At 72.8% G+C, this 57,671-nt stretch carries 36 protein-coding genes and 4 pseudogenes (1 of these 40 running past the window's edge); 28 read left to right on the forward strand and 12 right to left on the reverse strand.

The window, feature by feature from the left end:
- Nucleotides 1-114, forward strand: a pseudogene (locus AC5P1B_RS27625) (carbohydrate ABC transporter permease); the annotation flags it as partial.
- 261 nt (nucleotides 115-375) lie between these two features.
- On the opposite strand, the gene AC5P1B_RS27630 reads toward AC5P1B_RS27625, so the two are convergent.
- From AC5P1B_RS27630 to AC5P1B_RS27640, 3 genes are all read right to left on the reverse strand, one after another.
- Nucleotides 376-801: a cold-shock protein gene (locus AC5P1B_RS27630; protein ID WP_493890525.1), complete on the reverse strand. Its 426-nt coding sequence runs from the start codon at nucleotides 799-801 to the stop codon at nucleotides 376-378.
- 237 nt (nucleotides 802-1,038) lie between these two features.
- Nucleotides 1,039-1,842, reverse strand: a complete 804-nt coding sequence (locus AC5P1B_RS27635; protein WP_493890526.1) for a hypothetical protein — start codon at nucleotides 1,840-1,842, stop codon at nucleotides 1,039-1,041.
- 26 nt (nucleotides 1,843-1,868) lie between these two features.
- Entirely contained in the window at nucleotides 1,869-2,450 is a 582-nt protein-coding gene (locus AC5P1B_RS27640; RefSeq protein WP_493890527.1) for an RNA polymerase sigma factor, read from the reverse strand.
- A gap of 325 nt (nucleotides 2,451-2,775) precedes the next feature.
- On the opposite strand from AC5P1B_RS27640, the gene AC5P1B_RS27645 reads away from it, so the two are divergent.
- The 8 genes from AC5P1B_RS27645 (at nucleotide 2,776) to AC5P1B_RS27680 (ending at nucleotide 26,581) form a co-directional block, all read left to right on the forward strand.
- Entirely contained in the window at nucleotides 2,776-3,639 is an 864-nt protein-coding gene (locus AC5P1B_RS27645) for an SCO6745 family protein (protein WP_493890529.1), read from the forward strand.
- A gap of 572 nt (nucleotides 3,640-4,211) precedes the next feature.
- Nucleotides 4,212-12,536: an amino acid adenylation domain-containing protein gene (locus AC5P1B_RS27650; protein ID WP_493890531.1), complete on the forward strand. Its 8,325-nt coding sequence runs from the start codon at nucleotides 4,212-4,214 to the stop codon at nucleotides 12,534-12,536.
- A complete protein-coding gene (locus AC5P1B_RS27655; RefSeq protein ID WP_493890533.1) occupies nucleotides 12,533-15,454 on the forward strand; it encodes a thioester reductase domain-containing protein in 2,922 nt (973 codons plus the stop codon). Before AC5P1B_RS27650 ends, AC5P1B_RS27655 begins: the two co-directional genes overlap by 4 nt.
- A gap of 183 nt (nucleotides 15,455-15,637) precedes the next feature.
- Nucleotides 15,638-17,206: an ACP S-malonyltransferase gene (locus AC5P1B_RS27660; protein ID WP_493890535.1), complete on the forward strand. Its 1,569-nt coding sequence runs from the start codon at nucleotides 15,638-15,640 to the stop codon at nucleotides 17,204-17,206.
- 24 nt (nucleotides 17,207-17,230) lie between these two features.
- Nucleotides 17,231-22,957, forward strand: coding sequence for an SDR family oxidoreductase (locus tag AC5P1B_RS27665; protein WP_493890537.1), 5,727 nt, complete (start codon nucleotides 17,231-17,233; stop codon nucleotides 22,955-22,957).
- A gap of 329 nt (nucleotides 22,958-23,286) precedes the next feature.
- Nucleotides 23,287-24,963, forward strand: coding sequence for an MFS transporter (locus tag AC5P1B_RS27670; RefSeq protein ID WP_493890538.1), 1,677 nt, complete (start codon nucleotides 23,287-23,289; stop codon nucleotides 24,961-24,963).
- Nucleotides 24,964-25,051: 88 nt separating this feature from the next.
- Nucleotides 25,052-25,939, forward strand: coding sequence for a thioesterase II family protein (locus tag AC5P1B_RS27675; protein WP_493890540.1), 888 nt, complete (start codon nucleotides 25,052-25,054; stop codon nucleotides 25,937-25,939).
- 3 nt (nucleotides 25,940-25,942) lie between these two features.
- Nucleotides 25,943-26,581: an NADPH-dependent FMN reductase gene (locus tag AC5P1B_RS27680; protein WP_493890542.1), complete on the forward strand. Its 639-nt coding sequence runs from the start codon at nucleotides 25,943-25,945 to the stop codon at nucleotides 26,579-26,581.
- Nucleotides 26,582-26,890: 309 nt separating this feature from the next.
- Here AC5P1B_RS27680 and AC5P1B_RS27685 read toward each other — a convergent pair whose 3' ends face one another.
- A complete protein-coding gene (locus AC5P1B_RS27685; RefSeq protein ID WP_493890544.1) occupies nucleotides 26,891-27,274 on the reverse strand; it encodes an STAS domain-containing protein in 384 nt (127 codons plus the stop codon).
- 317 nt (nucleotides 27,275-27,591) lie between these two features.
- Here AC5P1B_RS27685 and AC5P1B_RS27690 point away from each other — a divergent pair, with 317 nt between their 5' ends.
- A complete protein-coding gene (locus AC5P1B_RS27690) occupies nucleotides 27,592-29,052 on the forward strand; it encodes an SDR family NAD(P)-dependent oxidoreductase (protein WP_493890546.1) in 1,461 nt (486 codons plus the stop codon).
- 185 nt (nucleotides 29,053-29,237) lie between these two features.
- On the opposite strand, the gene AC5P1B_RS27695 is transcribed toward AC5P1B_RS27690, so the two are convergent.
- The gene (locus AC5P1B_RS27695; RefSeq protein WP_493890643.1) at nucleotides 29,238-29,927 is read right to left on the reverse strand and encodes a L,D-transpeptidase family protein; all 690 of its coding nucleotides are present in this window, start codon (nucleotides 29,925-29,927) and stop codon (nucleotides 29,238-29,240) included.
- A gap of 140 nt (nucleotides 29,928-30,067) precedes the next feature.
- Nucleotides 30,068-30,373, reverse strand: a pseudogene (locus tag AC5P1B_RS27700) (cytochrome P450); the annotation flags it as partial.
- A 211-nt stretch (nucleotides 30,374-30,584) separates the two neighbouring features.
- Between AC5P1B_RS27700 and AC5P1B_RS27705 the strand changes: the two are divergent.
- From AC5P1B_RS27705 to AC5P1B_RS27760, 12 genes and pseudogenes are all read left to right on the forward strand, one after another.
- Nucleotides 30,585-31,262, forward strand: a complete 678-nt coding sequence (locus AC5P1B_RS27705) for a thiaminase II/PqqC family protein (protein ID WP_493890547.1) — start codon at nucleotides 30,585-30,587, stop codon at nucleotides 31,260-31,262.
- Nucleotides 31,263-31,379: 117 nt separating this feature from the next.
- Nucleotides 31,380-31,886: a pyridoxamine 5'-phosphate oxidase family protein gene (locus tag AC5P1B_RS27710; RefSeq protein WP_493890548.1), complete on the forward strand. Its 507-nt coding sequence runs from the start codon at nucleotides 31,380-31,382 to the stop codon at nucleotides 31,884-31,886.
- 761 nt (nucleotides 31,887-32,647) lie between these two features.
- Nucleotides 32,648-34,441, forward strand: coding sequence for an AfsR/SARP family transcriptional regulator (locus tag AC5P1B_RS27715; RefSeq protein WP_493890549.1), 1,794 nt, complete (start codon nucleotides 32,648-32,650; stop codon nucleotides 34,439-34,441).
- A gap of 254 nt (nucleotides 34,442-34,695) precedes the next feature.
- On the forward strand, nucleotides 34,696-36,966 hold the full coding sequence (locus AC5P1B_RS27720; RefSeq protein WP_493890551.1) for a TOMM precursor leader peptide-binding protein: 2,271 nt from the start codon (nucleotides 34,696-34,698) through the stop codon (nucleotides 36,964-36,966).
- Nucleotides 36,956-39,097: a TOMM precursor leader peptide-binding protein gene (locus AC5P1B_RS27725; RefSeq protein ID WP_493890553.1), complete on the forward strand. Its 2,142-nt coding sequence runs from the start codon at nucleotides 36,956-36,958 to the stop codon at nucleotides 39,095-39,097. Before AC5P1B_RS27720 ends, AC5P1B_RS27725 begins: the two co-directional genes overlap by 11 nt.
- A 26-nt stretch (nucleotides 39,098-39,123) precedes the next feature.
- A complete protein-coding gene (locus AC5P1B_RS27730) occupies nucleotides 39,124-40,797 on the forward strand; it encodes a nitroreductase family protein (RefSeq protein WP_493890554.1) in 1,674 nt (557 codons plus the stop codon).
- Between the two features lie 127 nt (nucleotides 40,798-40,924).
- Entirely contained in the window at nucleotides 40,925-43,771 is a 2,847-nt protein-coding gene (locus AC5P1B_RS27735) for a lantibiotic dehydratase (protein WP_493890645.1), read from the forward strand.
- A complete protein-coding gene (locus tag AC5P1B_RS27740; protein ID WP_493890556.1) occupies nucleotides 43,768-44,883 on the forward strand; it encodes a lantibiotic dehydratase C-terminal domain-containing protein in 1,116 nt (371 codons plus the stop codon). The genes AC5P1B_RS27735 and AC5P1B_RS27740 overlap by 4 nt, the downstream gene beginning before the upstream one ends.
- Nucleotides 44,880-45,989: pseudogene (locus AC5P1B_RS27745) on the forward strand (peptidase M50); the annotation flags it as partial. The gene AC5P1B_RS27740 and the pseudogene AC5P1B_RS27745, both read left to right, overlap by 4 nt.
- Before the next feature lie 378 nt (nucleotides 45,990-46,367).
- On the forward strand, nucleotides 46,368-47,279 hold the full coding sequence (locus tag AC5P1B_RS27750) for an ABC transporter ATP-binding protein (protein ID WP_493890646.1): 912 nt from the start codon (nucleotides 46,368-46,370) through the stop codon (nucleotides 47,277-47,279).
- Nucleotides 47,276-48,031, forward strand: a complete 756-nt coding sequence (locus AC5P1B_RS27755; RefSeq protein WP_493890557.1) for an ABC transporter permease — start codon at nucleotides 47,276-47,278, stop codon at nucleotides 48,029-48,031. Before AC5P1B_RS27750 ends, AC5P1B_RS27755 begins: the two co-directional genes overlap by 4 nt.
- Nucleotides 48,028-50,013: a TOMM precursor leader peptide-binding protein gene (locus AC5P1B_RS27760; RefSeq protein ID WP_493890558.1), complete on the forward strand. Its 1,986-nt coding sequence runs from the start codon at nucleotides 48,028-48,030 to the stop codon at nucleotides 50,011-50,013. The genes AC5P1B_RS27755 and AC5P1B_RS27760 overlap by 4 nt, the downstream gene beginning before the upstream one ends.
- Before the next feature lie 146 nt (nucleotides 50,014-50,159).
- On the opposite strand, the gene AC5P1B_RS27765 is transcribed toward AC5P1B_RS27760, so the two are convergent.
- On the reverse strand, nucleotides 50,160-50,336 hold the full coding sequence (locus tag AC5P1B_RS27765) for a thiazolylpeptide-type bacteriocin (RefSeq protein ID WP_493890559.1): 177 nt from the start codon (nucleotides 50,334-50,336) through the stop codon (nucleotides 50,160-50,162).
- Between the two features lie 173 nt (nucleotides 50,337-50,509).
- On the opposite strand from AC5P1B_RS27765, the gene AC5P1B_RS27770 reads away from it, so the two are divergent.
- From AC5P1B_RS27770 to AC5P1B_RS27785, 4 genes and pseudogenes are all read left to right on the forward strand, one after another.
- Nucleotides 50,510-51,862 (forward strand): amidohydrolase, encoded by a 1,353-nt coding sequence (locus AC5P1B_RS27770; protein ID WP_493890560.1) that lies wholly within the window; start codon nucleotides 50,510-50,512, stop codon nucleotides 51,860-51,862.
- A gap of 134 nt (nucleotides 51,863-51,996) precedes the next feature.
- The gene (locus AC5P1B_RS27775) at nucleotides 51,997-53,022 is read left to right on the forward strand and encodes a helix-turn-helix domain-containing protein (RefSeq protein WP_493890561.1); all 1,026 of its coding nucleotides are present in this window, start codon (nucleotides 51,997-51,999) and stop codon (nucleotides 53,020-53,022) included.
- A 150-nt stretch (nucleotides 53,023-53,172) separates the two neighbouring features.
- Nucleotides 53,173-53,763 (forward strand): annotated as a pseudogene (locus tag AC5P1B_RS27780) (dioxygenase family protein); the annotation flags it as partial.
- A 190-nt stretch (nucleotides 53,764-53,953) separates the two neighbouring features.
- Nucleotides 53,954-54,331 (forward strand): VOC family protein, encoded by a 378-nt coding sequence (locus tag AC5P1B_RS27785; RefSeq protein ID WP_493890562.1) that lies wholly within the window; start codon nucleotides 53,954-53,956, stop codon nucleotides 54,329-54,331.
- Between the two features lie 74 nt (nucleotides 54,332-54,405).
- Here the strand turns inward: AC5P1B_RS27785 and AC5P1B_RS27790 are convergent, their stop codons facing one another.
- From AC5P1B_RS27790 to AC5P1B_RS27800, 3 genes are read right to left on the reverse strand one after another with little or no spacing between them, the layout of a single operon-like run.
- Nucleotides 54,406-54,642, reverse strand: coding sequence for a DUF7848 domain-containing protein (locus tag AC5P1B_RS27790; RefSeq protein WP_493890563.1), 237 nt, complete (start codon nucleotides 54,640-54,642; stop codon nucleotides 54,406-54,408).
- An 11-nt stretch (nucleotides 54,643-54,653) separates the two neighbouring features.
- A complete protein-coding gene (locus tag AC5P1B_RS27795; protein ID WP_493890564.1) occupies nucleotides 54,654-54,896 on the reverse strand; it encodes a DUF7848 domain-containing protein in 243 nt (80 codons plus the stop codon).
- Nucleotides 54,893-55,033 carry a hypothetical protein gene (locus AC5P1B_RS27800; protein ID WP_493890565.1) on the reverse strand — a complete coding sequence of 47 codons (141 nt, stop codon included), beginning with the start codon at nucleotides 55,031-55,033 and terminating at the stop codon, nucleotides 54,893-54,895. The genes AC5P1B_RS27795 and AC5P1B_RS27800 overlap by 4 nt, the downstream gene beginning before the upstream one ends.
- A gap of 278 nt (nucleotides 55,034-55,311) precedes the next feature.
- Between AC5P1B_RS27800 and AC5P1B_RS27805 the strand changes: the two genes are divergently transcribed.
- Complete coding sequence (locus tag AC5P1B_RS27805; RefSeq protein WP_493890567.1) at nucleotides 55,312-56,184, forward strand: helix-turn-helix domain-containing protein; 873 nt, start codon at nucleotides 55,312-55,314, stop codon at nucleotides 56,182-56,184.
- A complete protein-coding gene (locus AC5P1B_RS27810) occupies nucleotides 56,181-56,402 on the forward strand; it encodes a DUF397 domain-containing protein (RefSeq protein ID WP_493890568.1) in 222 nt (73 codons plus the stop codon). The genes AC5P1B_RS27805 and AC5P1B_RS27810 overlap by 4 nt, the downstream gene beginning before the upstream one ends.
- A 10-nt stretch (nucleotides 56,403-56,412) precedes the next feature.
- On the opposite strand, the gene AC5P1B_RS27815 is transcribed toward AC5P1B_RS27810, so the two are convergent.
- Complete coding sequence (locus tag AC5P1B_RS27815) at nucleotides 56,413-57,087, reverse strand: response regulator (RefSeq protein ID WP_493890569.1); 675 nt, start codon at nucleotides 57,085-57,087, stop codon at nucleotides 56,413-56,415.
- 1 nt (nucleotide 57,088) lies between these two features.
- Nucleotides 57,089-57,671: the 3' portion of a sensor histidine kinase gene (locus AC5P1B_RS27820; protein WP_493890570.1), read on the reverse strand. The gene runs 599 nt beyond the window's last position; 583 of the gene's 1,182 nt are visible here — the last part of the coding sequence; its start codon lies off the right edge, out of view — the gene reads right to left on this strand; its stop codon occupies nucleotides 57,089-57,091.

The raw sequence follows: 57,671 nt of genomic DNA on the forward strand, positions 1-57,671 counted from the left end.
AACTGGGCGGTGCTGTTCTCCGGCCTGCTGATCGCCATGCTGCCCGTCCTCGCGGTCTACATCATCTTCCAGCGCCACGTCCAGGCCGGACTCACCGCAGGCGCACTCAAGTAACCGGGCGGCCAGCCGGAGCGCGACGACGAGCCGCCGCCAGGCCGCCACCGGCTGGGCGGCGGCGGGCCCTCGCTGTCGCGCCCGCTGCGCCGTCAGGCCCGTTTCGGCGCGGCTGCCCCTACGAAGCCGCAGGGGCAGCCGTCACTCAGGAGGGCACTCCTCTTCACCGGACGCTTCCTCGCCGGGACATCTGGTCAATCCGGTGCCGTGGGAGCCGTCTGTCACGCACGTCCCGGGCAGGGCCCAGGAACGGTGTCCAGGTCAGTACTCGACCCAGTTGTGCTCCTGCGCCAGCTCGATGATTCGCTTCCGCGCCAGCACCAGCTGGTTGCCGGTGAGCGACGGAACGGCGTGCAGCAGCGCCTCGGTCAGCTCCAGCTGGAACTCGGCGGCGGACAGCACATCACACGTGCCGTCTTCGGCCTCGGACCGCATGACCGGCGGGCGCGTGATCTCGCCGGCCACGGACGAGACGGGCGTGGACCGCTCTATCAGGCGCACATCGGACGCCTTCAGCCCGCGCTGGCCGTCCTCCACATCGAAAGCGACCCGCAGGCCCGGACGGAACAGGGACTTGTCGTTCCTGAGATCATTCGCGTGCATGAACACGTCCTCATCGCCGTCGTCCGGCGTGATGAAGCCATAGCCGCGAATCTCGTCAAACCGCAAAATTTTACCCGTTGCCACCGCGAATACCCCACAACTCAGATATCTCTTACCACAACCAGTGGCGTCTATCGCTGACGCCACAAACAGCGTACAAGGCTCCCGCCCTGTGGGAAGGGGATCTGCCCTTCTCCGGCACCGCCCCGTCGCCGAAGCGGCACGGCGCCGTCCGGCGGCGGGACGGATCGGCTTCCACCCGGCCGTCCGCGCCACCGCGATGGCGTCAGGCGACGGTGCGCCGCTGCCTCGCCGCCGTGCTCAGTGGGCTGCATGCTCGCTGACGGCGACGACACGGCCCCGGTTGTCCAGGGATTCCACGACGTAGGGCCGCCAGCCGCCCTCGCGCCGCGGGCCCGCGGGGTAGAAGTCCATGAAGGCATGGTTCCTGTTCAGTGGGAGCGTCTTTCGCTGCCCGGTGTCCTTCCACGTCACACGGACACTGACCGCGGGGGCCGCCGCCCGGCCGAGCAGCACCGATCTGCCGTCCGGTACCGCACCCGGCTCCGTTATGGCCCACAGTCGCCGGGGATCTTGCTCGTCATGCCCATCCCACCGGCTACAGGAAGTACTGCCGTCCTCCTTTCCGCCATCCTCTGTGATGACCCGGAGATAGGAGCACAACCCTCCGGCCTCGTTCGGAGCTTCCCAGTACTCCAGTTGGTCTCCCTGCTGGGTGCGGGCCTCGACCAGCTTCTTCGCCCGCGACAGGTCGGCCCGGTCGATCGGGTCGTCGTCGCCCATGCGCTGGAAGCCCCAGATCACTCCCTTCGGAAGCACCCCGGCCGCCTCCGCCGTCACCCCCGCACCGGCCAGCACCAGTCCGGCGGCCGCGACGACCGTCCACCGTCTGCTCGGGGACGGGGGAAGCCGGACCTCGACGGGACCGCTGTCCCGTTCGCTGGTGAGAATCCGGGTCAGTATCGCCTGCTCGACCGCGCTCCGTGCCGGGTCGTCGTCCGGCCGCGCCGCCACCGGGTCCGCCGGGCCGAGCAACTCCCGCACCTTGGCCTCGATGGTGGTGTCTTCTGTCGCCGCGCCGCGCCGCTCGCTGTGACCCCTCACGCCATGACCCCTCACGCCGTGGTCCCTCATGCCTGCCTCCCCTTCAATCGCGTCTCGACGTCCCACTCCTCGGCCCGTGATCTGGCCTCCCCGGCGTCCTCCGCCCGCGCGAGCACTCGCTCAAGCCGCCGCCGCGCACGGTGCAGCCGCACCGAGAACGCGCGCGGGGAGCAGCCGACAACCCGGGCCGCCGCTGTGATGTCCAGTTCGTCCCAGCCGATCAGCCGCAGCGCCTCCTGGTCCCGCGCCGACAGCGTGGCCAGCGCCTCCCGCAACTGGAGCGAGTCGACCACCGCCCCCGCGTGGTCGGCGGCGGGCACCGGTCGGCCGCGCCGCAGCCGGGCCGCCAGCCTGCCGCCGCGGTTCTCCCCGCGCGCCTCGTTGGCCAGCACGTTCCTCGCTACGACATACAGCCAGGGCAGGGCTTCGGCGTCGTCCTCGGGGACCGCGTCCAGCCGCCGCCAGGCGATCAGGAACGTCTCCGAGGCCACGTCCTGCGCGGTCTGCCGACCAGTCCTGCGTTCCGCGAAGCGCAGCACTTTCCCGTAATGCGTCGCGAACAGGGTGCTGAATCTCGCTGTGTCGGTGCTCTCTCCGCCACCCGGCACACCCGCCCCCTCTCCCTGTCTCTCCCGTACCGCTGACCGCTTGCCCCCTCCTATGTCCGGCAGCGGGCACCCGGTTACACCCGCTCTCGCGCGCTTTCGCGCGGACGGCCACCGGCCGAGCCGGCCGTGGGAAGCCGGGGCCAGACCGCTCGCCCGTTCCGGGAGTCCGCCGCCGGCAGCGGGCGGTCAGCCTCGTGCCATCCGGCGGGCCCTCGGAGCGTGTTGTCCGCTACGTGCCGGAACAGGCGTACCCATGTGGCAGGGATGAGACAGCTTTCGTCCGGTGTTCGTCCGGTGCGTGTCGGCTCCCCGTAGCGTGCCTGGCATGACGACGCCCACCCCGCGCGAGGCGCGGCGCTGCTACAACGCGCTGCACCCGGTCCACGCGGCGTACTACTTCGCCCCCGAACACGACGAGGTGTACGCGGGGCTGGGTCTGGAGCGCGGGCCGATGGCGTATCTCGCGGGGCGGGCCGCGCCGTTGGGGCCGGTGGCGCCCGGTGCTGTCGTGGCGATGTTCTACAACTTCCATCCGGAGCTTGTCGCGCGGCTGCTGCCCCGTGCCTGGTCCGTCGCGTCGCCGGAGACGGTGCTCACGGCGCGGCTGCGCATCGTGGACGCCTGCCTGAGGCGGCTACTCGGGCCGGAGACGCTCGCCTCGAAGGAGCTGGCCGAGGCCGCCGGGCTGGCGGCGCGTGCCGCCGAGGGCTGCGGGCGCCCGGCCAGGCCGCTGTACTCCGCGAACGCCGACCTGCCTCCACCGCGAGCCCCGCACCTGGCGCTGTGGCACGCGGGGACGCTGCTGCGCGAACACCGTGGCGACGGGCATCTGATGACGCTCGCGGACGCGGGACTCGACGGGCTGGAGGCGCTGGTGACGCACACCGCCACCGGCACCGGGTGGAAGCCGCGGTTCCTCCAGGCGTCCCGGGGCTGGTCGGCGGCCGAGTGGTCGGCGGCCCACGACCGGCTGCGCGACCGCGGCCTGCTGCGCGCCGACGGCGAACTCACCACGCTGGGTATGGAAACGCGGCGGTCCATCGAGGCGGCCACCGACCGGCTGGACCTCGCCCCGTACCGGCATCTCGGCGCCGCGGGAACGCGGCGGCTCACCGAGCTGGCCGGGGCGCTCACCAAGACCGTACTCGCGGGCGATGGGCTGCCCCTCAAGGACATGGGCAAGGGCTGATGTGACATGAGCCGGTAAAGGCCCGTTGGGCAAGGGGAATTGGAACGTAAAGAGCTTGACTTGGCCGCCCTTCGTGATGAGATGCTATGTGCTACGGAATGTCTTCCATTCCGTAGCGGGGCACCCGCCCAGGCGGGCGGCCGGTCTCGCTCCCGCAACGGAGAAGTCACCGCGGGAAACGCCACGGAAAGACCTCCGGGTGTGCGGAACACAAAGATGTCGAACGGTACTCCACTGAGTGGGTCCGGCGTGAGGAGATGACAGACACCGATATGTAGCTGACAGGTCTTTGTTGCCAACGGGGGCAGCTGCTCGGACCTCACCGCGGACCTTTCCGCCACTCTCTCTGGGCCCGAAGGCCCAGCCAACTCGGCCGTCAGGCCAGCACGTTGGCCGCTGGGCGGCCGGCGAACCCCTTTCGCCGTGCCGACCGCGCCGCCGTGCCGGGCGGACGTGAGCCATGACCGCCGGACGCACCGGAAACACATCCGGCGCGACGGTGGGCATGGCGCGAGGCCGACGAGGGCGGACAGGGCGCATGACCTCCCTGAAATACACCTGAGGAGTCACTCGTGAATACTTTCGCGGGGCATCTTTTTCCCTTGTCGGTCGCCCAGCGGGAAAACTGGATCGCGCACCAGCTGGATACCAGCGGCGTACTTCACAATTGCGGCGGATATGTCGAGCTCAACGGGGATCTGGACGAGGAGAAGCTCGCCGAGGCGGTCCGGCTGGCCGCCGCTGAATGCGAGTCGCCACGGCTGACTTTCACCACGGTGGACGGGGAGCCCCGGCAGCGTCCGGCCCCGGCAGCGGACGCGCTGCGCGTCGTCAGCCTCACCGCGGAGGCCGACCCCCGGCAGGCGGCCGAGCACTGGATGCGCGCCGACCTCGCCCGGCCCACCGACCTGACCGAGGGGCCGCTGGTCAGCCACACCCTGCTGCGGTTGTCCGCCGACCAGGCCCTGTTCTTCCTGCGCTACCACCACATCGTGCTCGACGGTTACGGCCAGGTGCTGTACTGGCGGCGGCTGGGGGCGCTGTACACCGCGCTCGTGAGCGGCACACCCCCGCGGCCGTGCACCTGGGGGTCCCTTGGCGAACTGCTGGCCGAGGAGGACGAGTACCGCGCGTCGGCCCAGTTCGAGAGCGACCGCGCCTACTGGCTGAGCGCCGCCGGAGGCCAGGGAGCCCCGCTCACCCTCAGCGAGGTGACCGGGACACCTGCGGACCCCGCTCCCCGCTTCGGCCCGCCCGCCCGCGTCGACGGCGTCCAGCGGGCGGCGGCCGCGCACCAGACGCACTGGTCGGTGATCGTCCTCGCCGCCACGGCCGGTTATCTGCACCGGGTGACCGGCGAAGAGGACATCGTGCTCGGGCTGCCGGTGCGCGCCCGGGCCACCCGCACCGCGCTCACCACCCCCGGCATGCTCGCCAACGTGCTCCCGCTGCGGCTCACCGTCCGCTCCAGCACGCGCTTCGGGGAGCTCGTCCAGCAGGTCTCCGGCCGGGTCAGCGACCTGCTGAGCCACCAGCGCTACCGGGGCGAGGAACTCCACCGCGAACTGCGCAAGGCCGAAGGCGGCGGCGGGCCCTCCGGAGTCGTCGTCAACGTCGTCTCGTTCGACGGGGCGATCCGGTTCGGCGACCGGGACGGCGCCGTCCACCAGCTGTCCTCAGGCCCCGTCCGCGACCTGTCCATCGAGTACTTCGGCGGGGCCGACGGCGCGGACGTACGGGTGACCCTCGACGCCAACCCGCAGGCGCACGAAGCGGGAACGCTCGACGGGCACCGCCGACGGCTCAGTGCCTTCCTGGCCGAGGTCACCACGACCGGCGGCGACCAGCCCATCGGCGAGGCCGACCTCCTCAGCCCCGCCGAGCGCGCCCTGCTGCTCGCCGAGGACCGCGCCCACGCACGGGACTACGACCTCAGCCGCTGCCTGCACGACCTCATCGCCGACCAGGCGCTGCGCACCCCGGACGCCATCGCCGCCGAGTTCGCCGGCAGTGCCCTCACCTACCGGGAACTCACCGGCCAGGCCGCCGCCCTCGCCGCCCACCTGCGCGGCCTCGGCGTCGGCCCCGGGCACCTCGTCGGGGTCCACGACGAACGCTCACCGCGCCTGGTCGTGGAGCTCCTCGCCGTCCTCATGAGCGGCGCCGCCTACCTCCCGCTCGACCCCGAACTCCCCGCGGCCCGCCTGGCGTTCCAGATCGAGGACGCCGCGCCCACCGCCGTGCTCACGTACTCCGGCCTCGCCGGCCGGCTCGCGGGGACGGGAGCCCGCGCCATCCCCGTAGACGAACTGCTGCCCACCCTGCCCGCCGCCGCGCCACCGGCCGGCGGTGCCACGCCAGGCGACACCGCCTACGTCATCTACACCTCCGGCTCCACCGGACGGCCCAAGGGCGTCGCCGTCCCGCACCGCGGCGTCGTCAACCGGCTGCTGTGGATGCAGGACACCTACCGGCTCGGCCCCGACGACCGGGTGCTGCAAAAGACGCCGTTCACGTTCGACGTGTCGGTCTGGGAGTTCTTCTGGCCGCTGCTCGCGGGAGCCGCGCTGCGGCTCGCCGAGCCCGGCGCGCACCGCGACCCCAGGGCGCTCGCCCAGGCCATCAACGACCACGCCATCACCACCGCCCACTTCGTGCCGTCGATGCTCGACCTGTTCCTGACCGAACCGGCCGCCGAGCGGCTGCCCAGCCTGCGCCGCGTCGTCTGTAGCGGCGAGGTGCTGCGCCCCGAGACGGTCGGCCGCTTCTTCAGCCGCTATGGGAACGGCCCTGAGCTGCACAACCTCTACGGGCCCACCGAGGCGTCCATCGACGTCACGCACTGGCGGTGCCGCCCCGAGGACGCCCACGGCCCCGTCCCCATCGGGCGCGCCGTAGCCAACACCAGCCTCTACGTGCTCGGCCCCGGCGGCCGCCCCATGCCCTTCGGGCTTCCCGGCGAGCTGCACATCGGCGGCGTTCAGGTCGCCTCCGGCTATCTGAACCGGCCCGAGCTGACCGCCGCCTCCTTCATCGACAACCCCTTCGGCCCCGGGAAGCTCTACCGCACCGGTGACCGGGCCACACTGCGTGAGGACGGCGTCGTCCTCTACGGCGGACGCCTCGACCACCAGGTGAAGGTGCACGGCTTCCGCGTCGAACCGGGCGAGATCGAATCCGCGCTGCTGGACCACCCGGCCATCGCCCAGGCGGTCGTCACCGCCCCGGAAGGCGCCGACGGCCAGCGGCAGTTGATCGCCCACGTCGTCACCGCCCTGTCCGGTGACCAGCCCGCCACCGGGGCCCCGGTGGCAAGCCCCGAGCAGATCCTGAGCGGGTTGCGGGAGCGGCTGCCCGCCCAGCTCGTCCCCGCCCACCTCGTCGTCCTCGACGCGCTGCCCCTGCTGCCCAACGGCAAGCTGGACCGCGAGGCCCTGCCCGCCCCGTTGCCCACGGCGCACGCCACCGTGCCCGCCGCGCCGCCGGGCACCCCGGAAGAGCACCTGCTGCGCCAGGCGTGGCGCACGGTCCTCGGCGTCGCCGAAGCGGGCATCGACGACTCGTTCTTCGCCCTCGGCGGCGACTCGATGCACGCCATCCGCGTCCGCGCCGAAGCAGAACGTCACGGACACACCTTCGTCGTCTCCGAGCTGCTGCGAGGACCCACCATCCGGGAACTCGCCCGCGCCCTGCGGCCGCTGGACGGCGAGCGGGACACCACCGCCCGCACCGAACCCTTCGGGCTGCTGGCGGCGGCGGACAAGGCGCTCCTCCCGGACGGCCTGGACGACGCGTACCCGCTCAGCGCCATGCAGGCGGGCATGCTCTACCACGCCGACTACGCCGAGAACTCCTCCGTCTACCGCGTGGTGACCAGCGTGCGCGTCGCCACCGGGCTCGACCTCGACGCGCTGCGCGCCGCCGTGAACGACACCGCGCTGCGCCACCCCTCGCTGCGCTGCTCCTTCGACCTGGCCCGCTTCTCCGAGCCGCTGCAACTCGTGCACCGGGCGGTGAACGTCCCCGTCGAGCTCGCCGACGACCTCAGCGGCCTGGACGAACAGGCCCGCGAGCAGGCCATCCAGGCATGGGTCGAGGCCGCCAAGTACACCCGGTTCGACCCCGCGGTGCCGCCGCTGCTGCGGTTCGCCGCGCACCCCTGCGGCCCTGACCGCTTCCAGCTCTCCGTCGTAGAACACCACGTCGTCCTCGACGGCTGGAGCGACATGCGCATGCTGGAGGAGGTCGTCGAGCACTACCGCGCCCGGATCGCGGGACGCCCGCTCGCCCTGCCCGAAGCGGCCTCGACCTACCGGGACTTCGTCGCCGCCGAGCGCGCCGCGCTGGCCGACGAGGAGTCCCGGCGGTACTGGACCGGCCTGCTGCACGGCGCCGAGCCCACGCTGCTCGCGGCCGTGGCCGAGCGCACCGGGGAGACCGCTGCCGCCGCCAACCGCCGGTACGACGTGCCCGTGCCGGCCGGGACAGCCGCGCTCCTGCGGGCCCTCGCCCAGCGCGAGGGCCTGCCGCTGAAGTCCCTGCTGACCGCGGCGCACCTGGCCGTGCTGCGACTGACCTGCGGGCACGACGAGGTGCTGACCGGCGTGGTCGCCAACGCCCGGCTTGAGGAGCGTGGCGCCGACGACACCATCGGCGTCTTCCTCAACACGCTGCCGCTGCGCGCCGACCTGTCGTCGGCGACGCTGCTCGACGCGGCCCACCAGGCGTTCGCCCATGAGCGCGCCTCCGCACCGCACCGCCGCTTCCCGTTCGCCCGGATGCGGGACGAAGCGGGCGAGGAGCCGCGCCTCGACACGTACGTCAACTTCATGGACTTCCACCGCGACCGGCACCGCGGCGCGGACCCGCTGATGACGGTGACCGTGGGCGTCGCCGAGACCAACTACCCGCTCGCGGCGAACTTCCTCATCGACCCCGAGAGCGGCGCGCTGCAACTGTGGCTCGACTGCGATCTCGGCACGCTCCCCGAGGAGTTCTGCGCCCGGCTGACCGGCTATTACGCACGGGCGCTGGAGGCCCTCGCCCACCAGCCCACCGCCGCCGCCAACGCCGTGGACCTGCTGAGCGCGCCCGAACACGCCCAGCTCGCGCGGTGGAACGACACGGCGACGCCGTACGACAAGGCCGCCACCGTGCACGGGCTCATCGCCCGGCAGGCCGCGAGCCGGGGCGATGCCGTCGCCGTCGTCCACCGCCACGAGGAGACCGGCTACGGCGCGCTCGACGCCCGAGCCAACCGGCTGGGCCGCCAGCTGCGCGCGCTCGGCGTCGGCAGGGGCGACCTGGTGGGCGTCAGCCTGCGGCGCGGCACCGACCTGGTGGTGGCCCTGCTCGCGGTGCTCAAGGCGGGCGCCGCCTACGTCCCCATGGACCCGGGCTTTCCGCGCGGACGGCTGGAGGACATCGCCGCCGACGCCGCCATCGGCTGCCTCATCACCGGCCCCGGCACCCCGGACGGGCTGACCGCCCCGCGGATGATCGACCTGCGGGTGGACGCGGCCGCCATCGCCGCCCGGTCTGCCGAGCCGTTCGACGCCGGGGCGAACGGTGACGACACCGCGTACGTGATCTACACCTCGGGTTCGACCGGCAAGCCCAAGGGCACCGCGATCCGGCACCGCAACGTGGTCAACTTCTTCGCGGGCATGGACCAGCGCGTCGGCTGCGGACCCGAGGACGTGGTCCTCGCCGTCACCAGCGTCTCCTTCGACATCTCCGTACTCGAACTGCTGTGGCCGCTCACGCACGGCGCGAAGGTCGTCGTCGCCGGGGAACGCGTCATCAACAACCTCGTCAGGCAGCCCGGAGCCACCGAGCAGGCCGTCTCCTTCAGCCTGTTCTTCTTCGCCGCCGCCGGGGGAGTCACCCACCGCGAGGGCTACCAGCTCGTCCTGGACGCGGCCCGCTTCGCCGACCAGCACGGCTTCGAGGCCATCTGGACCCCGGAGCGGCACTTCAACAAGTTCGGCGGGCTCTACCCCAACCCCTCGGTCATGTCGGCGGCGCTGGCCACCATCACCGAACGCGTCGCCCTGCGTTCGGGCAGCGTCGTCGCGCCGCTGCACGACGCGGTCCGCATCGCCGAGGAATGGTCCCTGGTGGACAACCTGTCCGGGGGCCGCGTCGGGCTCGCCTTCGCCGCCGGTTGGAACTCCAACGACTTCGTCCTGCGCCCGGAGAACTTCGAGGGCCGCAAGCAGCTGATGTCGGAGCAACTGGAGGAGTTCCGCAAGCTGTGGCGCGGCGAGCCGGTGCGGCGCGTCGGCGGCAGCGGCGAGGACGTCGACGTACGGATCTTCCCCACGCCCGTGCAGGAGGAGCCGCCGATCTGGCTCACCTCCGTCGGCACCGTGCAGACCTTCGAGAAGGCCGGGACGACCGGCGCCAACCTGCTCACCCACCTGCTCGGCCAGAACCCCGACGACCTCGCCGTCAAGCTCGCCGCGTACCGCAAGGCCAGGGAAGCCGCCGGGCACCAGGGCCCGGGCCAGGTCACGGTGATGGTGCACACCTTCATGTCCGACGACACGGAGGAGGCCAGGCGACGGGCCCGCGGCCCGTTCCGGGACTACCTGCTCAGCTCCACCGAACTGTGGCGCACCGTCTTCGCCACCACCGGCCACGACCTGCCCGAGATGGGCGCCAGGGAGCAGATGGAGGCCGTCGTCGACCTCGCGATCGACCGGTACTTCGAGAGCTCGGGCCTGTTCGGCTCGCCCGACACCTGCGCCGACCTCGTACGGGCACTCGCGGCGGCGGGCGTGGACGAGATCGCCTGCCTGGTCGACTTCGGCGTCGAGCCCGCCGCCGTGCTGGACAGCCTCGGCTGGGTCAACCGGCTGCGGGACGCGCACGAGGTGGAGGTCGCCGACAACGGGCACTCCCTCACCGAGCTGTGCCACCGCCACCACGTCACCCTCCTCCAGGGCACACCGTCGCTGATGGCCGCCGTGGCCGCCGAGCCGGAGGCACTGGAGTCGCTGCGCGGGCTGCGCGCACTCCTCGTCGGCGGGGAGGCGTTCCCGCCTGGCCTCGCGCGACGGATGCTCGACGCGCTCCCGGGGGTGGCCGTCTTCAACATGTACGGGCCGACCGAGACCACCATCTGGTCCACCGTGCACCGGGTCGACCCGGAGCGGGACGGTGAGGCCACCGGCATCCCCATCGGCACGCCGATCGCCAACACCGAGGTACGCGTGGTCGACGGCCACGGCCGCCCGGTGCCTGCGGGGGTCGGCGGGGAACTGTGGATCGGTGGCGACGGCGTCGCCACCGGCTACCTCCACCGCCCCGACCTCACCGCCGACCGCTTCGTGTCCGGCGGGCCCGACGGTGGCGGGCGCTTCTACCGCACCGGCGACGGGGTCCGACGGCGCGCCGACGGCGCGCTGGAGTTCCTGGGCCGCGTGGACCGGCAGGTGAAGATCCTCGGGCACCGGGTCGAGCCGGACGAGGTGGAGAGCGTGCTCTCCCGCCACCCCCAGCTCGACGCCGTCGCCGTGACGGCCGTGGAGGGCGCCAGCGGCACCGAGCTGGTGGCGTACGTGTCACCCGCGCGGGCGCTGTCCGACCCCGATGTCCAGCAGGCGCACGTACGCCGCTGGAGCGAGGTGTGGGAAGACGCGTACACCGCGCCCGCCGGGACGGACGAGGAGACAGCGGTGAGTTCGCCGTTCGCCGGCTGGCTCAGCAGCTATACGGGCGAGCCGATCCCCGAGCCGGAGATGCGCGAATGGCTCGGCTACACCGTGGAGCGGGTGCGCGCCCTGAACCCGACGGCCGTAGCCGACATCGGCGTCGGCGTCGGCCTGGTGCTGCGCTCGCTGGCCGAGCAGGTCGAGGAGTACCACGGCGTGGACATCTCGGCCGCCGCGCTGAAGGCGGCGGCGGGCTGCCTCGGCGCGGAACGGCCGCTGCCCCCGCAGGTGCGGCTCACCCAGTCGGGCCCCGAGTATCTGACAGGACTCGCCCCCGGCAGTCTTGACACCGTCGTCCTCAACTCCGTCGCGCAGTACTTCCCCGGCACGGACTATCTGCGCACCGTCCTCACCGACGCGGTACGCGCGGTGCGCCCCGGCGGGGCGGTCTTCGTCGGCGATGTGCGTTCAGTCGAGACGCTGCCCGAGTTCCACACCTCCGTCACCCTGCACCGCTCCGCCGCCGTACTCACCGTCGAGGAGATCAGGTCCGCCATCGCCCGGCAGGCGCGCGACGAGCGGGAACTGTGCCTGTCCCCGGCGTTCTTCCACGACCTGGCCGCCGCCCTCCCGTGCCACGTCGAGGTGCGGGCCGAGCTGAAGCGCGGCCGGGCCGACAACGAACTGTCCCTGTTCCGCTACGACGTGACGCTGCTGGTCGGCGAGGCCAAGGCCGCCGGTGGCACGGGCCCTGAGGGGGCTTCGAGGGCCGAACGGGCCGCGTTCGGCGCCCTGCCCGGCGTGGCCGAGCGGGACGGCGACGGGGCCGCGCGGCTCCGTCGCCGTCTGCGGGAGGCCACGGGCGACCTGCTCGTGACCGGCGTTCCCAACCAGCGGCTGCGCCGTACGGCCGCCGCCGTCCGCGTCCTCGCAGGGACCGAAGGAACCGCCACCGCCTGGGACGTGGAACGGGCGCTGTGGGAGCTGGACGAGGGCGAAGCGGTCCACCCCGAGGACATCGTCGAACTGGCCGCGGCCGAAGGCTTCCAGGCCCGGCTGCTGGTGCCCGCTGACGGCCGCCTCGACCGCTTCGACGCCCTGTTCTCCCGCCGCCAGGACACCGGGCGGCACTGCGGGGACGGGGCGGCACCGGACGACCAGCCGGCACCGGACCGGCACCTAGCACCGGATGGCCGGGCATCGGCGGCGGACCCGGAAGACGCGAAGGACCAGTCATGAGCCAGCAACGACTCGCCAACGACCCGCTCTCCTCCTCCTGGACCGCCGGCCTGCGCTCCTCACTGCGCGCGTACGCCCGCACACACCTGCCCGAGGCGATGGTCCCGGCACACTTCGTCGTGCTGCCCGAACTGCCCAAGCTGCCCAACGGCAAGGTCGACCGCGGCAGCCTCCCGGCACCGCAAGCGCAGACCAGCGCGCCAAGCGACTACGTGGCGCCGCGCAACGCCGTGGAAACCCAGCTCGCGGGCATCTGGCAGGACCTGCTCGGACTGCCCAAGGTGGGTGTGGAGAGCAACTTCTTCGACCTGGGCGGAGACTCCCTCACGGTCCTCCAGATGGCCGCACAGGTGCGTGAGTCCTACGACGTCCGCCTCGATCTGCGCCGGATGTTCCAGGACCCGACCGTCGCCCAGCTCGCCAGGATGGTCAGCTCCCAGGCCGATCCGGCGGTGACCGGCGCCGCCAACCCGCGCGGCGTCGCCAGCGGGGCGATGGCCGCCGAGGCCGAGCTCCCCGACGACATCGTGCCCGAAGAGGGCGCGCTGCCCCCGGCGGCGGGCCCGTACCGCACGGTGCTGCTGACCGGCGGCACCGGCTACACCGGCGCGTTCCTGCTGCGCGAGCTGCTGGACCGGTCGGACGCCACCGTGTACGTACTGGTGCGCGCGGAGGGCCCGGTACAGGCCGCGGAGCGGGTGCGGGACAACCTCGACGCACACGGGCTGCTGCGCGACGGCGACGCGGCGCGCGTGGTCGGCGTCGCGGGCGACACCGGCCGCCCCTACCTGGGTCTGACCAGGGACACCTACCGCGAGCTGGCCGAGCGCACCGAGATGATCATCCACAACGCGGCGGTGTCCAGCTGGATCGTCCCGTATCCGAAGATCAAGCCGGTCAATGTCCTCGGCGCGCTGGAAGTCCTGCGGCTGGCCTGCAAGACGCGGATCAAGCCGGTGCACTTCATCTCGACCACCGGGGTCTACCCGGGGCACCTGGGCACCCGGCACTGGCCGGAGGCGCGGGTGACCGAGACCGAGGGCGTGGTCGGCGGTTACCGCCAGTCCAAGTGGGTCGCCGACAACCTGATGACCGCCGCCCGCGAGCGCGGCATACCCACCCACGTCTACCGGCCCGGCGCCATCACCGGATCGCAAACCACGGGGGTGTGCGCCACCGACACCTTCATCAACCACCTGATCAAGGGCTGTATCCAGCTCGGCGCCTACCTCGACTTCGATCTGCTGCTCGACCTGGTGCCGGTCGACTACTGCGCGGCGTCCGTCGCGCACATCGCACTCGGCGGCGTACGCGAACACGGCGTCTTCAACCTGCCCAGCGCCCGGGCGGTGAGCATGAACACCGTCTTCGAGCTGATCACGGAGTACGGCTATCCGCTGCGCCGCCTGGCATACCGCGACTGGTACTGGGAGCTCGCCGCCGCCATCGAGCGCGGCGACGACAACGACATGGCCCACTACCTGCCGCTCTTCGGCGAGGACCAGCCCGCGGAAGAGGTCGGCTTCGCGGGCGGCAAGCCCGAGTTCGACGCGGCGAACCTGCGCGCGGCACTGGAGGGCTCCGGCATCACCTGCCGCCCGGTGGACCGCGGCCTGATCGACCTTTACCTCAGCTACTTCGTCTCGACCGGCTACCTGCCCGCCCCTCCCGGCGGCGCGGACCGTCCAGAGCTAGTGGAGCGCACAGCCATGAACGCCACAGCCACGAACACCCAGGCGATACCCGACTTCCCGCTGCCCCGCAGCCACCCGCTGGACCCGCCGCCGGAATACCGCGCGCTCAGCGCGGAGCAGCCGGTCTTCCAGGTCCGCACGCCACGTGGCGAACTGGTGTGGGTGGTGACCCGGCATGAGGACGCCCGGTTCGTCCTCACCGACCTGCGGTTCAGCTCCGACCCCAAGAGCCCGGGCTACCCCTCGTACATCTCCGGTGACGCGCCACTGCCGCCCGGTTTCTTCCTCAACCAGGACCCGCCGGACCACACCCGGCTGCGGCGGCTGGTCACCCGCGAGTTCCTGGTCAGCCAGATGGAACGCAAGCGCCCCGCGATGCGGCGGGTGCTCGGCGAACTCCTCGACGGGCTGGAGAAGTCGGGCCCGGGCGCCGACCTCGTCACCCAGCTGGCGTTCCCGATGGCGGCGACCGTCATGTGCGAACTCCTCGACGTCCCTTACGAGGACAAGTCCATCTTCGTCACGCTCACCGACACCGTCCTGGACCGCTCCAGCACCCCGGAGCAGGCCGAGACGGCCGCTCGCGAGCTCATGGCGTACTTCGACCGGCTGGTGAGCGCCAAGAAGCAGAACCCCGCCGACGACATGCTCGGCCGGCTCGCCGGCCAGGAGGCCGAAGGCAAGCTCAGCCACGACGAGTTCGTCGGCCTGGTCATGCTGCTCCTGCTCTCCGGCTACGACACCATGGCCCAGATGATCGGTCTGGGCGCGGCCACCCTGCTTGAGCACCCAGGGCAGCTCGCCGACCTGCGGGAGGACCCCGCGCTGTACCCGCGCGCGGTCGAGGAGCTGCTGCGCTACCTGTCGATCAATCACGCGGGGCTGCCGCGCGCGGCGACCGAGGACCTCACGGTCGGCGGTCAGCACATCCGCGCGGGCGAGGGCGTCCTGGTCATGCTGAACGCCGCCAACCGGGACGCCACCGTCTTCGAGGAGCCCGACACCTTCGACATCCATCGCGAGTCACCGCAGGCGCACGTGGCCTTCGGGCACGGCTTCCACAAGTGCATCGGCCTCACCCTGGCACGGGTGGAGCTGACGACCGTCTTCGCCGGGCTGTTCGAGCGCTTCCCCACGCTGCGCCTCGCCCGCCCGCTGGAAGAGCTGCCGTTCCGCCACGACATGGTCCTCTACGGCGTCCGCGAGCTGCCCGTCACCTGGTGACCGGCGCACCGCGCCGACGCGATGCCCACGGTGGACGGGGGCTGGCGGCGCGGCCGGACCCGGACCCCGGGCCCGACCCGGACCACGCACAGAGCACGAAAGACGAACGAGGGACGAGGGGGACACGAGATGGCGGCCGAGACGGTATTTCTTCTGCCTGGCCAAGGCGGGTACACACCCGGGATGTTCACGGGGGAGACGGCGCCGGAGGTCGCGGAGGTCCTGCAGATCTCCGACGGGGTGGCGGGTGAGTTCGGCCGCCCCGGAGTCTCAGGGCCGCTGACCGACCCAGGAGCGCCCGGCGCGGCCGAGCTGGCCGCGACGGACCCGTTCACCCTGCAACTCGCCGTCTACGCGGCGGCCCTGGCCGGTGCGCGGCTGGCCGCCGGGCGCCGGACACCCGACGCCGTGGCGGGCCACAGCATGGGTGAGATCGCCGCGCTCACCCTGGCGGGCGCCTTCGACGTCGCCGACGGCGCACGGCTGGTGTGCCACCGCTCGCAGGCCCTGGACGCCCACTGCCCCGAGCCCGGCGGCATGGTCGCGCTGGAGCTGCCCGCCGCGCGCGCCGCGCACCTGGTCGGCGCCGTGGCCGCGCCCGGCCTCGCGGTCGCCGTCACCAACGCTCCCCGCCAGACCGTGCTGTCCGGGCCGGAACCGGCGCTCGCCGCCGTCCTGCGGGCGGCGGAGGCGCTGGGCATCCGGGCCCTCCGGCTGAACGCCCCCTTCCCCTTCCACGGGCCGCTGCTCGGCGTGGCGGCGGAGGCGTTCGCCGACGCGGTACGGGACATCAGGCAGCGGCCGCTGCGGATGGCCGTCTACTCACCCGTCGCCCAGGGCTACGTCACCGACGCCACCGACCTCAAGGCCCTGCTGGTGCGCCAGTTGACCACTCCGGTGCCCTTCCTCGCCGCGATCCGTGAACTGCACGCGGCGGGCGCCGGACACTTCGTGGAGTGCGGCAAGGCCGGACTCGCCGGGTTGGTGCGCCGCAGCGTGCCGGACGTCAGCACCGAGATGACGACCGGCGCGCCCACCGGCCTCCTCGCTGAGCCCGCCACGCACGAGGGCGGTCTCCCGGCCACCGCTGCCGCCCGCACGGGGCCGACCACCGTCAACGGGCACCCGCGGCCGTCCGCGCGCGAGACCGCGCCGCCCGCCAGGGGTGTTGAGGCGGTGCTGGAGGAGCTGCGGGAGTTGTATGCGGGGACGTTGGGTTATCCGGTGGAGGCGGTGACGGGGGAGGCGGATCTGGAGGCGGATCTGGGGATTGATTCGCTGAAGCGTGCGGAGATGTTGGGGAAGGTGACGGCGCATTTCGGGCTGGACGCTTCCGCTGATGGTGGCCGGTTCATCGCTCAGTCCACCCTCGCCGAACTCGCCGGACTCGTAGCGGCCGCCATCGCCACGAACACCTCCGCCGCTGCGACCAGCGCCGCCCTTGCCGCCCCGGCCGAGAGTTCCGCTCCTGCCGTGACCGGCGCGCCGCCCGCCAGGGGTGTTGAGGCGGTGCTGGAGGAGCTGCGGGAGTTGTATGCGGGGACGTTGGGTTATCCGGTGGAGGCGGTGACGGGGGAGGCGGATCTGGAGGCGGATCTGGGGATTGATTCGCTGAAGCGTGCGGAGATGTTGGGGAAGGTGACCGCGCATTTCGGGCTGGACGCTTCCGCTGACGGTGGCCGGTTCATCGCCCAGTCCACCCTCGCCGAACTCGCCGAGCTGATAGCCGCCGCCCAGGCCGCAGGGCGCTAGCCGACCGACGATCACGGAGTCACCATGTCCCACGACCTTTCCCGCCTGATCGTCCTGGTCAGCGCCGACACCGGGCGCGTGGCCGACACCCTCGTCCAGCACCTCACCGGCCTCGGCGTCCAGGTCGTACGGGACCACTCGGGCGACCCGCTCAAGGCCGCCGAGCGCCAGGAGCGCGTCGACGCGCTCATCACCGTGACCGGCACTGCCACCGGCTCCCGCGCGGCGGGCGGGCCGCACGACGTCGGCCGTGCCGTACGCACGCTGAGCGGCCCGGCCGCCGCACGCGCGCTCGCGGCGCGCGGGTGTACCGCCATCGTGCACGTCGCCGCCCTCACCGACCGGGCACGGGCGGCGACGGCCCACGCGGAACTCACCCGCGAACTGGCCGACGCCCACGCGCCCGTGCCCGCGCGGGGGCCTGCGGACGGCGCGGCGCCCCGCGTCAACTCGGTGGTCAGCGACGGGGACGGGGCCGCGCGGGGCGTGGCGCAACTCGTGGCCTTCCTCGTGGCCGACGCGTCCGCCGAGGTCACCGGACAGGTCCTGGCCATCACGGCCGCCGCGAGCACGCCCGCGACCGCGACCGGTGCGACGGACCTCACCCGTAACGAGTCCACCCGCAACGAGCCTGCCCGTAACGAGTCCGCCCACAGCGGGACCAGTGCCGTGCCGGAGGCCGATGGCGACGCCGTAGTCGTCGTCGGCATGGGCCTCGCCGTGCCGGGCGCCAGCTCACCCGAGGCATTCTGGGACCTGCTGCGCGCGGGACAGCCCATGTTCGGCGAGCCAGGGGAGCGGCTGGACCTGCGCACCATGTGGTCGGCCGACCCGTCAGCCGAGGACCGGACGTACGCGCGCGCCGCCGGGTTCATGCGCGACTTCGTCCCCCACCCACGGCTTCGGGACGAGATCGCCGCGGGGACCTTCGACAGCGACGAGTACACCGCACTGTGGCTGCGCCACTCGCTGCTCCAGGCGACCGAGGACATCACCATCCGCCCGGCCGACCGTCGGCTGTTCGCCGTCGGACTCACCCCCGACGGCAGCCACCACCTGGAGCACAGCCTCATCACCACGGGGGTACGCGGCCTCCTCGCGGAGGCGGGCGCCGACACGCCGCCCGGCCTCGACGCGCTCTACCCGCTGGCCTCCGCCAGCCCGCACGACGTCCTCCCGTACCGCATCGCCCGCATGGCCGCCCCCGATCTGCCGCCGACGTCGGAGATCGTCGTCGTCGACACCGCCTGCTCGTCGTCCCTCTACACGATCGACCTCGGCGTCCGCGCGCTGCGGGCGGGCGAGTGCGATGTGGCGCTGTGCGGCGGGGCGTTCGCGCTGGGCGCGCAGAGCATGGTGCTGTTCTCCAAGCTGCGCGGCCTGTCCAGGTCCGGTGAGGTGCGGGCGCTGGACGAGGGCGCGGACGGCGTGCTGTTCAGCGACGGTGCCGCCGTACTCGGGCTCAAGACGTACGCGCGGGCGGTGGCCGACGGCGACCCGGTGCTTGGCTTCGTCGCCGGGTTCGGTGGCTCGTCCGACGGCCGGGGCAAGGCGATCTACGCACCCAACGCGGCGGGCCAGCGGATCGCGCTGGACCGCGCCTGGCAGGCCGCCGACGCCACCCCCGAGGACATCGACTGGATCGTCGCCCACGCCACGGGCACCCCGACCGGCGACCGGACCGAGATGACGGCGCTGGGGCAGAACGCGGGCCCGGACAAGACCTGGACGATGACCTCCAACAAGTCCCTGGTAGGCCACGCGGGCTGGGCGGCGGGCGCGGTGTCGGCCATCCACGCGCTGCTGGCCCTGCGCCACCAGGCCATCCCGGCCCAGCCCCGCTTCAGCGCCCTCCCGGAAGGAGTGGCCGCGTCGGTCGACGTACCGACCACGGAGCGCCCGTGGCCGGTGAACCCGCGGCGGCGCCGTCTGGTGGGAGTCTCCGCCATGGGCTTCGGCGGCACGAACGGCCACCTGCTCCTGACCGACCGGCCCCCGGCGGACGGCGAGCGCGTCAGCGGTCGCCAGGACGGCCCGCGGCAGGACGGGAAGCCCGAGGTGCCCGGCGCGGGACCGGACGCCGATCCGGTCGTGGTGGTCGCCACCGGTACGCACCTGCCCGGCCTGCCGGACGACGAGCGGATCGGCCGGTGGCTGGCCGGAGGCGAACCGGACTGGCCCGCCACCTTCGGCGAGGACTACCCGACGCCCTCGCCGGTGGAGGCACGGCTGGCGCCTTCCGCGCTCGCCGCGCTCGACCGCAGCCAGCTGATGGCGCTGCGCTGCGCCGACCTGATCGCCGACGACTGGCTGAAGGACGACGAACTCCGGGCCCGCACCGGTGTACTCGTCGGCCACACCGGCCCGACGCGCTCCGCGTTGGCACACGACCTGCGCTGCTACCTGAGCGACCTCACGACCAAGCTGACCGGCCCTGCGGGTCTGCCTCCCGGACTTCTCGGCGACGCGGTACGCGCCATGACCCCGCCGGTCAACGAGGACTCCTACCCCGGCCTGATGCCCAACATCATCGCCGCCCGGGTCGTGCAGCGCCTCGACCTGCACGGCCCGAACATGACTCTCGACGCGGGCACCGACTCCGTCAACTCCGCCCTGGCCACGGCCGTTCGCTATCTGCGGGACGGTGAACTGGACATGGCGGTGGTGATGGGCGTCAACGCCGTCAGTCCCCACCTCCCCAGCCCGGGCGGCAGACAGGCAGCCGAGGCCGCGATCGGGCATGTCCTGACGCGGCTGAGCGTCGCCCGCGCCCACGGGCTCCCGGTGCTCGGTGGCATCTCCCTCGCAGCACCGAAGGGCGCTCCCGACCGGCCGACCACCCCTGCGGCGGGCGGCGCGGGCACGGTGCGGATCGCGGGCGACCGGGCCTACCGGGGCGCCGAGGGGGCCGTGGCCCTGCTGCACGCCCTGCGCGCGCCCGCCAGACGTGTCCTCCTCGCCGCGACCGAGGACGGCCACACCCCCGCCTTGCTGGTGACCTCCGCCGCGCGCGTGCTGGCAGGCGAGGGCGCCGCCGCAGACGCCGCCCAGGCGGCCCCCGGGGGCGCGCTCGCCGCGGCCCTCACCCGGCACGCCGTCACGCTGCGCCCGCGACCGCCCCAGCCGGTACGGGCCGCCGTGGCCGCCTTGCCCGCGGGCGCCCTCGTCCTCACCGACGAGCCGGCCGCCCTGACCGGGCACGTGCCCGCCGACTGCCTGGTCGTGGCCCCCGGTCCCGCGCCGCGCGGGACCACGGGGCCGAGCCCGGCCGTCGTGTATCTGGACGACGCGGGTGATCTGGCCCGTACCGTCGCCGCCACCGGGCGTGAGTTCTCCCAGGTGCGGGTGATCGTCAGCGCCGAGCGGCCCGTTCGCGCCACCGGAAGCGACCACCTCACCGGCCGGAACCTGGCAACCGGCGTCGCTGCCGCTGACGGTGCTGCCAACGCCGACGCCGACGCCGACGCCAACACCGACACCGACACCGACGCGGGCGCCGACGCCGACGCCGAAGCGCAGGGCGTGTCCTCGCGCGTGCTCGCCCTCAACGATCTCGCGTTCGCCGCAGCCCAGAGCTGCGCCGGGCCGCTGCGCGACGGCGGCTGCTTCGCCGTGCTCGCGCTGGACGCCTTCGACGGCGTCACCCCCCGCCCGTACGCGGGTGTGTTCGGGGGAGTGGTCCGCAATCTGGAGCAAGAGTTGTCCGGCTGCCTGGTGTTCGCCCTGTTCACCGACGCCACGGACCCGGCGGCCGGACTCGCCGAGCTGGCGGCGGAGTCCGCGCTGCGCCGGTACCTCCCGCTCGCCTACCGGACGGCCGGGCGGCGGCTGGAGCTCATGCTGGTCCCGGTGACCGGGCCCGATCCCTCCACCGGCCTCGGACTGCCCGAGGACCCCGTGGTCGTGGCCACCGGCGGGGCCCGCGGCCTCACCGCGCACCTGGTCCACGAGGTCGTCGCCGGACGCGCGCCCCGCTCCGTATGGCTGCTCGGTACGGGACCGGCTCCCGGCCCGGCGGACACCGACCTGTCCGGCGTACGGAAGGTCGACGCGCTGCGCCAACTGATGGCGCGGCACCCCGGAGAGAACATCGCCGCGCTCAACCGCCGCTACGACCGGTCGGTACAACAGGCCGAACGGGCCGCGACACTCCGCGAACTGGAGCAGGCGTGCGGCCCCGGCCGGGTGCACTACCGGCAGTGCGACGTCCTCGACGCGGACGCGGTGCACCGGGTGGTCGGGGAAGTGCTGACGCGCGAGGGCCGCGTCGATGTGCTGCTGCACGGCGCCGGTCTCGCGCGGACCGCCGTCCTCGAACGCAAGAAGCTCGCCGACTTCCGCACCGTACGGGATGTGAAGGTACGCGGCTACGCCAACCTGCGTGCCGCGCTGCGCGGGCGTCAGCCCCGGTTGTGGTGCAGCATCAGCTCCATCTCCGCCTTCACCGGGCTGCGCGGCGAACCCGACTACGGAGCGGGCAACGAGTTCCTGATGCTCGCCGCCGCGCACGCGCGCGCGGTCGGCGGGCGGGACGAGGTCGCGCTGGTGTCCGGGCTGTGGGTGGAATCCGGGATGGCGTCGGCGGACACCCCGGGCGGCGCCTTCCTCGCCCGGCAGGCCCAGATCGGGCAGCTGACCGACGAGCAGGGCCGCGAGTTCTTCCGTACCGAACTGCGCGGCCGGGGCAGCCACGGTCTGGCCACCACCTGGATCGGCGACCTGGACTGGGCGACCCTGGAACGGGAGGCGCCCGGTTACCGCGCGGCCGGCGAGCGTGCGGCCCTGGAAGCGCCCGAGCCGCGCAGGGGGAGGGCGCCGCTTCCCGCCCACCCGGCCTTCCTCAGCGGCACGCCGCAGCGGGTCGGCGACGGCGGACGGGACACCAGCGCCTGGACCATCGAGGTGGGCCTCGACCGGCATCCGTACCTGCTCGACCACCTGGTCGACGGGCGCCCCACGGTGCCCGGCACGTTCATCCTGGAGATGGCCGCCGAGGCCGCCGTCGCACTCGTCCCGGGGCTGGTCCCGGTGCGGCTCACCGATGTGGTGCTCTCGCAGTTCATCCGGGCCGCCCGGCACCGCTGGCCCCGGACGCTGCGGGTGATCGCCGAGCGTGCCGGGGACCGTCGGGTGCGGGTGCGCGTCACCAGCCCGGCCAACGGGCCCGTCCCCGAACGCGAGCACACCAGCATGGTTGTCCACCTGGCGCCCAGCGCCCAGGAAGGCCCCTGGTGCCCACCGCCCACGGGCGGGACCGCCGCACCCAACACCTACCGGTTGCCGGGCACACCCGTCGAACTCGGCGGTGTCTTCAACGCGCTGGGCGAACCCCGGCTCGAACCCGACGGCGGCTCGGCGACGCTGCGGCTCGCCCTCGACGGGGACAGCGGCCCGTTCACCGGGTTCCTGCTGCCGAGCCTCGCGCTGGACTGCCTGCTGCGTACGTCGGTGCTGGACGGGCGGCGGCCCGGCGAGGTGCCCGTGATGGTGCCGACGGGGCTCGCCAGCGTGGACCTGTTCAGCACGGCGGCCGACCCGGAACTGGCCGCGACCTGGCCCGGCGGAATCACCCTGCGCCACTGGACCGACCCGGTCACCGGCGAGGAGAGCTGCGCCGCGCTCACTCCCACCGGGCGGGCCCTGTTCCAGGTCAGCGGGGTCACCGGCGCCATCAAGGGCCGCTACGAGACCGGGCCCGGCAGCTGGCGGGCTGACGGACCACCGGCCGTCAGCCCCGCGCCCCCACCGTGAGCCCCCCACCATGGGCCCCGCCCGGCACGGAGCCACGCGCGACCGACCGCCCACGACGCGCCCCAGCCGCCCTGCCCCTCTGCCGGCCGCCGACTGCCGGCCCCGTCCCCCGTCCCCAGCCCCCAGCCCCCAGTCAGGAGATCGAGGTGGAGCGTGCCTGACCCGTCCCGGCCGGTCCACGACAGCTCGACCAGCCCGAACAGCCCGCCCCCGTACGGCCAGTCCCCACCCGTACGGCGTACGGAGCGGTGCCCTGCGCGCCGCCCCCGCGCCGTGGATTCCCGTAGCGGCACCCGGTGCCGCCCAGCACGAACGATGGTGAGTGAGTGATGTCATCCGAAGCGGCTGCCGACGACCAGACGAAGGGCCCGGCGACGGGCCCACCGGTGGACGAGGCGACCCCTGACGCGGCCCTGAACGCGACGGAGGAGGAAGCGTCGCGCCGCGCCCGGCCGTGGACGCTGGGTCTTGTGTGCGTCGCGATGTTCATGCTGATGCTCGACGTCACCGTGGTGAACGTCGCGCTGCCCGACCTGCGGACGTCCCTCGACGCGGGCTTCTCCGACCTCCAGTGGGTCATCGACTCCTACACCCTGACCCTGGCGGCCTTCCTCCTCACCGGTGGCTCGCTCGCCGACCGCCTCGGCCGCAAGCGGGTGTTCAACGTCGGCCTCGTGGTCTTCACGCTGTCGTCGCTGGTCGCCGGGGTCGCACAGGACGTCTTCGCGCTGAACCTCGCCCGCGGCGTGCAGGGCGTCGGCGCCGCCGTGCTGTTCTCCGTCGGCCCCGCCCTGATAGGCCATGAGTTCCGGGGCAAGGACCGGGGCATGGCGTTCGGCCTGTTCGGCGCCGTCGCCGGACTCGCGCTGGCCTTCGGGCCGCTCGTCGGCGGCTTCCTCACCGACGTACTGAGCTGGCGTTGGATCTTCCTGGTCAACGTGCCGATCGGGGCGGTCGCGCTGCTCATCGGCGCGGTGAAGCTGCGGGAGTCGCGCCAGCCGCAGCAGCACGGCATCGACTGGTGGGGAATGGTGGCCTTCGCCGCCTCGCTGACCCTGCTGGTGCTCGGATTCCTGCGCGGCGAGGCGTCCGGCTGGACCAGTGGGCCGATCCTCGCGGCGTTCGCCGCGGCCATCGTGCTGATGGCCGCCTTCGTCGCCATCGAGCAACGGTGCGGTGAGAGCGCGATGTTCGATCTCTCACTGCTGCGCATCCCCACGTTCAGCGGGATCTGCGTGGCGACGCTGCTGTCCAACGCGACCAGCCTGGCCGCGATCTTCCTCCAGATCTCCTACATCCAAAACGTCCTCGGCTTCTCGCCCTGGGACACCGGTCTGCGGCTGATGCCGATGATGCTCACCCTCTTCGTCGTCGCCGCCGTCACCGGCGGCCTGCTCCAGAGCATGCCGCCCGGCGTCCTCGTCGGACTCTCCATCGCGTTCATCGCCGCGGGCATCGGCCTCGTGACCCTCGTGGAGCCGGACAGCTCCTGGACCGCGCTGCTGCCCAGCATGATCGTCACCGGTATCGGGATGGGCCTGTTCAATCCGCCCCGGGCCGCCGTCACCATCGGCGTCGTACCGCCGGAGAAGGCGGGCATGGCCTCCGGCATGGGCGAGACCTTCCAGCAGGTGGGCGTGGCCGTGGGTATCGCCGCCTTCGGCGCGCTCTTCCACCACCGGGTCGTCGATGACTTCGTCGCCTCCGAGGCGGGAGACAAGCTGGGCGGCCAGGCCCACGACCTGGGGACGTCGGTCGCGGCCGAGGGCGGGTCGCAGGCGGTCGCCGACGCCCCGGCCGGACTGGCCGACGAGGTCGCCGAGGCCGCGAGGTCCGCGTTCGTCTCCGGGCTGACCGATGTGATGGTGCTGTGCGCGGCGGTGTGCGCCGTCGGCGCGGTCGTCGCCTTCTTCTTCATCCGCCGCAAGGACCTGCACGAGAGCGCGCAGGACGGTGCCGAGACCACGCCGAGCGGCAGCGAGGACGCGGCACCGGTGCCCGTCTGAGCGGGCACCGTCAGCACGAGACGGCCAGGTCGGACGCAAGAGGCGGCCGTGGCCGGGAAGCGAGCACAGGTCGAGGAGGACGCACGGTATGCGCGTAACGGAGCGGGACCAGGGCACGCACCCGGCCCCGCCCACCCCGGCATCGGGCAGGCACGCGCGGCCCGCCCCGGGCCCCGGCGTGCCCCGGCCCGTGCGCCGGGGCTCGGTCACCTGCCCGCGCCCGGTGCCCGGCGCCACGCTGCGCCTGTTCCTGTTCCACCACGCGGGAGGCTCGCACCTGCTCTACCGGGGATGGGAAGAGGCCTTTCCCGCCCACTGGGAGATATGCCTGGTCACCGCCCCCGGCAGGGGCAGGCTGCGGGGGATGGCCCCGCTGGAGAGCAGTGACGCGCTCGTGGACTACTTCCACGACGACCTGGCGCCGTGGCTGGACCGCCCCTTCGCCTTCTTCGGCCACAGCATGGGCGCGCTGATCGCCTACGAGCTCACGCGCCGCATGGCAGGCGAGGGCGGGCCGGTGCCCCGGTGGCTGGGCATCTCCTCCTGGGGTGCGCCCCGGCCCGGTACCACCCGCCCCGGGCGTTCCCCGGACAGCGGTACGGGCCGCGGGCGACACTTGCTGACGGACGCGGGACTGCGCGACTGGCTGCGGTCGGTCGGCGGCACCCCGGCTGAACTGCTGGACGACGACGGCCTGTGGCGGATGTTCGCCCCGATGTTCCGGAGTGACTTCACGGTGGTGGACACCTGGCGCCCTGACCTCAGTACGCCGCCGCCCGCCGTCCCCGTGACCGTCTTCGGCGGCGACGCGGACGCGGTGGTCCCCCCGGGCCGGCTGGCCGACTGGGCGGGGCACGCCCCGCTCTTTCGCGGACTGCGCCTCTACGGCGGCGACCACTTCTATCTCCGTCACCACCACCGTTCCATCGCGCGGCACATCACCGCCGCGCTGGCCACGGCCATGCCCGAAAGGTAAACCATGACCTCGCAGCTGAACTTCCTCGCGATTTCCGGGAGTCTGCGCGCCACCTCGCTCAACACCGCGGTCGTCGAGACGGCCGCCGAGCTGTGTGTCCCGCCGGTCTCCCTGTCGGTCTACCGGGGGCTCGGGCATCTGCCGTTCTTCAACCAGGACGTCGAGCAGTCGTCGCCGCCGCCCGAGGTGCTCGATCTGCGGGCGAGGATCGCGGCGGCCGACGGTGTGCTGATCTCCACCCCGGAGTACGCGCACGGCACCTCGGGCGTGCTGAAGAACGGTCTGGAGTGGATCGTGGGCGGTGGTGAACTGACCGGCAAGCCGCTGGCGCTCGTCTCGGCCTCCCCGTCGATGACGGGCGGCGACCGGGCGCAGGCATGGCTGAAGGAGACGCTGGCCGTCATGGGTGCCGAGGTACTGCCGACGACCCTGCTCATCGACTGCGCCCCGATCAAGATCTCTCAGGGGCGGGTGACGGACGAGGCCACCCTTCAGGCACTGCGTGAACTGCTGGGATCGCTCGCGCGAGCGGCGCGCGAAGCGGCGCGATCCGCGGCGGACGGCGTGGACGGGGCAGACAGTGTGGACGGCGTGGACGGTGTGGACGGTGTGGGCGCGGAGGGGGTGCGAGTCGCGGGGTGACACCGGCTCGTACGCGGCTGACATCGGCTCCCGCGCAGGCTGGCACGGCTCCTACGGGGTCGCCACGCACGTGCGCGGGCCCGCAGGGGCGGCTCTGCCCCGGACTGGCCCGTCATGGTCATCGCCGTGCCCGACGGTCCGCACGGTCGGTGACGCCCGCTGTCTCCCGCTGCTTGTGTGTCTCCCGCTGACGCGATGTGCTGTCCTGCTGGGCCGGCCGTGGTCGTTGTCGTGGATTTGGGCGGAGGTCTGGCGTTCGTACGGCGATGGCCTTGTGCTGCCACCATCCCGCTGGAGGCCCCGTTCTCGTCAGGAGGCGGGGACCTCCGCCGCGCCGTCGAAGTGCGCGAGGGCGGCCGACACGCTGTCGTGGATCAGGAACACCTCGGTCAGCCGGGTCGCGCGGAGCAGCCTGAGCGTGAAGGGGTCGGTCACCACGATCCTCAGGAGGCGGCCCCGCCTGCGTAACCGGTTGGCGAGCTGGCACAGCGCGCCGAGGCCGCTGCAGTCGATGAAGGTCACGCCTTGCAGGTCGATGACGACGTCGGGGTGCTGGTCGAGGTCCTGACCGGCGAGAAGAGCGCTGGTCGGAGCGGCGGCGAGGATATCTATCTCGCCGAGGAGTTCGATGATCAGAATTCTGTCGATGGTCCAGCGCCTGATCTCATAAGGCGCGTCATTTTGTCCGGGCATAGGGCGCTCCCTCACCGGCTAAGGTGGGTTGTTGATTACTCTGAGTTACCATATGATGTCGCCAATATCTCGGGGGGATCGATCGGGCGCCGTGCGTCTGTCCAGTTCGCGCCGGAGCCTGGGGCGACTACCTGGGATGATGCCCGTTCCTCCGTCGAATTACCGTCGTTGGGGGAACTTCTTGTACCGAATCTTAGGTACGAAGAGTGATTGCGCAGAGTAATCGTCGCCTGGAGCGGGTTTGGCGGAGGCCCGCGCACCTACGTACAGTTCGAGGGTTTGCTGGTCATGCAAGGTCAAGGAGACAGGTAGCGGGGATGACGGTGGCTGAGGAAAGCCAGGCTGGCATGGCGGGCATCGACCCCGACCGGCTCGCGGCCTGTCTGAATGTGCTCGCGGAGCTTGACGAGCTGCCGATCGACCACCCCGACGCCGTCGTCGTACGGCGGGCGACGGCGGGGATCTACCGGACCGTGAAGCAGCGGCGGCGCCAGGAGCGACGCGCCGCCAAGACCGCCAACGACAGGGCGGTGACCGAGGCGACGGCCACCGGTGCGGCCGACCGTATCGACGACGAGACGATGGGCATCCCGCTCGCCGCCTCGGCCGAGACGGAGATCGTCGGCACCCTGGAGCGGCCCCGCTCCTGCTACATCTGCAAGAACCGCTACGTCGAGGTGGACGCCTTCTACCACCAGCTGTGCCAGCCGTGCGCCAAGGAGAACCGCGGCAGGCGCGAAGCTCGCACGGACCTGACCGGGCGCCGCGCGCTGCTCACCGGCGGCCGCGCCAAGATCGGTATGTACATCGCGCTCCGCCTGCTGCGGGACGGCGCCCACACCACCATCACCACGCGGTTCCCAAGCGACGCGATCCGCCGGTTCAAGGCGATGCCCGACAGCGCGGACTGGCTGCACCGGTTGAAGATCGTCGGGATCGATCTGCGGGACCCCGCCCAGGTGGTCGCGCTGGCCGACTCGGTGAGCGCGGAGGGCCCGCTGGACATCCTCATCAACAACGCGGCCCAGACCGTGCGCCGCAGCCCCAACGCCTACGCGGAGCTGGTCAACGCCGAGTCGGCGCCGCTGCCCGCCGGTGAGCTGCCCGCGAAGGAAATCCTCGGCCACTTCGGCAGCGGCGGTCAGATCGCCCTGCCGGGACAGGTGCGCGGCCAGGAGGCGCTGACCCCCCACGCGATCACCGCCCTCGCGCTCACCAGCGGCTCCGCCTCGCCGGCCCGGATAGAGGCGGGCAACGCGATCGACGCGGGCGGCCTGGTGCCCGACCTGGACCCGACCAACAGCTGGATTCAGCGGGTGCACGAGGTGGACCCGCTGGAACTGCTCGAGGTCCAGCTCTGCAACGTCACCGCGCCGTTCGTCCTCGTCAGCCGGTTGCGCCCGGCGATGGCCGCCGCCCCGGCGCGCCGCAAGTACGTGGTGAACGTCTCGGCGATGGAAGGCCAGTTCAGCCGCGGCTACAAGGGCGCGGGCCACCCGCACACCAACATGGCCAAGGCCGCCCTCAACATGCTCACCCGCACCTCCGCGCAGGAGATGCTGGAGGCCGACGGCATCCTGATGACGGCCGTCGACACCGGGTGGATAACCGACGAGCGTCCGCACCCCGACAAGGTCAGGCTGGCCGCCGACGGCTTCCACGCGCCGCTGGACCTCGTGGACGGCGCGGCGCGGGTGTACGACCCGATCGTCCGGGGCGAGCTGGGCGAGGACCTGTTCGGCTGCTTCCTCAAGGACTACGCCCCGGCGGCCTGGTAGGAAACCGGGCGCGGGGACGAGCGCGGGGGCGCCCGGTGTCCGGGTGCCCCTCGCCTCAGCTGACGCCGCTCACCGGCGGGTGGCGCCGGTCCTGGCGCTCATCGTCGGCTCGTCTGCTCCAGCGGGGCGCGCCATGCGCTGACCCCGCCGGGCGTCGGACGGGAGAGACGGGTGCCGGGGCCCGGTCAGGTGCCGGACTTCCGGCCGTAGACGAAGACATCGTCACCGTTCTTCAGCAGGCTCCAGTACTTCTTGGCGTCACTGGGGCGCATGTTGACGCAGCCGTGCGAGCCGGGGGCCGACCACACGCTGCCGCTGATGGAGTGGAACGCCTGGCCGCCGTCGAAGAACTGGCTGTACGGCATGCGCACCTTGTACAGCGTCGACCAATGGTTGATGCTCCGCATGTAGACCTTCTTCGCGCCGACCCGCGTCTCATGCCCGTCGCGGCCCGTACGTACCGGCACCGGACCGTACTTCAGGGTCTTGCCATCCTGAATCCAGCTCAGCTGGCGGGTCAGGTCGATACAGGCGATGCGGCCCTTGTTCGTCGGGCACTTCTTCGCCTTGTTGGGGTTGTTCCCCGCGGCCCGCTGCTTGCTGACGAGGTCCATGACGCCCCACGTCACGGAACCGGCGTAGCCCACGTTCGGCTTGATGCCGTGCTTCGTCTGGAAGGAGCGGATCGCCGCGCAGTCAGCGGGCGACTGCTTGCCGTCCACCGGTCTGCCCAGGAACTTCTCCGCCTGCTTCTGATAAGGGCCGGTCTGCGTCGTACACGACGTGGCGGCCGCCTGCGCGGTGCCACCCATGGCGACCGACAACGGCACCGCCAGCCCGGCTATGCCGAGCACTACTCCCAGCCTGCGGCCCATGGCGCGGCTTGATCGTCCATTCACAATCGCTCTCATGCCCGGTATGACTACTCATATGGCCTCATGGTTGCGGAAGTGACGCGTCTGTCTCTCAACCGTGCGGTGGCGTGGGCCACTCGGGAGTCGTGTGGTGGCGCAGGTCACTCCGGCTCGGGCCGGCGGACGGGAAGTGAGAGCAGGCCGCGGGCCCGGATCGTGGGCCGCCGGCGCAGTTCCTCGCGCGGCACACCGAGTTCCATTCCGGGAAACCGGTCCAGCAGTGCGGCGAGCGCCATCCCGGTCTCCAGCCGCGCGAGCGGCACCCCGAGGCGGTAGTGGATGCCGTGCCCGAGCGTGAGATGCCCGGACTGGCCGCGACGCGGGTCGAGCCGGTCGGGGTCGGGGAACCGCCGGGGGGCCCGGTTCGCTGACGCGAGGGAGAGCAGCCCCGCCGGTCGAGAACCACCGGAGAATCTCCGACTCGGGACACCCGGACCCGTCCTGCCGCGCCCCGCCGGTGGGTGACGGGGCACGGAGCCGCCCGGTACGCGCGCGGCCGGGCGGACCGCGGCCTCCTCGACGGTCTCCGGCCGGTGCGTGGCGGGGGATCGTGCGGGCCCTTCGTGAGAGCGTGGTAGCCGTGCGGGCGGATGGCGCGACTCATGAGGAGAGCAAGCGATGACCGCTACGGCAGCAGAGGTTCTGGATTCCGCGGTGCGGCGGTTCGCCCCGGAACCGGGGGCCAACCGGCTCGTCCCGCTGATCGCCGACGGCAGGGCGCCCAGGGAGGTGGTCGCGACCCTGGCCCTCGAACAGCACCGGGTCATCGCCAGCGATCGCCGTGCCTTCCTCCACCTGGCGGAACGAGCCGCCTCCGAACCGGCCATCAGCGGGTATTTCACCGCGCTGGCGGACGGCGAGACCACCGCCATGGACCGGCTCGCCGACCTCATCGTGGCCTGCGGCCTCGATGAGGCGACGGTGCTCGGCTACCGGCCGCGCGCGGGCTGCCAGGCGTATCCGGCGTACGTGGCGTGGCTGGCGCTCAACGCCGAGCCCGCGGACGCGGTGCTCGCGCTGGCCGCCAACGTCGTCGCCTGGGGGGAGTACTGCGCGGCGCTGGCGCGCGGGCTGCGCGAGCACTACGGCTTCGACGACCGGGCGTGCGGCTTCTTCGACCTCTTCGCCGCGCCCGACCCCGGCGCGCAGGAGCGGACACTGGCCGCCGTGCGCGCGGGCTTGGACAGCGGTGTGATCACGGACGCCGCCGACGGCTACGGGCGACTGGTGCTGAGCTACGAACTGATGTTCTGGAACACGCTCGCCGGTCTCGCCGAGTCGGCGGCCCACGGCTGACCGGAGAGGGCGGCCTGGCCGTACCGGCCGACCGCCTCCCGCGCGGGTGCGAGACCGGCCCGAATATCCGACGAATATCCGACAGAAGATGTCGGGTATTGGCGCGATCATGCCGGGATGACGACGACCACTTGGAACGATGTCCACCGCTCGGCCCCCGGTCTCGCGGCGCGTGCCGAGGCGCGCTTCGGGCTCGCCAAGCACCACGTTCTCGCGACGCTGCGGGCGGACGGCTCGCCACGGGTGAGCGGGCTTGAGGTGAACTTCTGCTTCGGCGAGCTGTGGCTCGGCATGATGTGGCACTCCCGCAAGGCGCTGGACCTGCGGCGCGACCCGCGCTTCGCGCTGCACGTCAATCCCGGCCCGGGGGACGACATGCCGAACGGGGACATGCGGATCGGCGGCCGGGCCGTCGAGGTGACGGAGGGCGAGGCGCGCGCCGCCTACATCGAGACGGTCAAGCCGCCGCAGCCGTTTCACCTGTTCCGCGCCGACGTGACCGAGGTGATCCACACCTTCATCGAGGACGGGGCGCCGCACGTACGGATCTGGCGGCCTGGGAAGCCGGTGCGGACCGTCACCCCCGGAGCGGAGGCGGCCCCGGCGTCGCCGGACCAGGGGTAGCGGGCCGCGTCGCGCCGGGCCTCGGCATGGGAGTAAATAGGGAAGAAAGGGGCAGCCGGTCCGTGACGCCCCGCGACGGGTCTGCCTCTGCACGCTAGCCACAGGAGTTCCATCATGGCGTACCAAGTCACCTCCATGACCGTGCCCCCCACGCACCCGGAGCCCGTGCCGCCGGGCCCGCCCGACCCGGTGCCCCCGATCCCCGCACCGCCGCCCGGCCCCGGTGGCCCGGAGCCGGGCCCAGGACCGGGCCCGCGCCCCGGACCCGGCCCCGGGCCGGTTCCCGACCCCTCGCCTGAGCCGACACCGCAGCCGGGTCCGGTCTGAGGGGCGGCCACCCGGCCTGACGTCCCGTCAGCGGCCCGCCGGACACGGCCGGCGGGCCCGGCGGGCCGTCCACCTGGTGAACGAGACCTGTGAGGGTGCCGACGCGCGGCACGCGTGCGAGTTGGGCAACTGGCCGGAGAACGACCGGATTCGCATCCCTTCCGCCCCCGGAATCGGCATATCCGTATGGCTGGACTGTTGCGTTCGCCCGATGGCGTGTTCTAGCTTGCTTCAAGCTTCACACGGCGCCGTGACGAGGCATATCGCGATCCCGGGCGGCGCTGGTGGCTTATAGTTCGGGGGAACTCTCATGATCGTTCACGGAGATCTTGGCGTATCTACGCGCGTCATCCCTTGCTTACTCTCCGCTACTACGAGGGGAAGACGGGCACCTGGTGTGCTGATTCGCGCCAGATGTACGGGGGCGTAGGCGAATGCGCTTCCAGTTGCTTGGACCGCTGAGCATCGCCGAAGGCGACGAGGTCGCCGTCCTCCAGCCGTCCAAGCCGACCGTCCTCCTCGCCGCCCTGCTGATCAACCCCAACACCGTGGTCTCCACCGGCTTTCTGCTGCGAGCCCTGTGGGGCGAGGAGCAGCCGGCCACCGCGAAGGCCGCCCTGCACACTTGCGTGCTGCGCCTGCGCCGCATCTTCGCGAAGTACGGCATCGCCGACAACGCCATCGAGGCGGTCCCCGGCGGCTACCGCATCCCGGCCGACGCCGACTCCCTGGACCTGCTCCGGTTCCGCGGCCTCCTCGACCAGGCCGCCGCGGAGCAGGACCCCGAGGCCGAACTGTCCGCCCTCAAACAGGCCCTTCTCCTGTGGCAGGGACCGCTGCTGGCCAACGTGCCCTCCGAGGCGCTGCACCGCGACGAGGTGCCCCGGCTCACCGAGGAGCGGCTGCGCGCCACCGAGCGCGTCGGCGACATCCAGCTGTCCCTGGGGCGCAGCCGCGAGGTACTGGTCGAACTCTGGGGAGCGGCCCGCTCCCATCCCGGCCACGAGCGGTTCTGGGAGCAGCTGATCGAGGCCCTGTACCGGACCGGCAGGCAGGCCGAGGCGCTCGCTGAGTACCGCAGGGTCAAGAGCTACCTCCTCGACGAACTCGCCGTCGAGCCCGGCCCGGCGCTGCGCCGCCTCGAACTGGCCATCCTGCGCGGGGACGTGCTCGGCGAGACCACCGGGACACCGCCGTCCCGGCCGCCGGACCGCGCGCGGGCGGCGCCCGCCGAGACCGCCGCACACGCCGCGTCCACGGTGCCCGCCGGGCCTGCCGGGTCGGACGCCTCCGGTCCCGGGGGAGGCCCCGCCTTCACCGGCCGTACCGCCGAAAGCCTGTCGATCGCCGCCCGGCTCACCGCGCCCCAGCCGGGGCCCCGTACCGTCGTGCTCTCCGGGGCGCCTGGCGTCGGCAAGACCTCCCTCGCCCGCCACCTCGCCCGGCTCGTCCAGGAGGACTTCCCCGACGGTGTCGTGCTCGTGCCGATGACCGGCCCGGACGGGACACCACTGAGCGCCGCCGACGTGGCGGACCGCGTGCCCGCCGCGGGCACGCACCGCCGGACGCTGCTGATCTTCGACGACGTCCGCACCGCCGACCAGGTCCGCCCCCTGCTGTCCGCGGGCCCGGCGGGCGCGGTGATCATCACCAGCCGCCGGGGGCTCGCCGGGCTGCTCGCCACGCACGGCGGGTGGGCCCACCGCGTGCGGCCCCTCGACGAAGAGGGCTCCTGCCGACTGCTCAGCGCGGCCATCGGCGCGGAACGGGTCGCGGCGGAACCGGCGGCCGCCCGCTCCCTGGCCGAGGCCTGCGGGCACTACCCGCTCGCCTTGCGGATCGTCGCCGCCCGGCTGCTCAGCAGGCCCACCCTGCGCATCGCGGACTGCGCCGACTGGCTGCGCCGCGACCCGCTGGCCAGGCTGGCCCTCGCCGACGACCCGGGGATGTCCGTCCCCGGCGTCCTGCGCGGCGCCCTGGCCCGGCTCGACCCGCGCCCCGCCGAGGCGTTCCTGGCGCTCGGAGGCGCCGCCGACGGGCCGTTCGGCGCCGCGGACTGCGCCGAGGCGCTGGAGGTGTCCCTGGAGACCGCCGAGGACCTGCTCGAACGCCTCGCCGACGAGGGCCTGTTGGAGGAGGGGCCGCCCGGCTCGTACGCGATGCACGACCTGCTCCGGCTGTTCGCCCGGGGAAGCGCCGGGCAACGCGAACCCGTGGCGGCCCGCTGACCGCCCCTGGCCTCCGGCCAGCGCGGGGCACCCGCCCCCGGCCAGGCCCGTCCGCCCGCGACCCCCACGAGACGCCGCGCGGCCCGGTCGCCCGCATTCCCTCCGGCTTCACGCGCCCGACAGCTTCACGCCCGCTACGGCCAGCACAGTCACCACATCCGGCGCTGGCCCGCACGCCCCATACGTCCGACAGCTCCACGCCCGACCCCACGGCGGTACCCGGGACCGCCGCATCCGACACAGGTGGGACAGACATGGTTGCCGCAGCATATGAAGAGATCGCCGAGACCCGGCCGCGCATCCGCCGTGATGTGCTCTTCACCGAAACCCCCGACGGCGTGCTGTTTCACAACGCCCAGGGCGGGTTCCACCTCAACGCCAAGTCCGCGTACCGGTTCTGCACGCTGATCGTCCCCTACCTCAACGGGCAGCACAGCGTCGCCGACGTCTGCGCCGGCTTCAGCGAGAAACAGCGCGCCATGGTCGCCGGACTCGTCAGCACGCTCTACGAACGGGACTTCGCCCGCGACGCCCCGGCGGAAGCGGCCGGCCCCGCGGGTCCCGTCGCACCCGCCGACGAGGCGGCGGCCGACCGGTTCGCACCGCAGATCGCCTACATCGACCACTACGCGGACGACGCGGAGGCCCGCTTCCGGCGGTTCCGTGAGACCAGGGTCGCCGTCCTCGGCGACGACCTCATCGCCCGCTGGTGTGTCCTCAGCCTGATCCGCAACGGCTGCGCGAGTATCGGCGTCCTGGCCTCCGTGGACACCCCACGCAACCAGTTCGCCGAGGTCACCGCCGAGGCCGAGGCGCTGGCCGCCGAAGGCTGCGCCGTACGCCTCGACCTGCTCGGCGCCGAGGGCACGCGGCTCGGCTGGGCGGACCTCGCCGACTACGACACCGTGCTCGTCACCGGTGGCGCGGCGGCGCCGCACCGCGTGCACCAGCTGCTCGGGTCCGCCGTGCCGGACGGCAAGCACCTCATACCCGTCTGGACACTCGGCCGCCGCGCCGTCGTCGGCCCCCTCACCACCTCCGTCACCTCCAGCTGCTTCCACTGCGCGGCACTGCGGCTGGGCGGCAACGGCGAACCGGCTGAGGCGGCGGGACTGTGGAGCGGCCTCGCGCTGCCCGGCTCGGCGCCCGCCCCGGACCGCGAGCCGGGACGGCCGCTGTCCGCGATGCTCGGGAACCTGCTCGGCTACGAGGTGTTCCGGCTCGCCACCGGGGCACTGCCCGCCGAGACCGAGGGGCAGGTCATCGTCCAGGACATGGAGTCCCTCGATGTGGTCGCCGAACCGCTGCTGCCCCACCCCCGGTGCCCGCGCTGCTCCGGGCTGACCGCGGCGGACGCGGCGGCGGCGCTGCGCGCCGGGCTCACCACGGGACCCGCGACCCCGGTGGCCACCGATGTGACGACGGCCCGGGACGCGGACGCCCTGGTCGAGGACCTCAACACGCGGATGGTGCTGGTCAAGCCGCACGCCGGGGTGTTCACCGCGTTCGCCGACGAACACCTCCCGCAGACCCCGCTGAAGGCCACCACCATCCGGCTCAGCACCGGCCACGCGGGCCACCGGGAGGTCTCCGCCTTCGACGTGCACCACGTGGCCGGAGCCCGGACGCGCGCCCTGCACCGCGCCGCCGAGGTCTACGCCGAACACGCCGTGCCCACCCGCCCCGTGACCGCCCGCGACGCCCTCGCCGCCGCGGGCACGCCCGTCGATCCCGCCCGGATCGCCCTCGCCAGCGGCACCGCGACCGGCGCGGCCGCTGACACCGGCCATGAGCTGGACTGGGTGGCCGGCACCTCGTTGCTGACCAAGGAGACCCTGCTCGTTCCCGCGGGCGCCGTCCGCACCTTCGGCGCGGCGAACCGGGACCGGTACTTCCTCCCCACCAGCGCGGGGTGCGGCGCGGGCGCGACGGTCGCCGAGGCGACCGGGCGCGGACTGCTGTCCGCCCTCGCCCACGACGCGCTGCACCGCGCCCTGCGCGGCGTGGCGGCGCTGACCGCCGTGTCCCTCGCCGGACTGGGGGAGAGCGACGCCGAACTCACCTTCCTGCGCCGTACCGCCGACACCCTCGGCGTCGGTCTGGAACTGCTCGACCTGGGGGAGCGGGACCACTCCTCGGCACACGTCCTGTTCGCCCGCGCCGTCGATCCCGGCACCGGCGAACCCGTCTGGGCCGTGGGCGCCGACCCCGACTGGCGGGCGGCCGCGTCCATGGCCGTCCGTGACCTGCTCGGCCAGGTGCAGCTCCGGCGTGAACTGACCGGCGACCGGCCGGTGGACACCGGCGACCCCCTGCTCGGCGACCTCGACCCCGGCACCCTGGTGGCCACCACCGAGACGCCGACGGGGGCACAGGACCCGACGACCTGGGCCGTCGTCCTCGACCGGCTGCGCGCGGCCGGGCGCGACGCCGTGGCCGTGCCCACCGGCTCCGCCGACCTGCTGGCGGGCGGCATCAGCACGGTCCGCGTCCTCCTGGTGAACGGTGCGCGCCATGACGCCTGAGCCGCACACCGGCCAACCCGCCGCCCCGGACGCCGGCGCGCCGCAGCCGTGGGAGGTGTCCGCCGGTGTCATGGAACGCCTGCTGCGCGACGCCCTCGACGGGCACGCCACCGGCGGTCGGCGCGGCGCGCCGTACGGGCGGCGGCGGGGCGACCGGCAGGAGGCCAGGGGAGCGGGGGTGCCCAGGGTGCGGGTGGCGGCGCTCGGCGTACGGGACGAGTTCGCCATCGAGGCGCCCCGGCAGACCGAGCCCGCTGTGCCCGTGCATCTGTATGGGCAGCACGCCATCGTCGGCCCGTTCCCCGGCCCGGAGGCAACCGACGGGGCCGGGGCGGCCAGCGGCGACGGGGAGCCCGGGGCGGCGGCCCGGCCGTGCGCCCGGTGCCTGGCGCGCCGCTGGCAGGCGGTGCGCTCCGTAGCGCTGCGGGACGCGCTGGAGCTCGGCTCGGGAACGCGCGCCACGGGCGAGTCGCCGTACGCCACGCCGTTCGGCGCCGACGCGGTCGCCGCGCTCGTCGCCGCGCACCGGGAACGGGAGCGCGCGCGGTCCCGCCCCTCGCGGGACCCCGACGCGGCCGGTCGGCCGGGCGTGGGGGACCGGCGGGACGGTCCCTTCCCGCCCGTGTACCTGGTCGACCTGGAGACCCTTGAGGTGCGCGGCTATCCGCTGGTGCCCGACCCCGAATGCCCCGACTGCGGGCAGCGCGTGGCGGACTCGGCGGAGGCGGCGACCCTGACCCTGGCCGCCGCGCCCGAGCACGCCCCCGGCTCCTTCCGGCTGCGGGACATCGACGCGTACGACCTGCCGGTCGCGGCGTTCGCCAACCCGGTCTGCGGGGCACTGGGCCCGTCCGTCGTCTACGACGTCTCCTCCACCTCCACCTCGGCGACCATCGGCTGCTTCTCGATGCGCTCCGGCGAGTATCTGCGCGAGACGTTCTGGGGCGGGCACGCCGACTCCTTCGCCGACAGCGCCCGCATCGGCGTCCTGGAGGGCCTGGAGCGCTATGCCGGAATGCGGGCCAGAGGCAAGGCCACGAAGGTCACCGCCTCCCTCACCGACCTCGGTGACCAGGCACTTGACCCCCGGCAGTGCGGCCTGTACTCCGAGGACTTCTACCGGGACAACCCCCGCGTAACGCCGTTTTCCCCGGACCGGGAGATCCCCTGGGTGTGGGGCTACTCGCTGCGCGACCACCGGCCCGTGCTGGTCCCCGAGATCCTGACGTACTACCACGCGCCCGGGCTGGAGAACCGGTTCGTGCAGGAGAGCTCCAACGGCTGTGCCTCCGGCGGCTGTCTCGAAGAAGCCGCCTACTTCGGCCTGATGGAGGTCGTGGAGCGGGACGCGTTCCTGCTGTCCTGGTACGGGATGGCGCGACTGCCCGAGATCGACCCGGCGACCAGCACCCGGGCCCGCACCCGGCACATGGTGGACCGGCTCGCGATGTACGGCTACGAGGCGCGCTTCTTCGACACCCGGGTCTCCTTCCCGATCCCGGTCGTCACCGCCGTCGCCGTCCGCCCCGACTGGGGGCCCGGCACCATGTGCTTCGGCGCGGGCGCCGGGCTCGACCCCGAGGCCGCGCTCGCCGCCGCCCTGTGCGAGATCGCCACCGACGCGGTCAACCTCCAGCGCCGCACGGAGCGCGACGAGCCCCGGCTGCGGGCCATGGCCGAGGACTTCGACAAGGTGCTGGCGCTGCACGACCACCCCCTCTCCTACGGCATCCCCGACATGGCGGAGCACGCCGAGTTCCTCGTCGGCCCCCGCCCGCGCCCCGGCCGTGCCACCCCGCCCCGGCCGCCGAAGCGGTCCCTGACCGGCCTGTACGCCGAGCTGCCCGCCCCCTCCGGTGACCTCAAGGACGATCTGGAGCGCTGCGTCACGGCGGTGACCTCGGCCGGGTTCGATGTGATCGTGGTCGACCAGACGCTGCCGGAGCAGCGCACGCTGGGGCTCACCACGGTCAGCGTCCTGGTGCCCGGGCTGCTGCCCATCGACTTCGGCTGGCGCCGCCAGCGCGCCCTGGGCATGACGCGGCTGCGCACCGCGCTGCGTGAGGCCGGGCTGCGCGAGACGGACCTGAAGCCCGTCCAGTTCAACCCCGCGCCGCACCCCTTCCCCTGACGTTCCCATGAGAGAGGAGCCCTCCCATGGGTTACGCCCATGAGTACGCGGACGCGATCATGCACCGAGGTCGCGTCCCGATGGAGCCGGTCAACTTCCGTCCCGACTGGACCGACCGGCCCCGCAAGTCGAAGTACTACGCGGGAGCCGAGACGTTCCCGCTGCCCGACGAGGACTACCCCGCGGAAGCGACCGTCCACCGCGGCCTCTTCGGCGACGACGGCGCGGGCGACGCCGCGGGCGACGCGCCCGAGCCGTTCACACTGCCGCTGCTCGGCGGCATGCTGCTCGACTCGTACGGGCTCACAGGACGCAGGCTCGGCGTCCAGGCCAACACCGACCTCGCCGCGCTGCCCCTCTACCCGCAGGCCAACTGGTCGCGCGGCACAGCCTCAGGAGGCGGCCTCTACCCGGTCAGCGTCTACTGGGTCAGCGGGCCGAGCGGTCCGCTGACGCCCGGCGTCCACCACTACGCGACCCGGCACCACGCCATGCAACGGCTGCTGGCGGGGGACGTGTCAGGCGAGGTGCGGGCCGCCCTCGGCGAAGGACCGGCCGCTGCGGACGGACAGGCGGCCCAACAAGAGGCGGTCCCAGGAGGGTTCACCGATCAGTACCTCATCCTGGGGATCAAGTACTGGCAGAACGCGTTCAAGTACAACAGCTTCTCCTTCCACGCCGTGAGCATGGACATCGGCACCGTCCTCCAGACCTGGCGGATGTGGGCGGCGGCCCGGGGACTGCGGGTGGCGCCCACGATGTGGTTCGACGAGCAGCGCCTGGCCCGCCTGCTCGGCGTGCGCGGCACGGAAGAGGGGCTGTTCGCCGTCGTGCCGCTGACCTGGGCGGGCGGCGGCACACCCGCCGCGAGCACACCCGCCGCGAGCACACCCGCTACGGCCACCGGCCGTGTGCGGCGCGCCGACAGCGAGAGCTCCCGGCGCGTGCTGACCTTCGAGGCGCTGGAGCGGATGCACGAGGCCACCACCGAGCACGCGGCCGAGCGCCCGGCGCCGGGCGCGCTCACCCCGGCGGCCGCCCCGCCACCGCCGCCGCCAGGCACGGGCCCCGCCCCGTACGCCCTGCCCACGGGCGCGCCGCTCGACATGAGCGTGCGTACCGCCCTGCGGGAACGGCGCAGCAGCTTCGGCCGGTTCGACGCCGGCCGCCCGGTCAGCGCCGAACAGCTCGCCGCGGCCCTGGCCGCGTCCTTCGCCGGTTCCCATCTGGACACCGACGCCACCCGGGACCGGACACCGCTCGCCAAGCTGTACGTCTTCGTCAACCACGTGGAAGGGCTCACCCCCGGCGCGTACGCCTACGACCCGGCCGCGCACGCGCTGCACCCGGCCACGGCGGGCCCGCCGGGCGCGTTCCTCCAGCGGAACTACTTCCTGTCCAACTACAACCTGGAGCAGGCCGCCGCGGTCGTCGTGCCGACCGTGCGGACGACCGCCGTACTCGACGCCGTCGGCGACCGCGGCTACCGGCTGGTGAACGCCACGGTCGGCGCGGTCTCGCAGACCTTCTACACAGCGGCAGCCGCACTCGGCCTCGGCGCCGGAGTCGCCCTCGGCTTCGACAACATCTCCTTCATCGAAGAGCTGGGCCTCGCCGAACACGGCGAGTCCCCCCTGCTGATCATGCTGATCGGCAACGAGCGTCCGCAGCCCGCGGACTTCCGCCACGAGATCGCGTGAGCCGATGAACCCCACCCACGCGACGCACCCCGCGCACCCGCCCGCCGACGCCCGCGGCGCCCTCGGCGACGGCCGCCCGGGCCCCGCGAGCCGCGCCGCTCCCACCCCCACGACAGAGAGCGCGGTCATGACCGAATCCCCGGACGGCTCCTGGGCGCTGGGCCGCCGCTTCATGCTGCGCGTCGCCGGGCTGCCCATCGACACCGTGCGGCCGCTGCGCTGCCCGGACAGCGGCCGCTGGGCACGGCGGACGCTGGCCGAGGAAGAGGAGGTGCGCTCCCGCGGAGCACGGCTCAGCGACCTGCTGTACGACCTGGTGGGCTCCAACGACGACGAGGCGGCGCGGCGGCGACTGCTGAAGCTGCGCCGCGAGTTGTTCAACAACCGGCTGCCGCGCGACCCGGACGAGGCGGTACGCCTGGTCTCGTGCTCCGGTCCCGGAGTCGGCGGCCTCGCGGGTGAGGTGGAGCGATGGCTGGGGGACCGGCGGCGGCTGGCCGACCTCACAGCGGCGGGCGAACCGCTGCTCGCCGCCGAACTCGCCGGGACCCGCGCGGAACTGCGCCGTCTGCTGAGCGAGGACCGGCTGCGCCGCGGCCTGCTGCTCGCCTCGCCCACGCTGGACGGCCAGCTCGACGCGTTCGTGGCGGACACCTCGGCCCGGCCCGGCAAGCGGCAGCGCAAGATCGAGCGGTCGGTCCTGTCGTACCTGTACCGCACAGCCTGCAAGACCAGCCCGTTCAGCACCTTCACGGGGGTCGCGCTCGGCCGGTTCGAAGAGGGCCGGGACATCGCTGCCACCGGGCGCACGGAGACCGGCGGTGCCGCGGGCGCGCACGACACACACCTGGCGGAGGACTGGACGAGCCACCCACGGCTCAACGTCGTCGTCCTCGGCCGCCTCGCCGACCTCATCCTGGCCGACCCCGGGCGGCGAGGCGATCTGCCGTTGTCCCTCGCCTCCGGCTGGGACCTGGACGACGACCGGGTGCGCTACGTGCGGCGCTCGGTCACGGCGGGCGACGACGACGCGGCCGTCACTTTCGACGCCGTCTCCGACCGGCTGTTCTTCCTGCGCCGCAGCGGCGTCCTGGAGCGCATGATCGCCCTGTTCGAGGAGTGCTCCACGCTGCGCCACCGCGAACTGGTGCACTGGCTCGCCGAGGAGGAGAACGCCGACGCCGCCGAGTGCGAGCGCTACGTCTCCGCCCTCATGGAGCTCGGCATGGTGCGCGTGCCGTGCCTGAGCACGGACGTCCACAGCCCGGACCCGCTGCGCTCCTTCCGCGCCGCGCTGCACGCGCTGGACAGGGACTGGGCCACCCGGCTCGCGGACAGCCTGACGGACCCCATCGCGCTCGTGGACCGGTACCGCGCGGCGGACACCGGGGAGCGCCGTGAGCTGCTGCGCGAGCTGCGCCGCGTGCTGCACGGCCTCCAGGAGCAGCTGGGCGAGAGGGCGCCGAAGCTTCCGCAGACCCTGATGTACGAGGACGTCGACGCGGGCGGCGAGACGGTCTGCTCGCTCGACGCGTGGCGCGGCCCGCTGGGCGAGCCGCTGCGCTCCGTGGAGCGCGTACTGCCCGCCTTCGACCTGACGCTCCCCCAGCGCCTCACGTTCAAGGGCTTCTTCCAGGCCCGCTTCGGGGCGGGCGGCCGCTGCGACGACCTGCTGCGGCTGGTCCACGACTTCCACGAGGACTTCTTCGACCAGTACCTGACGTTCAGCGGGCGCCGCCAGCCGTTCGACGCGGCGGGGGAGTACGTGCCGGAGGAGAACTGGCTGGGGCTGCCGCAGCTCACGGCGCTGGACGCCGCGCGCCGGGAGTGCGTCACCCGGATGCGGGGCCTGTGGGAGAAGGACCAGGGCGGCGGAGGGGCCGAAGGCGCGGGCAGCGCCGGGGAGATCGAGCTGGACGACGCGTTCCTCACGGCCGTCGCCGGGCACCTGGCGCCCCTCGCCCCCGCCTTCGCCCCGCAGAGCCACTTCGTCCAGCTCGTCGCGGGCGGACCCGACGGCGCGGCCGCGCCGCGAGCGGTCCTCAACCGCTCGTACGGCGGGTTCGCCTTCCCGTTCAGCCGCTTCACGCACTGCTACGACGGGGGCGCCGGGGCAGGAGCCGGCGCCGGGGCCGAAGCGCTCTCGCCGCGGCTGCGTGAGAACGCCCGCGCCGTCCAGCCGGACGGCGCGGTCTTCGCCGAGGTCACCGGCGGCGCGGTCACCAGCAACCTCAATCTGCACGGCCGCCTCACCGACTACGAGATCGTCTGCCCCGGTGAGACCAGCTCGGTCCCCGAGGCCGACCGCATCCACCTGGACGACCTGTACGTCGAGCACGACGCCGGGGCCGACCGCCTGGTCCTGCGCTCCCGGCGCCTGGGGCGTGAGGTCATTCCGGTCTACCTGGGCTATCTGGTGCCGCTGGCGCTGCCCGAGATCCCCCGTACGCTGCTGCTTCTCTCACCGACCTCGATGGCGCCCCTGGATGTGTGGGGCGGCGTCCCGGCGGGACCCGACACCGGCGGCGTCACCCGCCGTCCCCGGGTCAGCCACCGGGGGCTGGTCCTCAGCCGCCGCAGCTGGGCCGCGACCGCCTCCGGGCTGCCGCTGCGCGCGCAGGGGCAGCCGGACGCGGACTGGTTCCTCGGCTGGCACCGCTGGCGGCGGGCGCACGACATCCCCGACCGGGTGTTCGCCACGGTGTCGGCGGGTGGCCGCGCCGGGGCCGGAGCCAAGCCGCAGTACGTGGACTTCGACAGCCCGCTCTCGCTCGCGGCCTTCGAAGCGCTGCTGGGCGACGCCGAGGCCCGCGTCGTCCTGCGTGAGGCGCTGCCCGCCGAGGACGCCCTGCACGTCGTCTCGGCGCGCGGCAGGCACGTCGCCGAGCTGGCGGTCGAGACCCTCACCTACCACCGGCGACCGGTCCGGGCCGGCATGCCCGCGCAGGATTCAGCGAAGGACGTAAGCCGATGACCGAACCGACCACGCGGCCCGCGCCCGGCAGCGCCGCCGCACCGGACCCCGGCGCCGCGCCGGGACCCTGGCAGGCGCTGCACATCTTCTACGCCGCCAACCCGCAGCCGCTGCTGGTGCAGTGCGTGCGCCCGCTGATCGCCGAGCTGACCGGCGAAGGACTGCTGGCCGGGCACTTCTACATCAACTACTGGCTGGAGGGCCCGCATGTGCGGCTGCGCCTGCGGCCCGCCAGCGCGGCGGCCACAGGTGAGGTCAAGGCCAGGGCCGAGGCGGCGATCGAGGAGTTCCTGCGCACCCGGCCCGCGCTCTACCAGGTGGACTTCGGGTTCCTGAACGACTTCTACAACGCCCTGTTCGACATCGAGTTCCCCGGGCAGGAACGCGGTGATCTCAAGGACGAGCACGGCCGGATGAACCTGCGGCCCAACAACAGCTGGAGCTACGAGCCGTACGAGCCGGAGTACGGCAAGTACGGCGGCCCCGCCGGGATCGAGCTGGCCGAATGGCACTTCAAGCACTCGACCGACCTCGTCATCGACACCCTGCGCACCAAGAACGTCCATCTGCGCACCGTGCTGCTCGGCACCTCCGCGCAGCTGATGATGGTCATGTCCGGCTGCTTCCTGCCCGGCACCGACGCGCTGGTGGAGTACCTGGACAGCTACCACGTCTTCTGGCACAAGGCGTTCTCGGGAACCAACTTCATCGGGGTGGAGGAGTACGAGGCGGGCTATGACGCGATGGCCGCCGACCTCGGCAAGCGCTTCGCGCGGGTCCGCGCCGCCGTCGCCCCCCGCCCCGCGGACGGCGCTGAGGGCGCGGCCGGTGGTGAGCGGCTGCCCGGCTTTCTGCACGGCTGGGCGGAACACTGCGCCGAACTCCGCCAGCGCGCCCACGACCTGGCCGTCCGGGGCGACCTCGTCTTCCGCTCCTGGGACGGCACCCGCGACGAGCAGGTCACCGACCCCGCCCAGGCGCTGCCGCTGCTGCTGTCCCCGTATATGCACATGACCAACAACCGGCTGCATGTGACGATCCGCGACGAGGCGTACCTGTCGTATGTCCTCGGCCGCTCACTGCGCGACCGGTCGGCGGGGCGGCAGCCGTGACCGCGCGGCAACTCGACGGCTACCGCCCGGCCGTGCGCGACGGCATCCTGCTCAGCCCCGCCCTGCTGCGCGGCCGGGCACACGTCCACCTCGTCAAGGACCCGGGCAGCGGCCAGTCCTTCGAGGTGGGGCCGAAGGAGCACTTCATCATCGCCAGGCTGGACGGCACCCGCAGCCTCGGCGACATCGGGGAGGAGTACGCCGCGGCGTTCGGGCGCAGGCTCGGCGAGGGCAACTGGCAGCAGATGCTGCGGCTGCTGCACGCCCGCGGGCTGCTCGCGGGCGGCCCCGAGCGGGCGGAGGCCGCCGCGCCACCGCCCCCGGCCGAGCGCTCCAGCCTCTACAAGGGCTCGGTACGGCTGTTCAGCGACGCCTCAGCGGTGGTCGACCGGCTGCACCGGCTCGTCGGCTTCGCCCTCGCCGCACGTGTCGCCGGGCCGCTGCTCGTTCTCGTCCTCGCCATGGAAGCCGCCCTGGCCGTGCACATCGGTGAGTTGACCGACGCCACGGGCCGGGCCTTCCGGGAACCGGCGCTGCTGCTCGCCGTGTGCACCCTGATGTGGCTGAGTACCGCGCTGCACGAGCTGGCGCACGGTGTCACCGCCCGCCGCTTCGGCGGCACCGTCAGCGAGATCGGGCTCCGCTGGCGGCTGCCCGTAATGATCATGTACTGCACGGTGGAGAACTTCCTCTTCCTGCGCCGCCGTTGGCACCAGGTCGCGACGGCGGGCGCAGGCGCCTTCATGAACCTGCTGTTCCTGCTGCCGCTCTTCCCGCTGTGGCTCGCCCTCCCGGCGGACGAGCCCACCCGGGACGCGCTGGCCGCCGTGCTCCTGCTGGGCAGCGTCCAGGCGTGGATCAACCTGATCCCGGTCCCCCCGCTCGACGGCTACAAGATGGCGAGCCAGCTCGCCGGTGCGACGGACTACGCCGCCGAGAGCCGCCGCTACCTGAGGCTGGCCGTGCTGGGCGCCTTCGGTAAAGGTGAGGGCACCGCCGGGTACTCCCGCCGGGCACGGATCGCCTACCCGGCGTACGGGGCGGCCGTCGCGGTATCCCTCGGCGGCGTCGGCGCCGGCCTCGTCTGGGCCGGCCACCGGCTGCTCGGCGACCGCTACGGCGCGTCGGCGGCCATCGTTCCGGCCGTGCTGATCGTGGCGTTCACGGCGGCGACGGTCGTGGGCGGCGCGGCCCGCGCCAAGACAGAGCGTGCCAAGACAGAGCGTGCCAAGGCACAGGAAGCCAAGGCACAGGGCGCTGAGGCACAGGACGCCAAGGCACAGTGCGCCGAGGCGGCGCAGGACACTCCGGCGACCCCGACGCGGGCCGGACACGCCCCGGCCGCCGCCCCGGTGACCGGCGGCCCGGACCACGGGGCCACCGGCTCCGTGCCCACAGCCCGCCCGGCCCCCAGCCCCGCAGCACCACCGCATCCCCCCATGCCGAGGAAGGCAGCCGTGAGCGACGCAGAACCGGTGACCACCATGACAGTGCCCGGCAGCGCAGGACCGGCCATCGTGCTGAACGACGTACACAAGGCGTACGGCCCACTGCGCGCCGTGAACGGGATCTCCCTGGAGATCACCAGCGGTGAGTTCTTCGGCCTCCTCGGCCCCAACGGCGCGGGGAAGACGACCCTCGTCGAAATCATGGAAGGGCTGCGGCAGGCCGACTCCGGCTCCGTGTCCGTACTCGGCAGTGCGCCCTGGCCGCGCGATACCGCGCTGCTGCCCAGGCTCGGCGTGCAGACCCAGAGCAGCGCCTTCTTCGTCCGGCTCACCGCGCGCGAACACCTGCGCACCGTGGCCGCGCTGTACGGCGCGGGCGGCGAAGCCGTGGAACGCACGCTCGCCCTCGTCGGCCTCAGCGAACAGGTCCACACCCGGGTCGACCGGCTCTCCGGCGGACAGCGCCAGCGGCTGGCCATCGCCTCAGCGCTCGTCCACGGTCCCGAACTGATCTTCCTGGACGAGCCGACCGCCGCCCTCGACCCGCAGGCCCGCCGCGCGCTGTGGCAGGTGCTGCGCGATCTCAAGGGCCAGGGCCGCACCATCGTGTACACCACCCACCACCTCGACGAGGCCGAAGCGCTCTGCGACCGCGTCGCGATCCTCGTCGGCGGGAGCATCGCCGCGCTCGACACCCCGCAGCGGCTGATCGGTGCGGCCGGAGCACCCACCCGGCTGCTCGTCCCCGCCGAACGGCTGACCGTGGAACAGGCGCTGCGGATCACCGGCGTGGACCACGCGTCCCTCGACGGCGGCTCCGTCGTCATCGAGACCGCGGACGCCGGTCCCGTCCTCGCCGCCGTGAACGACATCGCGGGCCTCCAGGGCGTGCAGACCCGCACCGCGACCCTCGAAGACGTCTACCTCCAACTCACGGAGACCCGATGAGCGCCTACGCCGCACTGACCGAGGCCAGCTACCGGGCGTACGTCCGCGACAAGGCCACGCTCTTCTTCACCTTCGCCTTCCCGCTGCTCTTCCTCGTCGTCTTCGGACTGATCTTCCGGGGCCAGGACGTGGAGGAGACCGGGCGCCCCTACATCGGCTACATCGCGCCCGGAGTGCTCTCCTGGGGCGTCGGCAACGCCGCCGTGTTCGGCGTCGCCTTCACGCTGATGCAGTGGCGCGCCGACGACCTGCTGCGGCTCATCCGCATGACACCGGTCAAGCTGTCCTCGGTGATCGGCTCCCGCTACGTCATCGCCCTGCTGATCGGCGCCGTCCAGTCGGTGCTGTTCGTCGCCGTGGCCCTGCTGCCGCTGTTCGGCCTCTCCCTGGACGCGAGCTGGCCGCTCGCCCTGCCCGTCCTGGTGCTCGGGATCACCGCTTTCGTCGTCATCGGCGCCGCCGTCGGGACCTACGCCGACACCCCGGAGGCCGTCGCCGCCATCGCCAACTTCCTGATGGTTCCGATGGCCTTCCTGTCCGGATCGTTCTTCCCGCTCGACGCCATGCCCTCCTGGATGCGGGCCGTCTCCTGGGCGCTGCCGCTGCGCTACCTCAACGACGGCATCACCGGGGCACTGGCCGGCACCGGCAGCGCCGGGGAACTGGCCGTCTCCTGCGCCGGGCTCGCCGGGTTCACCCTCCTCTTCGGCGCCATCGCGCTGCGGACCTTCAAGTGGAGCAACCGCTCATGACCGCCACCGCCACCGGCCCGGCCACCAGTCCGGACGCGGCAGCCGCCGCGCAGGCCGACGACGGCGCGCCCCTCGCGGCCGCCTGCCGCACGCTGGCGGCGGCCCTCGCCGCCCGCGGCACCGGGGGCGGCCCGCCCGTCGTCGTCCCGCTGGGCTCCACCGACCCGCAACAGCCGCCACCCCGCGACCCGTACGCCCCGCTGCGCGCGGCCGCCCGGGTCCACCTCAGCGCCGACGCCGTACTCATCGGCCCCTGGGGCGGCCAGGCGGGAGCGGCGAGCGGCTGCGGCCACTGCCTGGCGATCCGCTGGCAGCGGCTGCGCACCCGCTCCGAGCGCGACGCGCTGGAGACCGGGACCGGCACGACAGCCGTGGGCGACTGGCCCGTGCTGACCGGCTATCTGCTGGACGCCGCCTGGTCGCTGTACGAGGCGGTCACCGGTGGCCGACCGCCCGCCCCCCCGGCGCCGACCGCCGCCGACCGGGACCTGCCGCACGTCTCCCGGCTCGATCTGCGCACGCTCCAGGTGCAGAGCTTCCCGCTGCTCGCCGACCCGCTGTGCCCCAGCTGCGCGCCCTCGCTGACCGGCACGGCCGACGCCGCCGCGCTGCCGCTGACCTCCCGTACCAAGCCGGACCCCGACGTCTACCGTGAGCGGTCCGCCGCCTCCTACCCGCTGCCGACGGCCGCGCTGGCCAACCCCGTCTGCGGCGCGCTGGGCGCGGGCACCTGGATCAACGTCACCTCGCCGACCACCGCCCCCGTCGCCGGGAGTGTGTTCGTCCGCAGCTACGCGGGCCTGGTCGATGTCACCTGGAGCGGCCAGTCCCACTCCTTCGACTCCAGCCGGACCCTCGCCTTCCTGGAAGGACTCGAACGCTACGCGGGCACCCACCGCAGAGGCCGGGGGGAGCCGCTCATCGACTCGTACGCGAACGTCGCGGCCGACGCGCTCAATCCGGCGGAATGCGGCTTCTACGACGCGGAGACCTACCGCACCGACCCGCGCGTACGCCCCTTCGACCCCGGCCAGGCCATCCCCTGGCTGTGGGGCTACTCGCTGCGCGACGAACGGCCCCTCCTCGTCCCCGCCCGGCTCGTCCACTACAGCGCCCCGCTGCGCTCGGACAACTTCGTCTTCGAAAGCTCCAACGGCTGCGCCATCGGCGGCAGCATGGAGGAGGCCGTCCTCTCCGGGCTGATGGAACTCATCGAGCGGGACTCCTTCCTCCTCGCCTGGTACGGCGACGCGCCGCTCACCGAGATCGACCTGGCGTCCTGCCGCGGCGAGACCGTGCGGGCCATGGCCGACCGGGCCGCCCTCCAGGGCTACGACGTGCACGCCTTCGACAACCGGATCGATCTGGCGGTGCCCGCGGTGACCGCGCTCGCCGTCCGCCGCGACGGCGGCCCCGGCACGCTGTCCTTCGGCGCCGGGGCCAGCCTCGACCCGGAGACGGCCATCGAGGCCGCGCTCTCCGAAGTCCTCACCTACATCCCGCACCTGGGCCACCAGGTCCAGGAGCGGCGCGGCGAACTGGAGGCGATGGCGGGCGACCACCACCGCGTCCTGCACCTGAAGGACCACGCCCAGCTCTACGGGCTGCCCGCGATGGCCGACCACGCACGGGGCTATCTGGAACCGGTGTCCGTACGGCCGCTCGACGAGGTCTACGGCGGCTGGCGGGAGCGCCACCCGCACACCCTCGACCTGCGGGACGACCTCGCCTGGTGCCGCGACGAGCTGGCCGGGGCGGGGTTCGACGTGATCGCGGTGGACCAGACGACCCCGGAGCAGCGGGAGATGGGACTGCGCACGGTGTGCACCCTGGCTCCCGGGCTGCTGCCCATCGACTTCGGCTGGTCCCGGCAGCGCGCCCTGCTCATGCCGCGGCTGCGCACCGCGTTCCGGCGCGCCGGGTGGCGGGCCACCGACCTGGCCGACCACGAGATCAAGCGCGTACCGCACCCGTTCCCGTGACCCGTACGGCCCGCGGCCCGCACGGCACACCGGCCGTCGGGCCGGTCAGCGGCCGTCGGGTGCGGGCGGCGGAGCGCATGAAGCCCCCTCCGCGAGCGGAGGGGGCCGTGGGCGCCGCGTACGGAGCCGAGCGCTGCGAAGAGCCGTCAGGCGCTGCAGCTGGTGGTGCTGGTGGTGCTGGAGCAGGTGCTCGTGCTGCTGCTGCTCGTGGAACCGGCGAGAACGACCTCGCTGGCGTCCGAGTAGTCGGAGATCTCGAAGGTCTCCGACTCCAGCTCCAGGATCTCGTCGGCGAGCGAAGCCAGATCAGTCTTCGGGGCCATAAGTGCCTCCCAAGTCGTAGGGCCAGGACACCAGCGCGGCGGGGCCGCGGGTGGTGCGGTCCCCATTCCATCGGACGCCGCTGGCAGTACCACCGCCGAACCGCTGTCACCTCACTGACACCCCCTGTCAGCCGCCCACCCGCCGAAGCCCCGCCCCGCGGAACGGAGTTCGCATGGCCTCGCCCGCCCAGGACCAGCCCGGCCACCGCCCAGCCGACGGGGCTCCGGCCGCCCCGGCCGGTGACGACCGGCGGAACGCCGTCCTCGCCGTCCTCGGCGCGGGCCCTGACGCGGTCATCAAGCCGGCCGTCACCTTCTGTCTGGAAACCCACGCCGACCCCGAGCTGTCCGGCGCGGAGGAGCGCACAGCGTCGCGCTTCGCCGCGTGGCTGACGCGGGCGGGATACGAGGTGACCGGGGGAGTGGGCGGGCACGGCGTCGTCGGTGTGCTGCGCAACGGCCCCGGCCCCCGCGTACTGCTGCGGGCCGAACTCGACGCCCTGCCCGTCGAGGAGCGCACCGGACTGCCGTACGCCAGCCAGACCGTCACCGAGGACGCCCGAGGGCGCCGGGTCCCCGTCGCGCACGCCTGCGGGCACGACCTGCACCTCGCGGCGCTGGCCGGAGCGGCCGCCCTGCTGGCCCGCGCCCCCGGCCGCTGGCGGGGCACCGCGCTGATCGTCGGCCAGCCCGCCGAGGAGACCCTGAGCGGCGCGCGGGCCATGCTGGACGACGGCCTGTACGACCGGTTCGGGCGGCCGGACGTCGCCCTCGCCCAGCACACCGCCCCGCTCCCCGCCGGAATGGTCGCGCACCCGGCCGCCGGGCCGCTGATGGCGGGCAGCGTCACCTGGGAGGTCGTCATCCACGGGCGGGGCGGGCACGCCGCCGCCCCCTGGCTGGCCGTCGACCCGGTCGTCGCGGCGGCGGCCACCGTACTCGGACTGCGGAGCCTGACCAGCCAGGACACCGCACCCGCCGGGCAGGTCTCCCTCACCGTCGGCTCCCTGCACGCGGGAATCGCCCCCAACGTCATCCCCGACCGGGCGGTCCTCGGCATCACGGTGCGGGCGCTGTCCGCAGCGGTCCTGGAGCGGACGGCGCGCGAGGTCGAGCACATCGTGCGCGCCGAGTGCGCCGCGTCCGGCTGCGAACGGGAACCCGAGCTGACCGTCGTGTCGCGCTCCCCGGTCAACACGCCCGACCCGGCGGCGACCGCCACCGTACGCCGCGCGCACGAGGCCGTGCTGGGCGGCGACCGGGTCACCTCCTACCCGGCGACGCTGGCCACCGAGGACTTCCCCCTGTTCGCGGCCGACGGAGTGCCCACCGCCTACTGGATGCTGGGCGCGATCGGCCCCCGGCAGTGGGCCGCGGCGCCCGGCGCGAGCGCCGCCGAGAAGCTGACCGCCCTGCCCGCCAACCACGCACCGGAGTTCGCCGCCGACATCCGCACGGCGCTGCCCACCGGCATCCGCGCCCTGACGGCGGCCGCACTGGAGTGGCTGCCACCCCCGCGCGGCTGACGCCCGCGCCTGCGCCAGGGGAACACGCGACCGAAAACACCGGTTTCCCGGGAGCCTCGATGGACCAGGCTTAGAGGTGGGGTGACGGCATGACGGCGCGCGAGCGCGCTGAGCAGAACGGAGCATGATCCGCCATGCCCACACCGTCCGCCGATATCTACCAGCTTCCCGGCGAAGAGGACGAACGCACCGACCCGGTGCCCCTGCACCGGCTGGAGGTCCCCGCCCCCAACCTGCTGCCCTTCGCCATCGGCTCGTTCGACACCTTCGGCCCGATGGCCCGGGCGAACTTCCCGCACCGGCACACCTTCTACGAGCTGCTCTACGTCACCTCCGGCACCGGCACCCACGTCATCGACCAGGTCCCCTGGCTGCTGCGCCCACCCCACCTGTGCCTCATCCTCCCCGGCCAGGTGCACTACTGGCACGGCGTCAGCGACCTCCAGGGGTGGGTCGTCCTGTTCACCGACGACTTCCTCATCGCCCACCCCTCGGACCGGTCGGCGCTGCGCTGCCTCGGTGAGCGGCCCTGGCTGCGGCTGCGGCCGGACGCGGCGCCCGGCTTCGCGAGCCTGGTGGCCGACATGCACCGCGAGTTCAGGGAACGGGAGGACGGCTTCATCTCCGTGCTGCGCTCGCAACTGCACGTGCTGATCGTGCGGGCCGGGCGGCTGCCGGGCGCGGCGCGTCCCGAGGAAGAAGGCACGGGACGCGGCGCCGTCGTCGCCAGGCACTTCGCCCAGCTGCTCACCGTCCAGCACCGCGCCGACCACTCGGGCCGTGCCCGCCGGGCCGACGGCCACGAGGACTTCGACCGGTCCGTCCGGGCGTACGCGGCACGCGTCGGCGTCTCCGTCGGCTATCTGACCGAGGCGGTCAAGCGCACCACGGGCCGCACCCCAGGGCAGCTGATCAGGCAGGCGGAGATCCGCGAGGCCAAGCGGCTGCTGGCCTGCACCAGTCTGACCGTGAGCCAGGTCGCCCGCGAGGTGGGGTTCGCCGACCCGGCGTACTTCTGCCGCTTCTTCCGCCGGGAGACCGGCATCAGCCCCGGCGACTTCCGCCGCCAGGCGGCGCCCCACCCGGCGCCGCCCGCTCCAGGGAGGGCGACCGGAGGGAATCACCACGTTCGCCGAACGGAGTCCATCGACCCCCTGTGAGCACCCCGCATAGGTTCGGTCCCGCTCGTCCGGTCAGTACCGGCCCCGACCCCGCGGGAGGACACCGTGAAAGGCGAGAACACCCCAGCCGACGACAGCCAGAACACACCCGAGGACGCGAAGAACAACAAAGGCGTCAGCCGCAAGACCCTGCTGAAGGCGGCGCTGGCCGCCGCGCCACTGCCCGTCGTGCTCGGCGGCGTCGCGTGGGCGCGCGACGACAGGACACCGTCGGGCCAGCCGCTCGCACCCACGCCGTACTGCGACGACGGCGACGACCCGACCCCACCCCAGACGGAAGGCCCCTACTTCAAGCCCAACTCCCCACGCCGCACCTCCCTGCTCGAAGCGGGCACGCAGGGCACCCGGCTGACCCTGACCGGATACGTCTTCGGGCTGGCGTGCCGCCCCATCGCGAACGCGCTGCTCGACTTCTGGCAGGCGGACGTGCGGGGAGCCTACGACAACCGGGGCTACCGCCTGCGGGGACACCAGTTCTCCGACGCCCAGGGCGCGTTCAGCCTCACCACGATCGTCCCGGGCCTCTACCCGGGCCGCACCCGCCACATCCACGTCAAGGTCCAGGCCCCGAACCGGCCCGTCCTCACCACCCAGCTGTACTTCCCCGGTGAGCCGGGCAACAACAACGACCCCATCTTCCACCCCGCACTGGTGATGAACGTGCGCACCGTCGGAGGCGCGAAGGAGGCGAAGTTCGACTTCCTGCTCAACGTCAACCAGCGGACCGACCGCTGATCCAGGCCCCCGGACAGCCGTGCGGCGCTCGTGGTGCGCAGGCGCCGCACGGCAGGCATGGCATGGTGGAAAGGGGGCGGCGACCGGCCCCCTCACCCGTAGTCGGAGGTGTCCCTCATGCTTGACCCGCGTACCCGCCGGGAGCCGCCTCCCCTGTCGTGTGGCCGTTGAGCCCATGCGACTGGCTCTCGTCCTGGACTGCGCCGACCCGGACGCCCTCGCCCCGTTCTGGGCACGGGCCCTGGGCTACCGGGTGCTCCGCGCGCACCCTCCGTACGTCACCGTCGGCGACCCGCACGGCCACGGCCCGGAACTGCTGCTCCAACGCGTCCCCGAGCCGAAGCACGGCAAGAACCGCATGCACCTGGACCTGCGGGTACCCGAGATGGAACCGGAACTGGCGCGGCTGCGAGCGCTGGGCGCCCGTACCCTGCGCGGCCCCTTCGACGACAACGGATGGCTGACGACGGTCATGGCGGACCCGCAGGGCAACGAGTTCTGCGTCCTGGTGCCCGGCGACGACCCCACCGACCCGGCGGGCCCGGGGAGCTGAGCCATCTGTGGGCGACGCGTGTCCTACGGCCGGGCCACGTGGCCCGTAGGCAGCCGTACAGCCGTAGGGATGGATCACGCCGGGCCCTCCGCACCGTCGTCAGTGCGGAGCACGCGGGCGTAGTCAGTGACCACGCGCCGGAACAGGTCGTGTCCCACGTGCCGGCCTGTGTGCCGCAGACACCAGTCCTGGGCGTCCTCCTGGCGTTCCCGGCCACCGGATTCCTGACGGCAGCCAACCGTCATGCAGAAGGCTTCGTACGTCACGGCGGACTCCGGGGCCTGTCGGATGGTGTGCTGGACGTAGGGCATGACACCGCGGCTCATTCCGCGCCCCCGCCCGTCGCGTCGGCCACGTCCGTCAGTGACCGCCTGTACCGGGTGTGCGCGCCCCCGGTCTCATCGAGATGCGAGCGCATCCATGTCTCGCAAGGGTCAGGGGTCAGCCACTCGTCGGAGTCGGCTCCGCAGTCGGTGTCGGCGCTGCCCAAACAGATGGCGCTGTAGAGGAGTTCGGCGCCAGCGGCGCGAGGGATCGTGTGTCCGAGGACGTTCGGGTCGTTCACCGCTCGCTCACCTTCTCGGTGTTGTCGTCCCCGGGCAGCGGAACGTCATCAGCTCGCTGGTCCTCACGCGCGATGAGCGCGGCGAGCTTGGCGTCCGCGGGTTCGGGCGCGGGGGGCCAGGGGGTGGGGCCGTTCACGGCCGTGTCCCCCTCCAAGCCCCGCCCACCTGGGTGTTCGCGACAGGCCCTCAAAATCTTCCGATGACTCACGATTGCGCTCCTCAGTGTCGTTCCTGACTTCAACCACCGTGAAGCCGCCTGGAGTTCACCGCAATAGAATCTGCTTGAGAATCAGCCTCAGCAGAAGAATTGGCACGTGCCAAAGCGCACGTACGGGCTTCCGCTGCGCACGCAAGGAGTGCAAGGCTGAACACAAGGAAGGAACCGGCGCGCACGTGCGTCAGAAGTGAGGGCACATGGCCGCAAGACCGCAGCCGACAGCCAGACGGATCGGGCTCGGGCACGAACTGCGACAGCTACGGAAGGGAGCCGGATACACCATCGCCGAGGCCGTACAGGGGCTGCACGTTGACGAGAGCACGCTGCAACGCGTCGAAACCGGCTGGAAGTCCCTTCGGCAAGCTTCTCAGCTGCGAGAACTTCTGGAGCGCTACGGGATCACTGACGACGAACAAGTATCCCGGCTGATCACGCTCCAGCGGGAAGCGTCCAGCCGGGAATGGTGGACGGGCACTGGAACGACGATGCTCTCAGGCATGCCGCGATTCCTGGGCGTTGAGTCGGCAGCTCGGGAGATCCGGACATTCCACCCCACTGTTGTGCCGGGGCTGCTGCAAACCCAGGCGTATGCGCAGGCGGTTCATGAGCAGCACAAACCGATTGACGAGACCACCACGGAGTTCATTGAGCAGAGCGTGCAGCTGCGCATGAAGCGGCAGGACGCTCTGACGCGCGACGACGACCCGCTCAAGCTCTGGGCGGTCCTGTACGAACCAGCGTTGCGCTACGCCATTGGCAACGCGGGGGTCATGCGCGAGCAGTACGAAGCGCTGGCGGACCTGGCTGGCAAGGACAACGTAACGCTGCAAGTCCTGCCGCAGTCAGCGCGCGGATACGTCGCGTTCCACGACGTCAATATCATGATCTTGGGCGACGGTTTACCAACGACGGTCCAGACAGACACGGCCTGGTTCACCGTCGCGGTCACTGACAAGCCGAGGGAGGTCGGGCGTTTCGGCCGGATGTTTGACGCACTGGCAGCAGGCGCCCTGCCACCACGCGATACACCGAAGATCCTGCATCAACTGTCGAAAGAGATCACAGAATGAACACTAGCCTTGTTCCGGTGCAGGCATTGTCCCTGAACGTGCGCTGGTCGAAGTCGTCCTACTCGAACGGCGGGGGCAACTGCGTGGAGATCGCCAACCTGGCCGCGCGGATCTCTGTCCGTGACAGCAAGGACCCCCACGGCCCCGCCCTGGTCTTCGAGGCGTCGGCCTGGTCCGCATTCGTCGCGGGCGTCAAGCGCGGTGACTTCCCAGTCTGACGGCAACGCCTTACCGAGGGCGCTGGTCCGGCGCAGGCCGGTTCAGCAGGCCGCGTTCGAGGGCCACGACCACCGCGTGCGTGCGGTCGCTGACGTCAAGCTTCGCGAAGACGCGCAGCAGATGTGTCTTGACCGTCGCCTCGGCGATCACCAGCCGTTCGCCGATCCCGGCGTTGGAGAGACCGTCGGCCACCGCGTTCAGCACGTCAAGCTCCCGCGCGGTCAGCGCCACGGGGGCGGGCCGTCGCATCCGGGCGACCAGCCGCTCGGCGACCCTCGGGGCCAAAACGGTCTCGCCCCTGGCCGCCGCGTGGATGGCGTCGACGAGCTGTTCGCGCGTGGTGTCCTTGAGCAGATAGCCGATGGCGCCCGCCTCGACCGCGCGCTCGATCTCCGCGTCGGTGTCGTACGTGGTGAGGATCAGCACCCGGGTCCGTACGCCGCTCGCCACGATCCGCGTGGTGGCGGCCACCCCGTCAAGGACGGGCATCCGCAGGTCGATCAGCGCCACGTCAGGCTCCAGGCGTCCGACGAGTTCGACGGCCGCGCGCCCTTCGCCCGCCTCGCCGACGATCTCGATGGTGGGCTCGGAGGCCAGCAGGGCGACGACCCCGGCGCGCATCACCGTGTGGTCGTCCACGACGATGATGCGGAGTTTCCCCTGCGCGGGCGGCACAGCCGTCATGTCACACCTGACCGTTCGTAGGAATCATGGCGAGGACACGGGTGCCGTCGCCGAGTGAGCTGGTGACGCTGAGCTGACCACCGAGTTCGGCCAGACGTTTGCGCATGCCGTCGAGGCCGAAGCCGTGGGACTCCTCGACCACGAAGCCGCAGCCGTCGTCGGTGATCTCCAGTTCGACGCCGTACGGGTGCTCGGTGAGGACGGCGCCCACCGTGGAAGCGCCCGCGTGCTTGCGCACGTTGGCCAGTGACTCCTGGGTGCAGCGCAGCAGCGCGATCCGGGTCGGCTGGTCGCAGTCGACGTCGGGCAGGTCCGCGCTGACGGCGAGCCCGGTGTCCTCGGCGAACCGGTCCAGCGTCCGCCGCAGGGCCCGGGCGACCGACCCGGGGTCGGCGCCGTGCGGGGCGGAGCCGACCAGGACGCGCGCCTCGGCGAAGTTCTCGCGCGCGGTGTGCTCGATCGAGAGCAACTGCTGCGCGCTCCTGCCGGGATCGGTGCTGATACCTGACCGGGCCGCCTCCGCCAGCACGATGATGGAGGCGAAGCCCTGCGCGAGGGTGTCGTGGATCTCCCGGGCGATCCGC

This window comes from Streptomyces sp. A01, assembly GCF_059026195.1.

Coding starts and splice junctions, on each gene's coding strand:
- AC5P1B_RS27665 (WP_493890537.1), top strand. CDS start 17,231: ATGTCCCACGACCTTTCCCGCCTGATCGTCCTGGTCAGCGCCGACACC.
- AC5P1B_RS27805 (WP_493890567.1), top strand. CDS start 55,312: ATGGCCGCAAGACCGCAGCCGACAGCCAGACGGATCGGGCTCGGGCAC.
- AC5P1B_RS27695 (WP_493890643.1), bottom strand. CDS start 29,927: ATGGGCCGCAGGCTGGGAGTAGTGCTCGGCATAGCCGGGCTGGCGGTG.
- AC5P1B_RS27755 (WP_493890557.1), top strand. CDS start 47,276: ATGAGCGCCTACGCCGCACTGACCGAGGCCAGCTACCGGGCGTACGTC.
- AC5P1B_RS27675 (WP_493890540.1), top strand. CDS start 25,052: ATGCGCGTAACGGAGCGGGACCAGGGCACGCACCCGGCCCCGCCCACC.
- AC5P1B_RS27655 (WP_493890533.1), top strand. CDS start 12,533: ATGAGCCAGCAACGACTCGCCAACGACCCGCTCTCCTCCTCCTGGACC.
- AC5P1B_RS27750 (WP_493890646.1), top strand. CDS start 46,368: ATGACAGTGCCCGGCAGCGCAGGACCGGCCATCGTGCTGAACGACGTA.
- AC5P1B_RS27710 (WP_493890548.1), top strand. CDS start 31,380: ATGACGACGACCACTTGGAACGATGTCCACCGCTCGGCCCCCGGTCTC.
- AC5P1B_RS27810 (WP_493890568.1), top strand. CDS start 56,181: ATGAACACTAGCCTTGTTCCGGTGCAGGCATTGTCCCTGAACGTGCGC.
- AC5P1B_RS27660 (WP_493890535.1), top strand. CDS start 15,638: ATGTTCACGGGGGAGACGGCGCCGGAGGTCGCGGAGGTCCTGCAGATC.
- AC5P1B_RS27785 (WP_493890562.1), top strand. CDS start 53,954: ATGCGACTGGCTCTCGTCCTGGACTGCGCCGACCCGGACGCCCTCGCC.
- AC5P1B_RS27680 (WP_493890542.1), top strand. CDS start 25,943: ATGACCTCGCAGCTGAACTTCCTCGCGATTTCCGGGAGTCTGCGCGCC.
- AC5P1B_RS27730 (WP_493890554.1), top strand. CDS start 39,124: ATGGGTTACGCCCATGAGTACGCGGACGCGATCATGCACCGAGGTCGC.
- AC5P1B_RS27770 (WP_493890560.1), top strand. CDS start 50,510: ATGGCCTCGCCCGCCCAGGACCAGCCCGGCCACCGCCCAGCCGACGGG.
- AC5P1B_RS27720 (WP_493890551.1), top strand. CDS start 34,696: ATGGTTGCCGCAGCATATGAAGAGATCGCCGAGACCCGGCCGCGCATC.
- AC5P1B_RS27760 (WP_493890558.1), top strand. CDS start 48,028: ATGACCGCCACCGCCACCGGCCCGGCCACCAGTCCGGACGCGGCAGCC.
- AC5P1B_RS27790 (WP_493890563.1), bottom strand. CDS start 54,642: ATGCCCTACGTCCAGCACACCATCCGACAGGCCCCGGAGTCCGCCGTG.
- AC5P1B_RS27715 (WP_493890549.1), top strand. CDS start 32,648: ATGCGCTTCCAGTTGCTTGGACCGCTGAGCATCGCCGAAGGCGACGAG.
- AC5P1B_RS27645 (WP_493890529.1), top strand. CDS start 2,776: ATGACGACGCCCACCCCGCGCGAGGCGCGGCGCTGCTACAACGCGCTG.
- AC5P1B_RS27705 (WP_493890547.1), top strand. CDS start 30,585: ATGACCGCTACGGCAGCAGAGGTTCTGGATTCCGCGGTGCGGCGGTTC.
- AC5P1B_RS27765 (WP_493890559.1), bottom strand. CDS start 50,336: ATGGCCCCGAAGACTGATCTGGCTTCGCTCGCCGACGAGATCCTGGAG.
- AC5P1B_RS27690 (WP_493890546.1), top strand. CDS start 27,592: ATGACGGTGGCTGAGGAAAGCCAGGCTGGCATGGCGGGCATCGACCCC.
- AC5P1B_RS27725 (WP_493890553.1), top strand. CDS start 36,956: ATGACGCCTGAGCCGCACACCGGCCAACCCGCCGCCCCGGACGCCGGC.
- AC5P1B_RS27815 (WP_493890569.1), bottom strand. CDS start 57,087: ATGACGGCTGTGCCGCCCGCGCAGGGGAAACTCCGCATCATCGTCGTG.
- AC5P1B_RS27775 (WP_493890561.1), top strand. CDS start 51,997: ATGCCCACACCGTCCGCCGATATCTACCAGCTTCCCGGCGAAGAGGAC.
- AC5P1B_RS27670 (WP_493890538.1), top strand. CDS start 23,287: ATGTCATCCGAAGCGGCTGCCGACGACCAGACGAAGGGCCCGGCGACG.
- AC5P1B_RS27735 (WP_493890645.1), top strand. CDS start 40,925: ATGACCGAATCCCCGGACGGCTCCTGGGCGCTGGGCCGCCGCTTCATG.
- AC5P1B_RS27685 (WP_493890544.1), bottom strand. CDS start 27,274: ATGCCCGGACAAAATGACGCGCCTTATGAGATCAGGCGCTGGACCATC.
- AC5P1B_RS27740 (WP_493890556.1), top strand. CDS start 43,768: ATGACCGAACCGACCACGCGGCCCGCGCCCGGCAGCGCCGCCGCACCG.